This is a genomic window from Burkholderia sp. IDO3 (assembly GCF_003366075.1).
Taxonomy (GTDB): domain Bacteria; phylum Pseudomonadota; class Gammaproteobacteria; order Burkholderiales; family Burkholderiaceae; genus Burkholderia; species Burkholderia anthina.
Map to the genome: position 1 here is coordinate 1,138,543 of NZ_CP028962.1, position 56,236 is coordinate 1,194,778.

Below are 56,236 nucleotides of genomic sequence, written 5' to 3' on the forward strand. Positions count from 1 at the left end.
GCGAGCCGGTCGATGCGGCGTCGCGCGAGCGTTACCGGCACCTGTTCTCGGCCGTGTTCAGCGATTTCTTCCTGTTCGAACGGCTGTTCGGCATCGACATGGCGTCGCGCCAGCGGGCGCGCGCACTGCTCGACGCGCTGCAGCTGTCGCACAAGGTGGCGGTCGATGGCGGCGCGTTTTCCACGCTCGAGCTGTCGCAGGGGCAGCGCAAGCGGCTCGCGCTGCTGGTCGCGTATCTGGAAGACCGGCCGTTCTACGTGTTCGACGAATGGGCGGCCGACCAGGATCCGCTGTTCAAGGATGTGTTCTACCGGCAATTGCTGCCGGAACTCAAGGCGCGCGGCAAGACGGTGCTGGTGATCTCGCACGACGACCGCTATTTCGCGCTGGCGGATCGCAGCGTGAAGCTCGACTACGGGCAGATCGTCGCGCAGTCCGCTACCGTGGCGCCGCATTCGACGGTATCTCCGACATGAATCCGATTGCTTCCGTACCGGCGCCTGCTCTCGCGCCGGATGTCTCCGCGGCCGTCGCGTCGCCGGCCCCGTTTTTCGCGCTCGAACGCGTGTCGTTCGAAGCGGCCGGTCGCGTGCTGCTGCATCCGGTCGATCTCGCGTTCGCGCGCGGCAGCGTGGTCGGCCTGCTCGGTCACAACGGCTCGGGCAAGTCGACGCTGGTGAAGCTGCTCGCGCGGCAGCAGCGGCCGTCGGCAGGCACGATTCGTCTGCAGGATCGCCCGCTCGATACGTGGGCCAACCGGGCGCTGGCGCGTGCGATCGCGTATCTGCCGCAGCATCTGCCCGCGACCGACGGGCTGACCGTGCGCGAGCTCGTCGCGCTGGGCCGCTATCCATGGCATGGCGCACTGGGCCGGTTCGGCGACGAGGATCGCGCGATGGTCGACGATGCGTTGCGCGCGACGGACGTCGCGGCATTCGCGGATCGGGCGGCGGACAGCCTGTCGGGCGGCGAGCGACAGCGCGCGTGGCTCGCGATGCTCGTCGCGCAGCGCAGCGAATGCCTGCTGCTCGACGAGCCGATTTCCGCGCTCGACGTGCGGCACCAGATCGAGGTGCTCGCGCTCGTGCGCGCGCTGGCGCTCGAACGCGGGCTCTGCGTGGTCGTCGTGCTGCACGACGTGAATCTCGCCGCGCGCTATTGCGACCGGCTCGTCGCGTTGCGACAGGGGCGCGTCGTGGTCGAAGGGACGCCGGATGCGTTCATGCGCGATCACGTGCTGACCGACGTCTACGACATCCCGATGGGCACGGTCGCGCATCCGGTGGGGCAAGGGCGGATCGGGTTCGCGTATTAGGGGGCGTTATCGACGTACTCGCCGCGACGATGCCTGCGGCGCGTGGAATCCGGGGAGTTCGGGAAGCCGCTGCTCGATGAACTGCAGGAACGTGCGGGTCCTGAGCGATGACGCGGGTCGATCACCTGGTCGTCACGGCGGGGCGCTTCATCGCCGGCAAGCTGGCCGACACCGATCCCGATCAACTGTTCGCCGCGATGCACGAGCGCATCGCCGGGCCGGCTTATGCGATAGATCCTGCACGTCGACGGCGGCGGCCGGCTGGTGTGACGCCGGCGCGTTTCGCCCGAACCGGGTGCCTCAGCCGGTTGCGCGCGAACCCGTGCCGCGTGCCGACGCGCGCGGCGGGCGGGAATCCGGATACGCGCGCTTGCATGTGTCGATGACGGTATCGCGCAGGCGGCGATGTACCGGGTCGCCGTGCATGCGCGGATGCCACAGCGCCGAAACGAGAATCCCGGGCAGTCGAACCGGGATGTCGAAGCTGCGCAGCCCCAGCGCTTGCGCGAGCCCCGGCGTGAATGCATTGCCGAGGCTCGAGCGCGGCACGAGCGCAATCAGGTCGGTGCCGGCCGCGACGCGCATCGCATCGGGGTAGCCGGGCACGACGACATGTACGTCATGGGCGGGCGCGCGCGGACCTGTCGCCTCGTCGGCCGGTCCGCCGAAATCGCCCAGCTGCGACGCGATCACGTGACGGCACGCCGCGTAGCGCGCGGGCGTGATCTTGCCGGATGCGAACAGCGGATGCCCGGCGCGCGCCACCGCGACGTGCCAGTCGTGAAAGAGCGGGCGCGTGTGCAGCTCGGGCGCGTCGTCGCCGCGTTTGCCGATCTCCAGATCGACCGTGCCGTCGCGCAGCGGCCCCGGGTCGCGATCGGGCTTCGAGACGAAACGCACGCGCACGCCGGGCGCGATGTCGCCGATCGCGGCGACCACCGGGCCGGCGAGCATGTCCATGAACGACGCCGCCGCGCGCAGGGTGAAGGTGGCCGCGAGCGTCGACATGTCCACGTCGGCCGTGGCCGGCCGCAGCACCGCACGGGCGTCGCTCGCGATCGCATGCGCGCGATCGCGCAAAGCGGTTGCGTGCGGCGTCGGCACGAGCTTGCGTCCGGCGCGCACGAGCAGCTGATCGCCGGTGGCGGCACGCAGCCGCGTAAGCGTGCGGCTCATCGCCGACGTGCTCAGCCCGAGCCGGCGCGCGGCGGCGGTCACGCTGTTTTCGGTCAGCAGCACGTCGAGCGCGGCGACGAGGTTCAGGTCGATGTCTTCCATCCGGACAGCATACGGCATTGCGCGGCTTGGCATGGCGTTCGATGCAACTATTCCTTGAGTTCGGTGCGTCTGGCGCTCATTGATGCACGCACCTATAGTGGCTGCATGACGGATTTCCACACAGGCAGAACCATGCAATCGACTGTATCGAACCCGCGAGCACCCTCGATCCTGCTCGTCGCCGCGTCACGAGGGCTCGGCCTCGCGATGGCGGAGCAATTCCTGAACAAGGGCTGGCGTGTCACGGGCACGGTCCGTGAAGGGGCGGCGCGAACGAAACTGCACGAACTCGCCGGACGCTTCGACGGCAGGCTCGAGATCGAGACGCTCGACATCTGCGAGCCGGAACAACTGGCCGCGCTGCGCGAGCGTGTGTCGGGCAGGCGCTTCGACATGCTGTTCGTGAACGCCGGAACGACCAATGACCCGAACGAAACGATCGGCGAAGTGACGACCGGCGAATTCGTGCGCGTGATGATCACGAATGCGCTGGCGCCGATGCGCGTGATCGAGACGCTGCAGGATCTCGTGACCGACGATGGCCTGATCGGCGCGATGTCGTCGGGGCAAGGCAGTGTCGCGAACAACGTCACCGGGATGCGCGAGGTCTATCGCGGCAGCAAGGCCGCGCTGAACCAGTTCATGCGCAGTTTCGCGGCACGCCAGGCCGGCACGTCGCGTGCGATGGTGCTGATGGCGCCCGGCTGGGTTCGCACGGAACTCGGCGGCCCCGACGCGCGACTGACCATCGAGGAAAGCGTGCCGAGCCTCGTGGACGTGCTGATCGGAAAACAGGCGCGGGCGGGGCTGGAATACCTCGATTACCTGGGGCGCACGGTGCCGTGGTAGCGGCCGGTGCATCGGTGACGACCACCGCGCGAGAGACGACCGGCATCGGTGCGGCCGGCATTCGACAGGCGCGCGGCGCGCTGCGAATGCCGCGCCGATTCAATACAATGCGACGTCGGGCCGTCTGCTCGATATCCGTGCGGACGATCGCCGCCTTCCTGAACGTCGGCCCGTCGTGACGGGCCCCTGTCGAACCCGGAGCGCAGCATGAACGAGCCTTACCTGCAGGTCATCGCCCATTACTTCGCGAAACCCGGCAACGGCGACCGCGTGATCGAACTGCTGGCCGAACTCGCACCGGCCACGCGCGCCGAGCCGAAGAACCTCGACTACGCGTACTTCCGGTCGCCGGTCGACCCCGACCACATCGTGATTCTCGAGCGCTACCGCGACGCCGACGGGCTCGACGCGCATCGGGAAACGCCGCATTTCCAGCGAATCGGTGTCGGAGCGATCATTCCGTTGCTCGATCGCCGCGACGTGACGCGCTACATGGTGCAGCCGGACACCGGCACGGCGACGCCACCGGGAGACAGCCGATGAACCCGTTTCAATTCCGTACCGTTCCGACGCAGATCGTCGAATTCGGCGCCGCGCGCCGGCTCGGCGCGCTGTTGCGCGAACGCTTTCCGGCGCTTGCGCGGTTATGCGTCGTCACCGACGCGTTCCTGCATCGCAGCGGCGTGCTCGCGCCCGCGCTGGAGAGCCTCGCCGCGCACGGCTGGCAGGTGAGCGTGATCGACGACGTGATTGCCGACCCGCCCGAGCACGTGGTGCTCGAAGCGACCGAGCGGGCGGTGGCGGCCGATGCCGAGATCGTGCTCGGCCTCGGCGGCGGTTCGTCGATGGACGTCGCGAAGCTGATCGCGGTGCTCGCACCGGGCCGGCAGGCGCTGGCGGACATGTACGGCGTCGACAAGGTTGCGACGTCGCGGCTGCCGCTCGTGCAGATGCCGACCACGGCCGGCACGGGCTCCGAAGTGACGGCCGTGTCGATCGTCACGGTCGGCGAGGCGCGCAAGATGGGGGTCGTGTCGCCGCACCTGTTCGCGGACGTCGCGATCCTCGATGCCGAACTGACGCTCGGGCTGCCGCGCGCGGCGACGGCGGCCACGGGCATCGACGCGATGGTGCATGCGATCGAGGCTTATACGTCGTCGCGGCTGAAGAACCCGGTGTCCGACATGCTGGCCGTGCAGGCATTGACGCTGCTGTCGCGCAATCTGCTGAAGGCCTGCGACGACGGCACCGATCGCCACGCGCGCGAAGCGATGCTGGTCGGCGCGATGTTCGCGGGGCAGGCGTTCGCGAACGCGCCGGTCGCGGCCGTGCATGCGCTGGCCTATCCTGTCGGCGGCATTTTCCACGTGCCGCACGGGCTGTCGAACGCGCTCGTGCTGCCGCACGTATTGCGCTTCAACGCGCCGGCCGCCGCGCCGCTGTATGCGGAACTGGCGGCGATCGTCGCACCGTCGGCGACGGGCAGCGACGATGCGAAGGCGCAGGCGCTGATCGGCGAGATCGATCGCCTGATCGTGGCGACGGGCATTCCGAACACGTTGCGCGAAGTCGGGATCGGCGAGGGCGACCTGCCGAGGATGGCGTCGGACGCGATGCTGCAGACGCGCCTGCTCGTGAACAATCCGCGCGAAGTGACGGAAGCCGACGCGCTGGCGATCTATCGGCAGGCGTGGTGATGCGCCGGGCGTGAAGGCGAAGCGGTCGACGGCGCGACGCCGCCGGCCGGCCCAACTATTTCAGCTCGGCATCCCGGCAGGTCGATTCGAGCTCGCCGTCGAAGTACTGGTACAGGTGCACGAGCAACGTGTTGCTGCCGACCTTGCGGCCGAGGTAATGCACCCCTTCGGTCGACGTGCAGATCGAGAATGCGAGCGGCAGGCCGCCGTCGAGCACGGCTTGCGGATGCGCGCCCTGATGCACGAAGCGCGCGTTGCCGGCCACACCGAAGCCGGTCGTATCCGCCGGAACCGACTTCGGCAGCGACAGCGTATACGCGGCGATCGCGCGGTCGTCGTGCAGCGCGTCGAGAATCGGGTTGCCGGGCTTCGCGGCCGGCCCCGTGATGGTCGCGCAGCAGTGCGCGATACCCTTGCCGTCGTCGGGCAGAATCTGCAGCGACGTGCCGGCGGCCAGATGCGTGTTCGGCGTGTAGTAGACGCCATCCGCGACCACGCCGACCTGCTGCGCGCGCGATGCGACGGGAGCGGCGAGCGTTGCGAGTGCGGCGGCGATCAGGAGCGGACGAAGCGGTCGGATGGGCATGATGGCGGCGATGATACACGCCGCCATCATGCGCGGCGAGGGCCGGCTGCGATCACGACGATGCACGCACCGCCTGCCGCATCGGCCATGCCGATACGCACGCACATCCCAGCGCGATCGCAACGAGCGCGCACCCGGCCCACGGCGTGACGAGCAGCGCGCCGCGTTCGACGAGCATGCCGCCGAGCGCCGAACCGAGCGCGACACCCGCATGCATGGCCGACACGTTGATGCCGACGCTGGCATCGGCGAGCGACGGGGCGGCGTGGATCAGCGCGTTCTGCACGATCGGCGAGATCGACCAGCTGATGCAGCCCCACAGCATCATCGCCGGCACGAACGCGAACGGCGACGCACCGGTCATCGGCAACGCGGCCATCGCGACGACGAACACGGCCGGGCAGGCGCAGAGCGCGCGCGATGCGCCGAGCCGGTCGGACAGCAGCCCGCCGAGCCATGCGCCGCTCACGCCGGCGACGCCGAACGCCACGTACAGGCCTTCGAGCGCGGCGGCGTTCGGCGACAGCACGGCCTGCAGATATGGCGTCAGATACGCAAACAGCGTGAAATGCCCGCCGATCATCGCGATCGACACGAGTTGCGCGGCCAGCAGCCGGCGGCGGCCGAGTGCCGCGCGGTACGACGGCGATGCGGTTGCGCCGGTTGCGCTAGCGCGCGCCGATGCACGTGCGGGCGTCAGGCGCGGCAGGCGCCGGCCGAGCAACAGCGCCAGCGGCAGCGCGGGCACGGCGATCGACACGAACACCGCCCGCCAGCCGGCCCAATCGGCGATTCGCATTCCGATCGGCACGCCGAGCACGAGCGACGCGCTGATGCCCATGAACACGATGCCGATCGCGCGGCCGCGTTGCGACGCCGGCGCGAGTTCGGCCGCGAAGCGCGTCGCGACGAGGATCAGCGTCGCGCAGCTCGCGGCCATCAGCACGCGTGCGGCGAACAGGCTCGCATAGCCGGGGCTGGCCGCGGCGAACAGGTTCGCGGCCGCGAACGCGCCGAGAGACGCAACGAGCGCGGTGCGCCGTTCGACACGCCCGACGAACGCGGCCGCGACGAGTGCGGCGAGCGCGAACACGGCGGAGAAGATCGTGGTGAGCTGGCCGGCGGCCGCGATCGAAACGCGAAGGCCGGCGGAGAGGGCCGGCAGGATGCCGACGCAGATGTTTTCGGCGACGCCGGCCAGAAACACGGCGGCGGCCAGCAGGTATACGCGAACGTCCATACTCGAACCCTCCTGTACGTACGACGCGGCGGCGCCGGCAAGGACGGGGCCGCATCGGATCGAATCGACGGATGGGTTTCGAGGCGAGGCTTCGGTTATCCCGGAAAGCAGGACGGTACCGCACGCTCAGCCGGCGTGCAAGCGTCGTGCGGGCCGCGCGGCGCTTACGGTGCGTGCTGCGTCAGCAGCGCGGGGATTTCCTGCTTCAGCAGATCGACGATGACCCGCACGCGCGGCGGCAGCGGCCGTTGCGCGACGAGCACGTTGAGCGCGTAGCCGGGGATCGTGTACTGCGGCAGGATCCTGACGAGTTCGCCGCGCGCGAGCGCATTCACGCAGGCCGGCTGCTGCACCACGCCGATGCCGCCGCCGGCCAGGATCGTGTCGAACATCGGGCGCCAGTGGCTCGTCGTCATCGTCGTCTGGATCCGTGCGTACTCGAGCGTCTTGTCCTCGCCTTGCAGCGGCAACTGCTCGTTCGCGAAGATGCCCTTGACGCGGATGAACGGGTGGTTCATCAGATCGGCTTTCGTTGCGATCGGGCCGTGGCGGTCGAGATAGGCGGGGGCGGCCACGAGCACGCGGCCGACCGCGCCGAGCGAGTGGGCGACGAAGCCGCCGTCGCCGAGCTGACCGACGCGGATCGAGATGTCGACCCCTTCGGTGACCGGATCGACGATGTTGTCGTTCAGCACCAGGTCGACGTGCAGTCGCGGATACGCGGTGCGGATATGCATCAGCGTCTTCGGAACCACGACCTCGCCGAAGCATTGCGGCGCCGCGATCCGGATCGTGCCGCTGAGCGTGTTTTCCGTCTTCGATACCGATGCGATCGTATCTTCCGCCGCATCGAGCAGTTCCTTGCTGCGTTCGTAGAAGATCCGGCCTTCTTCCGTGCACGTGAGCGTGCGTGCGCTGCGCATCAGGAGGCGTGTGCCGAGAAACTTCTCGAGCTTTTCGATACGCTCGCTGACGGCCGGCTGGCCCATGTCCAGATCCCGGGCCGCGCCTGACATCGTGCCGCGCTCGACGACCCTGACGTAGATGCGCATCGTCGCCAACAAATCCATGAAGTCGCGCCTCTTATCTGATGAGTGTTGGTTTGTAATCGGTGCAAGGATGCGAAGATTGATTGCCGAGTGACGCGCAATTCGTTGCCACTCGATGCATCTTCCGGAAAATAAAACGAATTCACAACTGCCCGGAAATTGTTTCGCATCTCGATCCGATTTCTCAATCGGAAGAGATAGTACTAAAGACCCTTGCCCGGAAAGATGCGCGCAAGGCCGATACTGGATATCGGCGGCGCCGACTACCGCCCAACCCCGAAGCACCGTAACCTTCGCCGCGACCTGCCTGTCCCGACGGGGCGGGGTTGGCACATGCGTACCCGAAGGGCCGGTTGCCAGGCAACGCCATGCGGCAACCGAGGCGATGCGCACGGACCAGGCGGTTTTCGCCGCCGCGTTCGCTTCGTCTTTATTTCCCGAGCCAGGCTTCCCCGTTTTAGCGCCGATTCCGGCGACGTTTTCGCAGGCTTTCCCGGGCTTTGATCCGGCCCGGGTGCCGCCTCCTTTTCCGATTTTTCGCTCCGGCAACGACAGATAGATTCGCACAACTGATCGATTGTACGGGAGCGTTTGACTTCTATGAACAGAATATACAAGACCATCTGGAATGAATCGATCCGCGCGTGGGTCGCGGTTCACGAAAACGCCGCGGCATGCAGGAAGTCGACGCGCAGCACGCGCCGGCGCGTGGCGCGCCGATTGCTCGCGCTCGGTGTGGCCGCGACGGGTTTCACGGCAGTGACGCCAGGCGCGCATGCGCAGGTGAACCCCGACAACCTGCGCAGCGTGCACGCCGGCATCGGGCGTCGCCCGCCGTTCGCTTCCAGTGCGAGCGGCGGCGCGCGTCGTGTTCATCCAGGAGGCGGCCCGCCCGCCGTGTCGCGCCACCGCGTGTGTTTGCCGGCGCAGTGAGCGAAAATCGATCTCCGGTGAGATCGCATCGATCGTACCGACAGCACGCATCGACCGACAGGAGACGACATGACGCAACCGGACGAAGCGGCGCGCACGCGCTGCGTTGCATGGCAGATCGAGCAGAGCTGGCAGGCGGTCGAATGGTGCCGGCTGGCCGAGTCGCGCACGGGCATTGACTTGTCGGGCTCGGTCGCGGGCGTGCTCGACGGCACGCCGTTTCGCGTCGACTACGCGATTGCATGCGATGCGGGCTGGCTGACGCGGTCGGTGCGCGTGAACGACTGGCTCGGCACGGCGCCGCCGCGGCAGCGCGATATCCGGTGCGAAGCAGGGCGATGGACGATCGACGGTGCCGACGCGCCGGCGCTCGATGGCGCGACCGACATCGATCTCGGCTTCAGTCCGTCGACCAATACGCTGCCGATCCGGCGTCTCGGGCTGGAAGTGGGCGCATCGGCCGTGATCCGCACGGCATGGCTGCGTTTTCCGGACTTCGACATCGTGCGCGGCGAGCAGCGCTATGCGCGTACGGCGAAGAATGTGTACCGCTACGAGAGCGGCACGTATGCGGCCGACATCGCGATCGACGACGCGGGCCTCGTCACCGACTACGACGAATGGCGGCGCATCGGTGCGACGCGCTTGCCTTGACCGCGTCGCAGCGGCAATACGTCGACGTCAGCGGGCGTTGGCCACCGTCACCTTGCCGGGAATCAGCTTCAGCGTGCTGAACGCGTCGGCGATGTTCTGCTGATACGCGAGCGTTGCGTCGGTGATCGGCTGCACGCCGTAGCCGGCCCGCTTCAGCGCGACCTCGAGCGTCGGCGCGTCGAGGCCGACGAGCGGCGACAGTTGCGCGGCGACTTCCGGAATATGGTCGCGTCCCCAGCGGTCGACCGCGTCGACTTCCTCGAGCAGCGTGCGCACCACCTGCGGCTGCGCGGCCGCATATTTGCGCGCGGCGAGGTAGTACTGGGTGTTGCGCACGAGCCCGTCGCCGTTCGCGACGACGCGCGCGCCGAGCTGCCGTTCGGCGGCCGCCAGATATGGATCCCAGATCACCCATGCATCGACGCTGCGCTGCACGAACGCGGCGCGCGCGTCGGCGGGCGTCAGGTAGATCGGCTGGATGTCGGCATACGTGAGGCCCGCGTGCTCGAGCGCCTTCACGAGCAGGTAGTGCACGTTCGAACCCTTGTTGAACGCGACCTTCTTGCCGTGCAGCTGCGCGACGTTGCGGATCGGCGAATCGGGCAGCACGACGATCGCCTCGCCGTGCGGCGCGGGCGGTTCGTTGCCGATGTAGACGAAATCGACGCCGGCCGCCTGCGCGAAGATCGGCGGCGTTTCGCCGACCGTGCCGACGTCGATCGCGCCGGCGTTCAGCCCTTCGAGCAATTGCGGGCCGGCCGGAAATTCCAGCCATTGCACCGTGACGCCCTGGCTCGCGAGCCGCTTCTCGAGGGTGCCGCGCGCCTTGAGCACGACGAAGTTGCCGTATTTCTGGAAACCGATGCGCAGCCGCGTGCCGCCTTGCGCGTACGCGGGCAGCCCCGCGAGCGGGCCGAGCGCGAGCCCGGCCAGCCCGGCGGCCGCGCCATGCAGCAACCGGCGGCGGCGCGGGTTTTCCGGGGTCGTTTCAACGTGTGCGTATGGCGTGTCGTTCATCGAGGCGTCCTGCTTGCGGGTTCACGGGCCGCGCGGGCATGCGGCGCGGTCGGCGCAGGACGGAGCCGGATGCGGGCGATGCGCGCAGCCGGCCGGCCCGCGCCGGATTCAGGACGATACGGCCGCGCGGGTTGGCGGCCAACCAATGAATCCGCATATGCAAATCAGCGGCGGGACATAGGGTCGGCAAGGGCGGCGCGGCGCCCGGCGGCTGCGGCCGCGTTCAGTCGGTGCCGAGCGGGCTTTCCTCGATCGAGTCGACCCGATCCGGATAGAACGCAAGATGGGCGCGAATCGATTCGACGGCCGGATACGGATGCTCGTACGTCCATACCGCGTCGGTCGCGCGCGCGCCGCCGGCCGGAATCGAGTAGTACGCGCAATCGCCCTTGTACGGGCAGTACGTCGCGTGGTCGGTGCGTTGCAGCAGCGCCATGTCGGCATCCTCGCGCGGGATGTACAGCACGGCCGGATAGCTGGCCTCGCGCAGCGCCAGCGCGCGACGCGTATCGGCGACGACCTTGCCGGCCACCTTGACGACGACGCGCGACGGATGCGGTTCGATCGTGATCGGATGATCGGGGCCCGGCGACTTCACGGGACGAGAGGGCGTATCGGGACGAGTCGACATCGTGGGTCCTCCAGGAAGTGGCGGCGCGCCCGGCAGGCACGCCGGCGTTGGCCAACCGATACGATGCGCCAATTCCGTGGAAGCTGCAGGGGGACGGAAGGCGGTGCGCCGGGCGTGCCGTATCCGTGCCGTACCGCCGGCTTTCGACGCTCGCATGGACGTTCTCGTGCAGCGGCAGCGGGATGCATTCGCCGCGATAAGCAACGCCGAATTAATTGGTAAGCGATCGGCGGGATGCGCGCGAAGATCGGCGGTCGTCATTCACGTGACCGTCTCTTTCCTTCCGCCATCATGAAGATTCCATTCGCATCATCCGCCGCGCGTCGTGCGCGGCGCGCATTGCATGCCGGTGTGGCGCTACGTGGCGTGGCCGCGTCGCTGCTGCTCGCCGGTGCGGTTTCGCACGCGTTCGCCGCACCGGCCGGCAAGACGCTCGTGTACTGCACCGAAGGCAGCCCGGCCGGCTTCGATCCGGGCCAGCACACGACGAGTACCGATTTCGACGCGAGCACGTACACGGTCTACAACGGGCTCGTGCAGTTCAAGCGCGGCACGCTCGATCTCGTGCCGTCGCTCGCGACGCGCTGGGACGTGTCGGCCGATCAGCGCGTCTATACGTTTCACCTGCGGCACGACGTGAAGTTCCAGACGACGGCATGGTTCAAGCCGACGCGCCCGTTCCAGGCGGACGACGTCGTGTTCACGTTCCGCCGGATGCTCGACCCGGACGATCCGTTCCGCAAGGCCTACCCGGTCAGTTTCCCGTACTTCAGCGATCTCGGCTTCGATCGCAACATCGAGCGCATCGAGAAAGTCGACGACTACACGGTGCGCTTCGTGCTGAAGTCGCCCGACGTCGTGTTCGTGCGCAATCTTGCGATGGCGTTCGCCTCGGTCCTGTCGGCCGAATATGCATCGCAGCTCGCGGCGCGTCATCGCGAGGCCGACATCAACCAGTTTCCGGTCGGCACGGGGCCGTTCCAGTTGCGCACGTACCAGAAGGATGCGCTGATCCGCTACGACGCGAATCCCGACTACTGGAAGCCGGACGACGTGAAGCTCGCGCATCTGGTGTTCGCGATCACGCCGGATCCGGCCGCGCGGCTGCAGAAGTTGGTCGCCGGCGAGTGCCAGGTGTCGGTGTTCCCGCGTCCGGCCGATCTGGAGACGGTGCGGCGCGACCCGAAGCTGACGCTGTTCTCGGGGATGGGCTTCAACGTCGGTTTCGTCGCATACAACACGCAGCATCCGCCGCTCGATCGCGTCGACGTGCGGCGCGCGCTCGACATCGCGATCGACAAGGCGGCGATCGTCAAGACCGTGTTCAACGGTGACGCGAAGATCGCGACGAACCCGATGCCGCCGTCGCAATGGTCGTACAACCCGCGCCTGAAGGACGCGCCGCGCGATCCGGCCGCCGCGAAGGCGCTGCTCGCGCAGGCGGGTTTCCCGAACGGTTTCGACCTGACGCTGTGGGCGATGCCGGTGCAGCGCCCGTACAACCCGAATGCGCAGTTGATGGCGCAACTGATCCAGCAGGACTGGGCGAAGATCGGCGTGCGCGCGAAGATCGTCAGCTACGAATGGGGCGAGTACAACCGCCGCGCGAAGCACGACGGCCAGCACGACGCGATCCTGTACGGCTGGTCGGGCGACAACGGCGACCCCGACAACTGGCTCGGCACGCTGCTCGGCTGCGACGCGGTGCACGGCAGCAATCTCGCCAAATGGTGCAACGCGGACTTCGAGCGGCTCGTCGATGCGGCGCGCGCGAACGCGGACGTCGCGAAGCGCACGTCGCTCTACGAGCAGGCGCAGGTCGTGTTCAAGGATCAGGTGCCGTTCACGCCGATCGCCACGTCGATCGTGTCGCTGCCGGTGTCGAAGCGCGTGCACGGGCTCACGTTCTCGCCGCTCGGCGGGCACCGGTTCGACGGCGTGTGGCTGGATTGAACGAGGGAGACAAGCCCGGCGCGCGCGTGCGCGCCGGTTGTCGTCGCGACGACGGTCAGTTCAGTGCGACCGCCGCGGCCGCCTCGACGGGCGAACCTTCGAGTGCGACGGACGGACGGCCGTCGGGACCGACCGGCACGTCGCCGACGAGCGTCGTGCGATAGAGCTGGCGATCGAAGTCGAGATCGAAGATGTCGACGGGCGCGAGATGCGCGGTCGCGCGGTTGTCCCAGAACGCGATGCTGCGCGGCTCCCACTTGAAGCGGATCGTGAATTCCGGCCGCGTCACGTGTTCCCACAGCAGTTCGAGCAGCGCCTGGCTTTCGCGCGGCGTGAGCCCGACGATCGACTTCAGGAAACTCGGGCTCGCGTACAGCGCGCGTTCGCCGGTCTCCGGATGCACGCGTACCAGCGGATGCTCGGTCACGAGCGGGCGGCGCTCGACGGCGGCGTCGAACGCGCCGGTCGCGCGGGCGCCGGCCGGCGGCGTGAAGCGATGAATGCCGCGCAGGCCGTCGACGAAACCGCGCAGCGGCGCGGACAGCGTTTCATAGGCGCGCACGAGGTTGGTCCACTGCGTGTCGCCGCCGTACGGCGGAATCGTCACGCCGCGCAGGATCGATGCCCACGGCGGATTGACGGCGGCCGTCACGTCGGTGTGCCAGCCCGTCCACGGCCGGCGTACCGGCTCGCCTTCGAAGCGCGTCGCCTTGCGGTGCTTCGCGATCGAATAGACGGCAGGATGACCGTCGACGTGCCCGAATACGGGGTGGCCGACCGTCGGCTCGCCGAACTGCGCGGAGAACGCGACGTGCTGCTCGTGCGTGAGGAATTGCTCGCGAAAGAAGATCACGCGCCACGTCAGCAGCGCCGCGCGAATCGCGGCGATCTGCGGCGTGGTCAACGGCTGGGTGAGGTCGACGCCGCGTATCTCCGCGCCGATGTGGGCGGACAGCGGAATCACGTCGACCGGCTGGGCGGCGGGTTCGAGTAGGGCGCTCATGCAACGCTCCTGGCGGAAGTGGACGGGGTGGACGGCCGGCGACATCGTTGCGCATGCACGCGTCGGCCCGGTGGCGGGAAGGTCATGGTCGGATCCTCCGGTCGGGAATGCAGGGATACGGTGATGTGGTGATGCGGAAGCGGGACCGCGCATGGCGGCGGCCGGTGCCGCCGCCATGCGCGAACCTCATTGCAGCGTGGCGCCCGGCCCCTTCAGCACGACGCTGCGGCGGCCGTCGATGCCGGCCGGCACGTCGCCGTGAACGGTCGCGCGACGCACGACGCGGCGCGCATCGCCGTAGTCGTTGATCGCGTAGTGCTGCGTTGCGCGGTTGTCCCAGATCGCGACGTCGCCTTGCTGCCAGTTCCAGCGCACGGTGTTCTCGAGCCGCGTCACGTGTTCGTGCAGCACCTGCAGCAGATGCGCGGAATCCTGCGACGACAGCCCCTTGATCTTCTGCACGAAGTGCCCGAGCACGAGCGTGCGCTCGCCGGTCTCCGGATGCACGCGCACGACGGGATGCTCGGTCTCGTAGACGGTCGACGTGAACACTTCGCGGTAGCGCTTCAGTTGCGTGTCGTCGGCATGCACGTGCGTCGACGCGTAGTCGTATGCGTTCGTGTGCAATGCCCACAGCGTGTCGACGAGGGCGCGCAGCGATTCCGGCAGGTGCGTGTAGGCGGCCGCTGTGTTGGCCCACACGGTGTCGCCGCCGAACGGCGGGATCACGACCGCGCGCAGGATCGACACCTTCGGGTAGGCATCGACGAACGTCACGTCGGTATGCCACGAGTTGGCGCGCGCGCCGTGCGCGGAATCGAGTTCGAGCAGATGCGCGCTGCCGTCGACGGACGGCACGGTCGGGTGCGCGACGGTGTCGCCGAAGCGGCGTGCGAACGCTTCTTGCGCGGCGTCGTCGAGATGGCCCTGGTTGCGGAAGAACAGCACCTTGTGGCGCAGCAGCGCGGCGTGGATCGCGTCGAACGTCGCGTCGTCGAGCGTGCCCGACAGCCGGACGCCGGCGATTTCGGCGCCGATCCGGCCGGCGACCTGGCGAAGCTGAAGCGGATCGGCCGCCGTGCGCGGCGCGGCGGCGTGCGAAGCATGCGATGACGGGTGAGCGGCGTGCTGGACTTCGGACATCGAGAGTCTCCTGGTCGGGTCGGTTGAGTCTCCATTCAAGCAGGGACCGCGCGGAACCGGAACCGATGAATCGTCACAACCTTAGCGTGCGCCGTGATGATCGATATGTGTCGTCATGCTGAACGAACCGCGCGCGACAGGCTGCGCTGCCGCGCGACGCAGGCCGGGCCGCGCGTGCTACCACGCGAGCCGCCATTCGCCGATGCGGTGCGCATCGGCCGCGGCGATCCGGGCGCCACCGTCGCCGCCGTCGCCCGGCGGATCGCGATCGTCGAAATCGGCGAGCACCGTGTCGCGCAGCCGCGCGAATTCCGGCGCATCGCGCCGGCGCGGACGCGGCAACGCGACGTCGACGATGCGCTCGATGCGCCCCGGGCGCGGCGCCATCGTGACGACGCGGTCACCCAGATACACGGCCTCGTCGACGTCGTGCGTGACGAGCACCATCGTGATGCGCTCTTGCTCCCAGATGCGCAGCAGCTCGTTTTGCATGCGCGCGCGCGTCTGCGCGTCGAGCGCGCCGAACGGCTCGTCGAGCAGCAGCACGCGCGGCCGGTTCACGAGGCCGCGCGCGATCGCGACGCGCTGCGCCATCCCGCCCGACAACTGGTTCGGGTACGCATGCTCGAAGCCGTTCAGCCCGACGAGCGCGATGTGCTCGGCCACCGCGCGCCGCTTTTGCGCGGCGTCGAGCGGTGCGTTGCGCAGCGCGGCCTCGACGTTCTGCGCGACGGTCAGCCACGGAAACAGCCGATGATCCTGGAACACGATCCCGCGCTGCAGCGACGTATTGCGCACGAGCGCGTCGCCAGCACGGATTTCGCCCGCATAGTCGGTGTCGAGCCCCGCGATCAGCCGCAGCAACGTCGACTTGCCGCAGCCGCTCGCGCCGACGATCGTCACGAACTCGCCGGCGCGCACGTGCAGCGACACGTCGTCGAGTACGGCGAGCGTCGCGCCGCGTTGCGCATAGCGCTTGCTCACATGGAGGATATCGAGCGAATCGGAAGCGAGGGTCGTCATGGCGGAAAGGGAAGCGGCAGGAAGGAAGAGGGCGATTACCGTTGCAGGTCGCCGCGACGGGCCAGCGCCTTGCGCTCGATCGCGCGCGCGACCGCGTTCAGCGCCCAGCCGGTCACGCCGACGACGATGATCCCGAACAGCACGAGGTCCATCCGGAACTGCTCGCTGCCGTCGATCAGCGTGTTGCCGATCCCGCTGCCCGCGACGAGCAGGTATTCGGCGCCGAGCGTCGCGAGCCACGAATAGATGAGACCGAGATACAGCCCGGTGAAGATCGACGGCAGCGCGGCGGGCAGGATCACGTAGCGCACGAGCTGAAGCCGCGAGTAGCGCAGCGCGCGTGCGACGTCGACATAGGTACGCGGCACCGCGTGAATGCCGTCGCACGTGTGGGCCGCTACCGGCAGCAGCGCGGCGAGCGACAGGAACACGACCTTGGCGACGTCGCCGAGGCCGAACCACACGGAAATCAGCGGAATCCATGCGAACAGCGAGATCTGCTTGAACGTGTCGAAGCTCGGGCCGACGATGCGCGTCGCGATACGCGACAGCCCGAGCGCGGCGCCGAGCAGCAGGCCGCCCGTCGCGCCGATCGCGAAGCCGCACGCTTCGCGCGCGAGCGATGCCGACAGCGCACGCGCGAGCGCGCCGCTGGTCGTCTGCGTCCACGCGGTGTGCAGCACGTCGGCCGGGCCGACCAGCAGCCCGCTTTTGACGAGATGCGCGACGGAGATCGCCCACCAGATCGCGAGCGCGGCGAGGGGCAGAACGAAGCCGCGCCAGTCGGGTGCGGACAGGCGGCGGGTGAGTGCGGGCGCGGCGGCGGCCGGCGCGGCGTTCGGCGTGGACGGGGCGGAAGGCGGCACGAAAAGGCTCCTTGAATCGGGTTCAACCGCGAAACGCGGACGGCACGCCGCGGCGCAGCCGGGCTTCGAGCGCATCGAGCAGCCGGTTGATCGCGAAGCCGACCGCGCCGACCACGATCACCGCGGCCATTACGAGATCGAGCTGGAACAGCTGGCGCCCGTACACGATCAGGTAGCCGAGCCCTTCCGACGACGCGACGAGCTCGACGACGACGAGCGCGAGCCACGATTTCGTGAACGCGAGCCGCACGCCGGTCGCGAGCGTCGGGATCGCGGCGGGCAGCACGATATGGAGAATGCGCTGGCGCCGCGTGTAGCCGAAGATGCGCGCGACTTCGTCGAGCGCGGGCGGCGTCTGGCGGAAGCCCTGCAGTGTGCTCAACGTGACGGGGACCAGCGCCGCGTGCGCGATCAGCAGGTACTTCAGCGGTTCGCCGACGCCCACGAGCAGCAGCAGGAACGGCAGCCAGCCGAGCACGGGAATCTGCACGAGCGCGTTGAAGCTCGGCAGCACGTACGCTTCGAGCGTGCGCGACAGGCCGAGCGCCGCGCCGGTGGCGAAGCCGAGCAGCGTGCCGATCGCGAAGCCGACCAGCACGCGCTGCAGGCTGATCAGCGTATTGCGTGCGAGATCGCCGCTTGCCGCGAGTTCGGAGAGCGAGTCGGCCACCTGTTCGGGCGGCGGCAGGATCTGCGGTGCGATCCAGCCGCGCGCGCTGCCGACGGTCCACAGTGCGAACAGCAGCGCGGGCAGCGCCCACGGCGCGAGCAGCCACGCGACGCGTTTCGCGGCCGCGGCGCGGGACGGCCGCGCGGCGAGCGCATGCGGGTCGGACGACGAAATCGGGATCGCGGTGTCGCTCATCGGGGCGGGTCCGGTCAGGAGAGGGGCTTGCCGGTCGCGTTGTAACGCGGCCAGTAGTGTTCGAGCTTCTGCGCGCGCAACGCGTTGTCGAGATACTTCGGCTCGAACCAGCCGTCGATGTCGACCGGCTGGCGGATCAGCTTCAGCTTCAGCGCATCCTGCGCGACGGCCTTGTAGCGCGCGATCACGAACGGATCGATCAGCGGCGACAGCCGGTCCTTCAGGCGCTGGTTCGCATAGTCGGCCTGCCACGATGCATACGGCACGCCGCTCTTCGCCCACAGCTTGAACAGCGCATCGCGGTTCGCCTCGTCGGACGACCATTGCGCGCCCTTCACGAACGCGTCGACCACGCGCTGCACGATGTCGGGATGCGCGCGCTCGAAATCGTCGAGCACGAGCAGGTGGGTCTGGCGCGTGAACTGCGGGCCGTCGTTCTGCGATTCGTAGATGATCTTCGCGAGCCCCGCGTCGCGCAGCTTGTACAGCTGATAGTCGCCCACCGATGCGTCGATGCCCTTCGAGGCGAGCGCGGCGAGCGCACTCGCGGAGTCCAGATTGATCACGCGCAGGTCGCGCTCGCTCAGGCCGTTCTTCGCGAGCGCGTTGTCGGCGACGAGCTGCAGGTTGGTGCCGCGGAAGATCGACACGCGGCGGCCTTTCAGGTCCGTGATCGAGCGGATGTCGGAACCGGGCGGCACGGCGATCTTGATGCCCGAGCGCACGCTCGCGGCGAGCAGCAGGTGCGTCTTGATCCCGTTCGCGCGAGCGAGCACGGCCGGCAGGTCGCCCTGGTACGCGAAGTCGAGCGCCTTGTTGGCGATCGCTTCGTTGACGGCCGGGCCCGCGCCCTTGAAGAACAGCCACTGCACCTTGATGCCGTCGGCCGCGAATTCCTTTTCGACGAGCTGCTGGAGCTGTACGGTGGCCCCGCTCGACCCGCCGAAGGTCGGCGGATCGCCGGCGCCCTGCTGGGCGACGCCGATGCGGATGGTAGTGGGCTTGTCGGCGTGTGCGGCGGCGGCCGGCAGCGCAACGAGGGACGCGATCAGCAGCGATCGCAGCAGGCGCAGTGGAAGCATGAATCGATCGGTCGGGAGAACGTTGGGAAACGCGGGCCGGGGCCCGGTACGTCGAATCATTCTCGATGACGCGTCCGGCGGCGGACAAGCAACGATTTGAACTATGCTTATCGCGTGGCGGCGGGTGACGAAACCCGCCGCGATCGAATGCAGCCGATGCGGCTGCGCGGGCAACGAACAGCGCGCCGGTCGTTTACGCGACGGCCACGGAGACAGCCATGCAAGTCCACGACCTGACCGGCCCGCCGCTCGATTTCTGGGTGGCGATGGTGGAAGCGCTCGACGCGCCGCGCGTCGACGCCGCGGGATGCACGGTCGTTCGCGAGCCGGGCGGTGCGCCGATGCCGTATGCGCCGTCGTCGGCGTGGGCGGATGGCGGCCCGCTCGTCGAGCGGCTGCCGTTCGCTGCGTTCGAACGCGACGGCGGCCACGGCGCGTGGCGCGCGGGGCTGCATCGCGCGGTGCCGGCGGCCGGCGAGCGCTGCACGTTCAATCAGTCGGGGCCGACGCTGCTGGTCGCCGCGATGCGCACGCTGGTCGCATCGACGTTCGGCGACGACGTGCCGGATCTGGACATGTCGAAGCCGCGATAAGCGCGGCAGCGCTTAGGGTGCCTGCCGCGTTACGCGGCCGACAGGTTGCGTACCGCGATCGACGCGACGTCGACGCGTTTCGGCAGGATCGCATCGGCCGCCGCGCGATCGGCGACGCGCTGCAGCACGTCGATGTCCGCACCGGTGAGCGCGCGTTGCGCGAGCGCCGCACGGCGTGCGATGTCGGACGCCGCATCGCGCGGCAGGCGCGTGAGCGACGCATAGACGCTCGCGTAATCGGCTGGGTGGGCGAGCGCCCATTGGCCGGCGCGGGCGAGCCGCGCGAGCACGTCCGACAGCGCCGCGCGCTTCGCTCGATCGTCGAGCGTGTCGACCGGCGACGTGAGGAACGCAAGCCCCGAATTGATCCCGCTGCCGTCGCGCACGATGCGCGCGCCGCGCCGCACCACGTGTCCGTAATACGGATCGAAGGTCGCCCAGATGCCGATCTGCTTCGCCTCGAACGCGGCGAACGCATCGACCGGCAGCACGAAGCGCACGTCGACGTCGCCCGGCGCGAGGCCGTGTTCGCGCAATGCGCCGTAGAGCTGGTATTGCGAGATGCTGCCGCGCGCCGACGACACGACGACGGTGCGCCCCTTCAGGTCGGCGACCGTGCGGACCGGCGAATCCGGCTGGACGACGATGCCGAGCGACGCCGGCGAGCCGACGCGCGTCGCGACGATCCGCAGCGCCGGATCGCCGAGCGCGGCCGTCAGCACGGGCAGGTCGCCGGCCGGTGCGAGATCGATCGCGCCCGCGCGCTGCGCTTCGAACAGCGGCGCGGCGCCCTGGAAATTCGCCCAGCGAAACCGGTACGGCGCGCCGTCGAGCACGCGCGCGGCGGCGGGCCGGGGCGGGGGGCGAAGTCATCGGCGGCAGGTCCTCGGAGATCCGCGCGCGGGCCGCGCGGCTGCCGGGCAGATTACGGAATCGGTTTTGCGCGGGCAAACATCGAATCGCGAAATGCTTATTCGCTTATGGATAGGGCGTGGCGCGCCACGCTCACACGGCGGCCGGCATCGCGCGCAGGAACGCCCGCACCGCGGGCGCCTTCTCGAAGCGCCGATGCGCGAGCGCGAGTTCGGACATGATCGGCTTGCTCGCGATCGGCCGGTACACGACGCCCGGCAACGATACGCAGCCGGCGAGCACATCCGGAATCACGGCGACCCAGCCGTTCACCGACACGCACGCGAGCACCGCGAGCAAGCCGCCCGGCCGCGCGGCGATCACCGGCGCGAAGCGGCCGCGGCGCGCGACTTCGAGCGTGCCGCGTTCCTGTTCCGGCACCGCGAAGCGCGCGTCGGCGAGATCGGCGGCGCGCACGGTGGTCATCGACGCATAACGCGAATCGGCCGGCACGGCCGCGACGAACACGTCGCGCTGCAGCGTGACGATCCGCAGCCCGCCGGGCAGCGGCAACGGCGGGCGCACGTACGCGAGATCGAGGCGGCCGGCGTCGAGCTGCTTTGCAACATCGTCCATCGGCACTTCACGCAGGTTCAGTTCGATGCGCGGGTGCGCGGTGCGGAATGCGCCGACGGTGCGCTGCAGCGTGCCCGAATAGACGGCCGACGACACGTAACCGATCTCGATCCGGCCGAGTTCGCCGCGCTCGGCCAGCGCGGCGAGTTCGCGGCCGCGCTGCAGGTGCTCGAAGGCGGCGCTCGCCTCCGCGAGAAACGCTTCGCCGGCCGCGCTCAGCGTGACCGCGCGGCGCGACCGATGGAACAGCCGCACGCCGAGCAGCCGTTCGGCTTCCTGGATCTGCCGCGTGAGCGCGGGCGGCGCCATGTCGAGCGCTTCGGCCGCGCGTGCGAAATGCAGATGCTGCGCGACGCCGAGGAACGCGCGGACATGGCGGAATTCGAGCGGATTCATGATTGCAATTTTCGTCAATTAAACAGCATTGGTGTGTCAATGACAGGCAATACCGGACGAGCCTAGCATACGACTCTTCTTTCAAGGTTCGGAGCCGCCGATGTCCGATTTGTCCCCCGCGCCGCACACGGGCGCGCCCGCCACCGCGCGCGCGGGCACCCGCCTGCCGGCTGCCGCGACGCTCGCGGTCGCGTCGGCGACGTGCTCGCTGATCGTGCTCGACACGAATGTCGTCGCGGTATCGCTGCCGAGCATCGCGCGCAGTTTCCATGCGAGCTTCGCCGACATCGAATGGGTCGTGAGCGCATACATGACCGCGTTCGCCGCGTGCCTGCTGCCGGCCGGCGGGCTCGCCGACCGCTTCGGGCGCAAGCGGATGCTCGGCGCGGGGCTCGCGCTGTTCGCGCTCGCGTCGCTCGGCTGCGGCATCGCGCCGTCGGCCGGCTGGCTGATCGCCGCGCGCGCGGTGAAGGGGGCGGGCGCGGCGCTGTTGCTGACGGCCGCGCTCGCGGTGATCGCGAACCGTTTTCCGGACGGGCGCGAACGGGCCCGCGCGTGGGCGATCTGGGGAATGTGCATGGGGATCGCGACGGCCGTCGCGCCGCTCGTCGGCGGCGCGATCACGCAGTGGATCGGCTGGCGCTGGGTGTTCCTGCTGAACCTGCCGGTGTGTGCGCTGCTGGCCGTCGGCGCGCGGGCGGCGATCGACGAGTCGCGCGATCCGCACGCGAAACGCGTGGATGCGGCAGGCAGCCTGCTGTTCGGCGCGGCACTTGCGTGCGCGATCGCGGCGCTGATCGGCGCGCCGTCGCACGGCTGGCTGGCGGCCGCGACGCTCGGCCGGCTCGCGCTCGCCGCGGCGCTGCTGGCCGCGTTCATCGGCGCGGAGCGCTGGCAGGCGCGGCCGATGATCGAGCTCGCGCTGTTCCGCCAGCCGCGCTTCGTCGGCGCGGTGCTCGCGATGTTCGGCTATGCGGCGTGCGCGCAGGTGATGATGACCTTCCTGCCGCTGTACCTGCAGAACGCGTTCGGGATGTCGGCGATCGACGCGGGGCTCGGCATGCTGCCGTTCGCGGCCGCGATGATCGCCGGGCCGTCGCTCGGCGCGATGCTGGCGGCGCGCGTGTCGTCCGGCGGCGTGCTGGCCGGCGGGCTCGCGCTGATCGGCGCGGGCAATCTCGCGACCGCGGCGCTGACGGCCGGCGGCGACTACCGGCTCGTCGCGCTCGGCATGTTCGTGACGGGCTGCGGCGCCGGCATCATGAACGGCGACACGCAGAAGGCGATCATGGCCTGCGTGCCGCCGAATCGCACGGGCATGGCGTCGGGCATCAGCACGACGACCCGCTTCTCCGCGATCGTGACGGCCGTCGGCGTGCTCGGCGCGGTGCTGGCCGCGAATACGCACGCGCAGCTCGACCGGCTGCTGTCCGCCGCACCGGGGTTGCGCGGGTTCGTCGATGCGCCGTTCATGTCGAGCCTGCTGGCCGGCGATCTCGCGCAGGCGCTGGCGCGCGTGCCGCCGTCGGCCGCGCGCACGCTCGCGCAAGCGGCGCCCGCGGCGTTCGCGAGCGGGTTCGCGGCGGCGCTGACAGTGAGCGGCGGGCTCGCGCTCGTGGCCGCCGTCGTTGCATACAAGTTGCTTTCACAACCGATGCGCAACGCGTGATCCGCGCGGCAATGGCCGCGTTGCCCATTGCACGCGACGACGCGGAGCCGTTAAGCTTGCGCGTTCCGGTTTCACGCAGCGTGTTCAAGATGTCATCGACGATCGAGATTCTGTTGCCCGTGTTCGGGCTGATCGCGGCAGGGTTCCTGTGCCGCCGGCGGGGCGTACTCGGGCCGGCGGCGGCTTCCGAGCTCAACCGGTTCGTCGTGTGGCTCGCGCTGCCGGCGCTGCTGTTCCAGATCATGGCGCACGCGTCGTGGCACCAGCTCTATCAGCCGGCATTCGTTGCGACGTTCGCGCTGACCTGCGCGCTCGTGTTCGTCGGCGTGCTCGCGTGGCGGCTCTTCGCGGGGCGCGGGCTGGCCGATGCGAGCATCGACGCGATCGCCGCGTCGTATCCGAACACCGGCTATCTCGGCTTTCCGCTGTGCCTGCTTGCGTTCGGCACCGAGAGCCTCACGCCGACCACGATCGCGACCATCCTCGTCGCCTGCGTGCTGTTCGCCGGCGCGATCGTGCTGATCGAGATCGGGCTGCAGCGCGATCGCGCGCCGCTCAAGCTGATGTGGAAGGTGGTCGGCGCGCTGCTGCGCAATCCGCTGATCGTCGCGCCGCTGGCCGGCGTCTGCGTGTCGGCCGCGCAGGTGCCGCTCGGTGCGCCGGTCGAGACTTTCCTCAAGCTGCTCGGCGCGGCCGCGAGCCCGTGCGCGCTCGTCAGTCTCGGGCTGTTTCTCGCGGAAAAGCGCGAGGCGACCGGCGCCGCGCCGCGCGGCAGCATCGCGCTGACGGCGGTCAAGCTGTTCGTGCAGCCGGCGCTGGCGTGGTGGCTCGGCGTGCGCGTGTTCGCGATGCCGCCCGTGCTCGCGCAGATCGCCGTCGTGCTGGCGGCGCTGCCGACCGGCACCGGGCCGTACATGCTGGCCGAATTCTACGGACGCGAAGCGCACGTGACGTCGCGCACGATCCTGCTGTCGACGCTCGGGTCGATCCTCTCGCTATCGGTGCTGCTCGCGATCGCGCGGCACGCGTGACGTCGTGCGGCCGGTGCGACGCGTGCCGCTCGCGCGCTCAGTGCGACTTCGTCGCGATCCGGTGAATGCGCGCCGCACGCGCGACGCGCGGCCGCCGTGCCGCACCGCAATGTACCGGCTGCCGGCGGTGCGTGCGCCGCGCGGGGTCCGCAGAGGGAGAGGCAGCGCCGGAGGCGGGCGCGGCTGACGCACTCGTGCGCGCATCATCCGCATGCGCGGCAACCGCGGCGACGGCCGGTTGCGCGGCCTCGGCTTCGAGCCAGCTGCGCGTCGCTTCGGCGATCAGCCCGCGCAACCAGCGCACGCCGTCGACGCACGATCCCGATTCGTTCCACGTCATCCGGTAGACGATGTCCGGCGGCTCGGCCGGCAGCGCGACCGCGCCGAGCGGCAGCAGCTTCGCGTAGTGACGCGCGAGCCGGTACGTGGTGGTCAGGATCAGGTCGGAGCGCACGAGTGCATGCGCGGCAAGTTCGAAGTGCGGCAGCGTGACGACGATCCGCCGCTGCAGGCCGACGCGTTCGAGCTGCCGGTCGATCGCGCCGGACGCTTCGAGCCACGACGGCGTCGGACACAGCTGCGCGGTCCGCGCGAACTCGTCCGCCGTCATCGCCCCGCGCCGCGCGAGCGGATGCGTCGCGCGCATCAGGCACACGACGCGATCGTCGAACAGATCGTCCTGGCGGAATCGCGACAGACGCGCCGCGCGGTTGTCGATCACGACGTCGAGTTCGCCGTCGGCCAGCGCGCGTTCGTCGTCGAAGCCGTCGCCGAGCGGGTGGAACACGAGCTGCGCGTTCGGCGCGCGTTCGCGGAACAGCGCGACGAGCTTCGGCACGAACAGCACGTTCAGGTAGTCGGGGCAGCCGATCCGGTAGGTGCGCACCGACGTGCGCGCGTCGAACGTCGGCTGCTGGATGCGGATGAAATCGATCACGCGCAGCGCGTTGCGCAACGGCTCGATCAGGCGCGCGCCGAACTCGGTCGGCACCATCCCGTAGCGGCTGCGCACCAGCAGCGGATCGCCGAGCAGCGTGCGCAGGCGTTTGAGCGCCGCGCTCGTCGCGGGCTGCGACATGTTCAGCCGCACGGCGGCGCGCGACACGGTGCGCTCGGTGAGCAGCACGAGCAGGATGCGCATCAGCCGCGCGTCCAGCACGTCGAGCGCGCCCGTGGCGTCGCACGCGTCGGAGCGAAGGCTGGCCGGTGCCGGTGCGTCCCGCATGTCGCTACGCGCTCGCGCGGCTCGTCATTTGACGAAGGTGCCGGGCCAGCCGACGATCCGCTTCGGACGCGGCGGCGCGTACGTGCGGACCTTCGACGTCTTCAGCTTCAGGCGCACCAGCGATTCGGCGAGCGCGACCGCGGCCGACACGCCGTCAACCACTGGCACGCTCGTGCATTCCTCGATCTGCCGGTCGAGGCCGGCCATGCCGCCGCAGCCGAGGCAGATCACTTCGGCGCGATCGTCCTTCACCGCGCGCTGCGCCTCGCCGACGATCGATTCGATCGCACGCGCCGGATTCTCCTCGAGCTCGAGCACCGCGAGACCGCTCGCGCGCACCGACGCGCAGCGCGCATCGAGCCCGGCGAGCTTCAGGCGATCCTCGATCAGCGGCACCGTGCGGTCGAGCGTCGTGACGACGGAGTAGCGGTGGCCGAGCAGCATCGCGACGCTCGCGGCTGCTTCGGTGATATCGACGACGGGCACCGTCAGCAGTTCCTGCAAGCCTTCGCGGCCGTGCTCGCCGTAGCCGGCCTGGATCACCGCGTCATACGGTTCGTCGTAGCTCAACACGCGCTCCATCACGGCGATCGCCGCGAGGTAGCTCTCGAAGTTGCCTTCGACCGACTCCGCGCCGAAGCGCGGCGTCAGCCCGACGATCTCCGTGCCGGGGGAGGCCGCGGCCTGCGCTTGCGCGGCGATGGCGTCGGTGATCGATTCGGTCGTGTTGACGTTGACTACCAGGATTCTCATTGGGGAACTCCGTATGCATGCATCAGTGTTGGGCGCAGGCGACCGCGATGTGTTCGCCCGAGCGCTCCTCGTATTGCCGTTTGCGATCGGCCGTCAGCCAGTACACGCTGCCCGCGATGGCTGCGCCGAGCAGCCACGAGAACGGCGTCATCGCGCTGAAGGCCGGCACGACGGCGAGCGTGATCGAGATCAGCGCGGACGGCACGAGCGCCGCGAGCGCCTTGCGGTTCACGCCGCCCGTGTAGAAATACGCGCCGGTCGGCGCTTCGGTGTAGAGATCCGGCACGTTCACGCGCTGCTTGCGCACGAGCCAGTAGTCGACCGTGATGATCCCGTACAGCGGGCCGAGCAGCGCGCCCAGGCCGGACAGGAAGTAGACGATCACGATCGGGCTGTTGTACAGGTTCCACGGCAGGATCAGCACCGCGATCGTCGCGCTGATCAGGCCCGCGCGGCGGAACGACAGGCGGTGCGGCGCGAGGCTCGTCAGCACGAAGGCCGGCGCGACGAAGTTCGCCATGATGTTCACCGCGACCGTCACGATCAGGAAGGCGAGGCAGCCGAGCACGAGGAACAGCTTGTTCGGCACCGTCGCGATGATTTCCGTCGGGCTGTGGATGATGTGGCCGTTCAGCTTGAACTGCGCGCCCGCGAGCACGAAGCTGATCGTCGCGAACACCAGGATGTTGACCGGCAGGCCCCAGAAGTTGCCGATCTTCACCGTCTTCGCGCTCGGCGACGAGCGCGCGAAATCGCAGAAATTGAGCACCAGCGTGCCGTAGATCGCGAGCCACAGCGAGCCGCCCGCGAACACCTCGGTCCACATCTTCAGGCCGGTCATCGGCTTGCCGATCGACATCGCGAGATGGCCGCCCGTGCGGCTGAACATCCACGCGGCGAGCGACAGCGTCGTGACGAGGATCACCGGGCCGGCGAGCCCTTCGTACTTGCGGACCATTTCCATCCCGTACGTGAGGATGCCGATCTGTACGAGCCAGATCGCGACGAACGTGATCCAGCCGAGCGACGACAGCCCGAAGATCGCGTTCTGGTCGAACGCGGCGAGGCCCGGCCAGATCGCGGTGAGCAGCACGCGCAGCACGACCGACGCGAGATAGGTCTGGATGCCGAACCATGCGATCGCGATCACCGCGCGGATCATCGCGGGCAGCATCGCGCCGTAGATGCCGAAGCTCATCCGGCTGATCACCGGGAACGGCACGCCGGTCTTCTGGCCCATGTAGCCGGTGAGATTCATGAAGCTGTAGACGAGCACCGCGCCGATCGCGAGCGCGGCGAGCATCTGCCAGCCCGACAGGCCGAGCGCGAACAGGCCGATGGCGAACGAATAGTTCGCGATGTTGTGCACGTCGTTGGTCCACAGCGCAAAGATGCTGTAGCGGCCCCAGGTGCGGCCTTCGGCCTGGGTCGGCGCGAGGTCGGGGTTGTGCAGCCGCGGGCTCAGCGCGGGGTCGCGCGTGGCCGTATCGGTTCGATGCGATGCGTCGTCCGCGCCGAGCACGATGCCCGGGCCGTGGGTAGCTTCCAGTTGCACGCCTTGTCTCCTTCCATGTGCGGGGGCGCGAACCGGCAGCGTGTGCACGCAGCGCGGGCCCGGCCACCGTGGACGTTATGTCTCGGATTTGTTCGCGAGTATGGGCGGCGGCCACAACGATGGGAAATTAAATATTCGGTTGGGCGTCATTTGAAAAATGAATGGGGCGCGATCGCCGGCCGGCCGCCGCCGGAGGCACGCGAATTGCGGGTCGACGGGCTCCATCCACATCGACATCAGCGGAGGTGTCATGCAGCGATATTCCTTTCGTCACGTATCGCGAGCCGTCTTCGCCGGCATCCTGATCGCCGGCCTGGCGGCGGGGGCGGGCTGTCAGAAGAAGGGCGACAACGACACCGGCACCGGTGCGAGCTCCGACACGAGCGCCACGGGCGGCATGTCGGCCGCGCCGTCCACCGCGCCGTCGGGCACGCCCGGCAGCGGCGCGGCCGGCGCCGACACCGGGACGACCGGCGGCGACAGCGGCGCGAGCACGCCGGGTGCGGCTTCCGCACCGGCTGGCGCGAGCGGCGGCTGACCGTCAGGCGCAGGCGGCGCGCGCCGGGTGCGCGGCCGCCGCCTGCCGGGCGTCATGATGTCGTGCGGGCGCGGCACGTGCGCCGGGTGACGCGCGTGCGCGACGCGCCGTGCGTGAAAGATTTGCAAGGACCGTTGTAGCGATTCCCGGACCGGCGCCGTGCATCCCGCCGGCACACGCCGTCCGGAAAGGAGGTGCGATGCAGAACGCGGAATCGAACCCAACCCCGAAACAGCAGCGGGAACAGATCGAGCAAAGCCCGGTGAAGACGCCGGCGGCCGGCGGCATGCCGGATGCCGCGGCCCGGGCCGCCGAAGTCGCGAAGCGGCCGCAGACGCCCGAGACGATCGCGGCGAAAGCGCCGACCGGCCTGCCGCCGATCGACGTCGGTGCGCATGCGGTCGACAGCGGCGATCCGGTGCGCCGTGCGGCGGGCCGGATCGTGACGCTCGACAACGCGAACATGGCGATGACGGACAACACGGTCGACGTCGACGGCAAGGGCATGGAAGCGCGCACCGGCGCGACCGAATGGCACGACAACGTGATCTATTCGAACGCGTCGCTCGACGATGCGGTCGACACCCCGGACGAAGGGCTCGGCGGTATCGAGAGCCGTCCGTCCGGCAACCTGCCGCGGATCGCGACGCGCCCCGGCTGGCGCGTGAGTCATGTCGGCGACGTCGAGATCGAGCACGGCGACGGGACGCGCGCCGAGCATGTGATCCGCCTCGAGCGCGGCGACTGACGGGCGGATGGCGCGACGCTCCGCCGGGCGTCGGGCGCGCGGCGCCGCTTATTGCGGGCCGAGTTCCTGCGCGGAGGTGTCGGCGTCGTTGCCTTGCGCGACCAGCACGTGGACGTCGTTCGGCGTCACGTCGCCGATGCCGCCGGACGGAATCGTCACCAGCAGCCAGTCGGCGTTGTTGTTGAGCGCCACCGGCGCGGTCGTCAGGATCGGCGACTTGCTGCCGGCGGTCGTGACGATCACCTGGTAATTGCCGCCGTTCAGGTAGACGGAATCCTGGCCCGATGCGGGCGACGCGTTCTGATAGGCGGCGCCGGACAGCGTCGGGCTTTGCGTCGTGATGTCGGTGCCCGGCGGCACGACGTATACGTCGACGTTCTGCGCGTTCGGCGATGCGTTGAAGGTGCGCACGCGCGCCTTGTCGGACAGCAGGCCCTTGTCGTATGGATCGTCGATCACCGAGATCGGCGACGCGGTGCTCGGCAGCGCAATCGTGGTGTAGTGGTGGCCGTTCGCCGCGCTGAACGATTGCGATGCGATCGTCGTCGTCGTGCCCGATACGTCGTAGCTGGCGTTCTGCGTGCCGGAATCGACGTCGTGATAGCGCGTGACGCCCTTGTACGCGACGCCGGATGCGTCGACCTTCGCATTCAGGTAGTAGTCGAGGTTCGGGCCGGCCGGCACGGCGTTGATGAAGCGTGCCTGCGGCTTCGAGATCCCGAGCTCGGTGCCGACGTCGTTGCCGTCGCCGCCGCACGCGGTGAGCACGGAAATGACCGAGCACAGCGCCGCGATCGTTCGTATGGATTTCATTGTCGTCCTCTCGTTCAGGGGAGCCTGCTTGCGATGCGGGGTCGCCGCGCGAAGCGTTGCGCGGTGCGCAGCGCCGGTTGAAGGATGAATGCCGTCCGCCGGATGACGGGCGCGAGGATGTCGCAAGCGATGTGCCTGCATGGCGCGAAGCACGCGGGCGGCCGTGTGGCGGCGTGTGCGGCGGGGCGGGTTGTCAAATGCCGCGCGTGATCGTGCGCGTCGGGTCATGCGCTTGTAAAAAAGCGGCGTGGTGGCGTGTCCGCGCGCGACGTTCGCGGCAACGGCGTTTCAAACGCGATCGGTGTGCGTTGCGCAACCGGTGCGGCTGCTAAGAGAGGAGGCGGGTAGCGCTGCGCGTTCGGAAGTCGTTGCGTACGCATCGATACGGCGCGCATCTTCGGCAAACGGCAGAATCGCGCGCGACGACGTGGCGTCGCCGCGCGCGTTGGCACATCAGCGATTCACGAGCTTTGCCGGATACGCGAGCGCGAGTGCGCAGCCGACCAGCATGCAGGCGGCGAAGCCGTACAGCCCCGCGCTTTGCGAATGGAAGGTGTCGCGCAGCCAGCCGATGAAATAGGTGCTGCCGAATCCGCCGAGGTTCGCGATCGAGCACGCGAACGCGATCCCGCCGGCGGCAGCCGAGCCTTTCAGGAACGTGGACGGCAGCGCCCAGACGACCGGCATCGCGGCGGCGGCGCCCGCGTTGATCAGCGAGAACAGCAGCACGGTCGCGAGCGTGCCGTGCGACGACGCGGCCGCAAGCGCGAGCGCGACGGCCGACACCAGGAACGGCACGACGATATGCCAGCGGCGTTCGCGCGCGCGGTCGGAGCTCGCGCCGCAATACAGCGTCGCGAGCACGGCTACGGCGTTCGGGATCGCCATCAGCCAGCCGATGTGATACGCGTCCTTCACGCCGGTATCGCGCAGGATCGTCGGCAGCCAGAAACTCACCGCATACAGCCCCAGCAGCACGCACAGATCGATGAGGCCGAGCGCCCACACCTTCGGATCGGAGAACGCGCGGCCGAGTGCATGGCTCTTGTTGCCGGCCGGATCGGCGTCGAGGTTGTCGCGCAGCGCACGCTTTTCGTCGTCGTCGAGCCAGCGCGCGGTCTCGATGCTGTTGGGCAGCCAGCGCAGCACCGCGAAGCCGAGCAGGATCGACGGCAACGCCTCGAGCAGGAACAGCCACTGCCAGCCGCCGAGCCCGTGCGCGCCGTCGAACGCGCGCATGATCCAGCCGGAGATCGGGCTGCCGATCATGCTCGACAACGGCAGGCCGACCATGAACAGCGCGACGATCCGCGCGCGGCGCGCGTCGGGATACCACTGCGTCAGGTACAGCAGCACGCCGGGCAGGAAGCCGGCTTCGGCGGCACCAAGCAGGAAGCGCACGATGTAGAACTGCATCGGCGTCTGCACGAACATCGTCGCGCCGGACAGCAGGCCCCACGTGATCATGATCCGCGCGATCCACAGCTTCGCGCCGACGCGCTGCAGCACCAGGTTGCTCGGGACTTCGAACAGGATGTAGCCGCCGAAGAACAGGCCGGCGCCGAGCCCGTACACGGTATCGCTGAACTTCAGCGCATCGAGCATCTGCAGCTTCGCGAGGCCGATGTTGATGCGGTCGAGGTAGGCCGCGAAGTAGCACAGGCAAAAGAGGGTGATCAGGCGTAGCGTGACTTTGCGGTAGAGCATGCCGTGCTGCGCGTCGTCGGCGGAGACGGCGGTGCTCGGGTGTGCGGTAGACATGGGACTGCCCCTGTTCAAGTGTGACGGATGAGTGAGTGGCCGATCGACGCGAGCGAGCATCTCGCCGCGCGCTGGAGTCTGTATAGCACGCCAATTACATAGCGTACACACTAGAAAATACGGAATCGCACAGGCATGAAAACGGAGGCGTCATGGCCGACTAATGCGTGAAGAAAATCGCGCATTTTTCGAGGATTCCAGCGAATCAACGCGTGCATTTAAGCAGTTTTATAAAACGCCGAGGCGTGCGCCGAATTAGTGCGTATGCGCTCAAAAGCGCAGCGTATGCGCGCAAGCGATTCGACAGCCCGACAGCCTGCCATCCGGGCATGAACGGCAACGCCGACGGATCTTCGCGCAGGGTGCGCGAGCGGTGCGGCGAACCCTGATGCACCGCAACGAAGCGGCGCGCGCGCGGCCGATTGCGTCGATTTGAGGGTGTACACTCCTTACCTTTCCCATTCGTGCCGCGCGGGCTTTCACTTTCATGGCGTCTTCCAAGGATTCCTACGACTTTCACGACCAGGTCGGCCACTTGTTGCGCCGCGCATATCAGCGTCACGTTGCGATCTTTCAGGAAGCGATCCCCGATTCGGATCTGACGGCCGCCCAGTTCGTCGCGCTGTGCGCGGTCAAGGAAAAGCAGGCGTGTTCGCTGAACGACATCGTCAAGGCGACCGCGATCGACCAGGCGACGATCCGCGGCGTGGTCGACCGGTTGAAGGCGCGCGCGCTGATCGAAGTGCTGCCCGACCCGAACGACGGCCGCAAGCTGATCGTGCGCGCGACGGCGGCGGGCCACGCGCTGATCGACCGCACGGTGCCGTTCGCGCGGCAGGTGACGGAGCGCACGTACGGCCCGCTCAATCCGGGCGAGCGCGTCGCGCTGCAGTACCTGCTGCGCAAGATGATGGAGGCCGACGGCGATGCGTGATGCACGGCGCCGTCCGTCTATCGACGCAACCCGGCGCTATACGGCGCTATACGGCGCCCGCGACGGCAGGCGTTTCGGCGCCTTGAAGCCGGCCGGCCTCGCGTAGCGCGGCCCGCACCGTTTCGGGCGTGAACGGCGGCGCGTAGACGCGCACGCCGGTCGCATCGAACAGCGCATTCGCGACCGCGGCCGGCCCCGGCACCGATGCCGATTCGCCCGCGCCGAGCGGCGGCTCGCCTTGTCTGGGCATCAGTACGACGTCGACGTCCGGCACTTCGTCGAACGTCAGGATCGGATAACTCGCCCATTCGCGCGACGCGACCTTGCCGTCGGCGAACCGGACGCGCTCCTTCAGCGTGCGGCTCAATACCTGGATCACGTTGCCGTGGATCTGGTGGCGCACGCCGTCCGGATTGATCATCGTGCCGGTGTCCTGGCCGACCGTCACGCGCTCGATCCGGATTTCGCCCGACACGCGATCGACGCTCAGGTCGACGACCCATGCGGACCACGCCGCGCCGAAACCGGGGAAGCGACTGTGCACGTAGCGTGCATAGGCAATGCCGCGGCCGCGCACGACGCGCGCGCCATCGCGGCCATCCCGTTCCTTGTCGCGGCCTGCGCGCGGCGTCCAGCCCGCGCGCTCGGCCACGGCCCGCAGCAGTTCGATCGCACGTGTGTCCTGCAGATGGCGAATGCGGAACGCGAGCGGATCGATGCCGGCCAGCGCCGCGCATTCGTCGACGAACGCGTCGTGCGCGAACGAGTTCGGCAGCGCCGATACGCCGCGCAGCCACGACGCGCGCACGAGCGGCGCGAGATCCTCGCAGACGAAACGGCGATTCGGGCTTGCATAAGGCGACACGGCCGTCCGGTCGCCCATCTCGAACACGCGCGGCTCGGGTGCGATCGCGCCGGTCAGCAGCGTCGCGAGCAGCGGCGCGTCGTTCGACGGATAGCGCGTCGTGAAGTCGTAGCCGAGCAGGCGGCCGTCGCGCGTCACGGTGCCCGTCACCTGCATCAGCTGGCCGGCGCCCTTCGGTTCCCACAGATGTTCGTCCGCACGCGACAGTTGCACGCGCACCGGCCGGCCGACCGCGCGCGACAGCAGCAGCGCGTCGCCGCATACGTCGTCCGCGCCGTTGCGGCCGTAGCAGCCGGCCGCTTCCATCCGCACGATGTCGAAATCCGCTTCGTCGCGCGCCACGAGCGTCGCGAGGTCGTAGCGCAGCGACACCGGGTTCTGCGTGCCGGACCACACGGTGATCCGGCCGTCGCCCGGCGCGCGATAGTCGGCGAGCGCGCACGACGGGCCGATCGAGCCGTGCATCTGGAACGGCCACGCGTAGGTGCGCGACAGCGTGATCGTGCCGGGTTGCGTGCGCGCCGCCTCGACGCTGCCTTCGTCGAGCAGGACGCGACGTTGCGCGGGCGCGGCGGCGATCGCGGCGGCCGGCGCATCGAGCGACGGCAGCGCGGGGTGCGGTCGCCACGTGACGCGCAACTGACGCGCCGCGCGAATCGCATGTTCCTCGCGTTCGGCAACGACGCCGACGAAGTCCCCGATCGCGACGACGGCCACCAGCCCCGGAACGTCGGCGACCGACGCGCGATCGACGTCGACGAGCGACGTGCCGACGAACGCGCCGCTGTCGTGGCCCGCATACGGCGGCCGTACGACGCGGCCGTGCAGCATGCCCGGCACGCGCATGTCGTGCACGAACGTGAGCTGGCCGGTGGCCTTCGCGGGCACGTCGACGCGCGGCGACGACTTGCCGACGATCCGGTAGTGCGCGGGATCCTTCGTCCGCGCATTCAGGTCGAGCGTCAGCGCGATGCGGTGCGTGGCGACGAGCGCGGCGAATGTCGCGGTGCGTCCGTCGGCGGGAACCGAGATCGTCCCGTCTTCGGTGACGAGTTGCACGGCGTCGATGCCGAAGCGCTCGGCGGCCAGCGCCAGCAGCGCGTGCCGCGCCTGGGCGGCCGCGCAACGCAGCGGTGTGGCGGAAATCTGGATTGTCGCGCTCGCGATGGTCGGGCCCTGGTTCGGCGTCGCGGCCGTGTCGCCGAGCACCATCGTGACGCGCGCGGCCGGCACGTCGAGTTCCTCGGCGACGATCTGCGCGAGCGACGTACGGATGCCGGTGCCGAGGTCGACGTGTCCGTTGAAGGCGAGGATGCGTCCGTCGTCGAGGATTGCGACGAACACTTCGGGCAGCGCCGGTACGTACGACGACAGGCTGCCCGGCTGGCCGGGCGCCGGCTTCACGGGCGGCGCGGGCGGGCGGATCACGGTCAGGCAGCCGCCGCGCGCAAGCAGTTCGAAGCGATTCACGGATGAAGAGTCCTGTCGGGAAGGGCGCGGCCGGCGAACGGTCGCGGCGGGTGCGGCGCGCGTGCGCCGCCGGCCGCGCACGCGTCGAATCTAGGCCGCCAAAACCGCAGCGTCAATCGCGCGCGGGCGCACCGGCGCGGCCGGCGCCCGCGCTGCGCGACGGCTCGTGACGATAGCTCAGCGCGCGTGCGCGGCGTCGACCGCCGCGATCGCATCGTCGAGCGGCATCACGGCCGCATATTTTTGCTGCATGTCGAACAGGTTCGCATCGTGCGGCGCGATCGCGCGATCGCCGACGCAATCAGCGAGCACCAGCGGACGGAACCCGTGCGACATCGCGTCGACCACGCTCGCGCGCACGCAGCCGCTCGTCACCGCGCCCGCGACGAGCAGCGTCTGCACCGCGCGCTGCGCGAGCCACGGCGCCAGTTGCGTGCCGAAGAACGCGGACGGCACGGTCTTGCGCACGACGAGTTCGCCGGCAGCGGGCGTGAGCTCGGGCACGATCGCGCTGTTCGGATGATGCTCGGTCAGCGTTGCCATGCCGGGCACCTTCAGCGAAAACACGTTGTCGTCGCTGCCGTCGTCCGCGTACACGATGCGGCTGTGCGCGACGGGCCAGCCGCGTTCGCGCGCGAGCGCGAGCGCCCGCGTCGTGCGCGCGATCGCCGGCGCGATGTTGCCGCCGCCGAACGTCACGGGATCGGCGAAGCCGACCACGAAGTCGACGATCAGCAGTCCGATGTTGCCGTGCGGCGGCAGCGGCGTGCCGAAACCCTGCTGGCGATAGACGCCCGCTTCGGCGTGATGGGAAAGATCGGTCATGGTGTCGGGTACTCGTCGGTCAGGCGGGTTGATCGATCACGCGGCCGTCGCGCACGACGGTCTCGCCGTCGAGTTCGACCGTGCAGCGGCGCAGCGGAATGTCGATGTGACAGGTGGTGGTGCGGTTGCCGCCGCCTTCGTTGTTCGGCCCGAGCGAGAACAGGAAGTTGCCTTCGAATGCGCGCGCGTCCATGCCGATCGTCGCTTCGCGGTCGTACAGGCCGAGCGTCGACCAGCGCGCGCGCGGCTGCAGCCCCCAGCCGATGTGCGAGATCGCATAGCCTTCCGGGTCGGCGAAGGTTTCCATGTAGTCGCGCAGCAGGTCGGCGTCGACGCCGCCTTCGATGCGCGTCGCATAGCCGCCTTCGACGGTCAGCGCGATCGGCTCGCTCACGTAGTGCTTCTGCGGCAGCAGGATGTCGCCGCGATCGATCACGATCGTGCCGCGCGCGGTGCGGTCGTTCGGGTAGGTCAGCGCGAAGCCGCTCGGCCAGTGATCCCAGCGGCCCGGCGCGTCGACGAAGCCGTATTCGGCGGTCGGCGGAAAGTCGCCGAGCGGACACGCGAGCGCGGTGCCGGCCGCGGAGGTCACGCGCATCTCGCGCGCGGCGGCGATCTTCTTGGCGGCGCCGAGCACGCGCGTGCGGTCGGCCAGCGTGGGCACCATCCGCACCAGCACTTCGGGCGGCTCGACCGCGAGCAGGATCTTCGTGCCGGACTTCAGGATGTCGTGCTGCTCGGGCGAGAACAGCAGCGTCATCAGGTCGAGCACGAGGTCGCTCTCGCGCAGCGCGGCGATCGCGGCGCGGTTGCCGGTCAGCGGCGTCGTGCCGAGATACGCGAGCGGGTCGCGGCTGAACGCCTTCTCGCCGTTCACCGGCGGCAGGTCGAGGCGGTTGACGATCGCGCCCATCGATTGCGTCGCGATCAGCGCGCACGACAGCGTTTGCGGATGCGTGGCCGCGCTCGTCAGGATCGTGACGGTCTGGCCGGGTTCGAGGCGCGACAGCGTGAGCACCTGCTTCCACGCGTCGATCAGTTGGGTGTCGCTGACTGGCATCGTCGGCTCCGGTAAAGGCGTGAAGGAAAGAGTGGGCGACGCGCTCAGGCCGCGAGCGGCGCGCCGAGGAAGTCGCCGAACGCGGCGTAGAAGCCCGCCGCGTTGTCCCACGGAATCATGTGGCCCGCGTCGGGCACGCGCACGTGTCGCATCGACGGCGTGGCGCGCTGCAGTTCCGCGACGTCGTCGTCGCGCACCACGTCGCCGCGCCCGGCCGTGATCAGCAGCGACGGCACGGTCAGCCGCGCGGCGTCCGCGTGGAAATCGTCGGCATGGAAGCTCTCGTACGTCGCGCGCACCGCGCGCTCGTCGCAGGTGTGCAGCCATTCGGCGCGCAGTTGCAGCTCGGCATCGGTCCAGGTCGGGCAGAACGCGCGCATCCCTTCGGCGTCGGTGCCGGCGCGCGCGAGCGCCATCGAGTCGATGTACCACGGCAGCTTGCCCGGATAGTCGCGGCGGTTCGGGCCTGACACCGGCGGATCGACGAGCACGACCGATTCGAGCCCGCGGATGGCGCGCCGCGCCGCGCGGGCGGCGATCCGCGCGCCCATCGAATGGCCGACGAGGCTCGTGCGCGGCAGGCCGAGCGCGGCAACCAGCGCCGCGATGTCGTCGGCCTGCGCGTCGAGACCGTAGTCGAGCGTCGACGACGCCTCGGACAGCCCGCGGCCGCGCACGTCGAGCACGTAGGTGTCGAACGCCGCGCCGAACACTTCGCCGACGAAGCCCCACGTGATCGCGGGGCTCGTGATGCCGGGGATCAGCACGACCGCCGGACGCGACGCGCGCGCACCGGCGGTGCCGCCGTAGCGCAGGTAGTGCTGGCGGATGCCGTTGGCGTGGACATTCGCGCCGTACAGGAAAGTTGAAGACATGAAAAAGCTCCGTCGAAAGGGCGGCAACCCGTAATCAGTACGCGCCGGACAGCAGGGCGCCGGCGCCCGGCACGACCGGTTCGAGATCAAGTTCGCGCAGCATCGCGTAGGTGGTCGCGATCGCGGCCGTGATCACCGGCTTGCCCGTCATCGCCTCGACCTTCGCGACGGCCGGCAGCGACGGCATCTGTACGCAGGCGGACAGCACGATCGCATCGGCGTCCTGGTACGGCAGCGTCTTCACGATGTCGGGCAGGCGCGCCGGGTCGTGACGGCCGACGTCGAGGTTGTCCGGAATTTCCAGCGCGCGGTACGCGATCACGTCGTAGCCTTCGTTGCGGATGTAGTCGACCACCAGCTCGGTCAGCGGCACCATGTACGGCGCGACCACCACGATGCGCTTCGCGCCGATCACCTTCAGTGCGTCGACGAGCGCGCCGGCGCTGGTGATGACGGGGGCGTCGCCGCCGTTCTCCTGCGTGCGCTCGCGCAGACGCTTCTGCGACACGCGGTGATAGCCGTGGCCCATCGCCATGATCGCGACGAGGCACGCATAGCCGAGCACGTCGACGCGCGCATCGCTCAGCTCCATCGCGCAGCGGTCGGATTCGGCATCCATCGCCGCCAGCTCTTCCTTGACGACCTTCTTCATCCGCATCCGGCTCGAGTGATACGTGAAGCGTTCGGGCCGGATCGTTTCGCGCAACCGCAGCATCGCGGGAATCTCGGTTTCCATCGTCGTGTTGGAACTCGGCACGATCTGGCCGATGCGGTAGGTCTTGCTCATGACGGGAGGCTCCGTGTCGGTAAGGGTGGGGCGGCACGCGGATGCGGGGTCGCCTGATTTCGAGCAAAGTCTAGTGTGTACATTTGAAAATGGCAATGGATCAAAATGATTGCCGATCGATGCGGAGCGTTTGTGAGCGCGAGATATCTGGATTTTATTGGTGTTTTCCCGTATATCTCGGCCGTGCTCGACAATCCTCTTGTCGTGAATAAATTGAGTGTGTACGCTACATAAATGCCATTCAATCCGCCCGTTCTCGCACCGTGTTCGGCGACGGGCCCACGATCAGGAGATCCGCATGAGCAAACCCCGTATCGCAATCATCGGCGCCGGTCTCGGCGGCACGGCCGCGGCTGCACTGCTGCAGCGCGGCGGCTACGACGTCGCGTTGTACGAGCAGGCGCCGGCGTTCTCGCGCCTCGGCGCGGGGATTCATCTCGGCCCGAACGTGATGAAGATCATGCGGCGCATCGGCTGCGAGGACGCGCTGGAGACGATGGGTTCGCATCCGGATTTCTGGTACAGCCGCGACTGGCGGACGGCCGACGTGCTGTCGCAGATTCCGCTCGGCGACTACGCGCGCAAGACGTACGGCGCGAGCTACCTGACCGTGCATCGCGGCGATTTCCATGCATTGATGACGCAGGCGGTGACGCCCGGCACGATCCGCTTCGGCAAGCGGCTTGCTGCGGTGGAGGACACCGGCGGCGAGGTGCGCCTGACGTTCGCGGACGGCAGCGTCGAGACGGCCAACATCGTGATCGGCGCGGACGGCGTGAATTCGCGGATTCGCGAGCACCTGCTCGGCGCGGAGCCGCCGCGCTATACGGGCTACGTCGCGCATCGCGCGGTATTCCCCGCGTCGCTGCTCGGCAACAAGCCGTACGACATGTGCGTGAAGTGGTGGTCGGAGGATCGCCACATGATGGTCTACTACGTGACCGAGAAGCGCGACGAGTATTACTACGTGACCGGCGTGCCGCAGGCCGAGTGGCCGGAAGGCGTGTCGATGGTCGACAGCAGCCGCGACGAAATGCGCGAAGCGTTCGCGGGTTTTCATGCGGACATCCAGCACCTGATCGACGTGTCGCCGTCGATCACGAAGTGGCCGCTGCTCGAGCGCGATCCGCTGCCGCTGTGGAGCCGCGGCCGTCTCGTGCTGCTCGGCGATGCATGCCATCCGATGAAGCCGCACATGGCGCAGGGCGCCGCGATGGCGATCGAGGATGCCGCGATGCTCGCGCGCTGTCTCGACGAGGTCGGCATCGGCGATTACGCGGGCGCGTTCGCGCTGTACGAAGCGAATCGCGCGGCGCGTGCGTCGAAGGTGCAGCTCGTGTCGCACAACAACACGTGGCTGCGCACGAACGAGGATCCGGCGTGGGTGTTCGGCTACGACGTGTTCGGCGTGCCGCTGGAGTCGCCGTCGCGCAGCACCGTCGCGGCCGTCGCCTGACGCACGCGAGCCCGGCGCCGTGCGGCGCGCGGCCGTATCGCGGATCGTGCGGCGGTACGCGCGCATTTCGGCGTGTTATACGTGAGCAGCGTGCGTGACACCGGCCGTCGCGAGCCGGCGGCCATGCCTGCCGCCGGCCCGGCCCCGGCGCGCACGCTGCCTTCCGGATCCATTCATGTCCCATCCCGCTCCTTCGTCGCGGCCGCTCGCGTTTCGCGTGAACGGCGCGCCGCATACCTTCGACGATGCCGCGCCCGATGCGCCGCTGCTGCTGGTCCTGCGCAACGACTGCGCGCTCAACGGCCCGAAATACGGCTGCGGGTTCGGCCAGTGCGGCGCGTGCACCGTGCTCGTCGACGGACAGCCGACGCGCGCGTGCGTCGTGCCGGCCGCCGCGGCCAACGGGCGCGACGTGACGACGCTCGAAGGGCTCGGCTCGCGCGCTGCGCCGCATCCGATCCAGCGCGCGTTCATCGACGAGCAGGCCGCGCAATGCGGCTATTGCCTGAACGGGATGATCATGAGCACGAAGGCGCTGCTCGACCGCGATCCGTCGCCGGACGATGCGGCGATCCGCGCCGCGCTGCGCTTCAACCTGTGCCGCTGCGGCACGCATCTGGAGATCATTCGCGCGGTGCATCGGGCCGCGCGTTATCTGCGGGGCGACGGCGATGAAGCATGACCTCAGCCTGACCGCGCGGCCCGAACCAGACACGACACAGGGCGAGCCGCGCGGTGAAGTCGTCGCCGATTCCGCGCAGCGCGGGGGCGATGCGGCACGCACGCATCGCGCGCGCTACGAATGGCCGATCGGCGACACGCGCGCGCAGGCCTCGTTCAACGTCGAAACCCGAACCGCGCCCGACGGACGGATGACGACGTGGCGGTATCGCGCGCAAGCCGGCGCGACGCCGGATGCGCCACCCGCGGCAACGGACGGCGACGCATCCGCGCCGTCGTCACCATTCGTCTACCGGCATGCGCAGACGTCGATCGAAATGGCCGATGCCGATCACGCGATTCCCGGCCACGCACACGCATTCGCACGCGAATCCTTCGTCGACGAACTGGCCGGTACGCTGGGCCGCGATCCGGTCGCGCTGCGTTTGCAGCATCTCGATGCATCGCGCGATGCGGGGCCGCGCGAGATTATCCGGATGGTCAGCGAACGCGCCGCGTGGGGCGAACCGGCCGCAGCCGACGCGCAGGCGCGGGCGAATACGCGTGTCAGCGGCCGCGGCTTCGCATTCGACGGCGCCGGCACGCTCGCCGCGCCGCTCGACAGCGGGAAGCCGCCAGCCGATGCCGCGCACGAAAGCGACCCGCACTGGTCCGCGTGGGTCGTCGATCTCGACGTCGATCGCGCGACGGGCGACGTCGCGGTGCGGCGCGTGGTGGCGGGGCAGGGCGCGGGCGAACCGGGGCAGCCGTCGATGGCCGGTCTGCCCGCGTGGCAGATCGAGGCGGCGATCTCGCGCGTGATGGGCGCGCGGTTGTCCGCGCGTCCTGCGCATGACGAGACCGGCCACGGCATGCCGCCGGATACGATCGCGCATGAACTCGTCGCGTTCGATCCGGCGGCCGCCGGTGCCGATCGCGCGCAGCCGTTGTCGACCCGCGACGCGCAACGGATCGAGCAGGCGGCCGCGCCGGCCGCCGCCGCGATCGCGAACGCGCTGTACGACGCGACGGGCGTGCGATTTCGCGCGCCGCCGTTCGACGCCGCGCGCATTCGTGCGGCGCTGGCACGGCCGGTGCCGGCCGATCTCGCCGAAGGGCAGCCGGGCGCACCGCGCCGCCCGTCGCGCTGGCGCCGCTGGCTGGCCGGCGGCGGTGCGGGCGGCGTGGTCGGCGGGCTGATCGGGCTCGCCTGCGCGATCCTGCCGGGCCCCGCGCCGATCGCTCCGCTCGCGCCTGGCGGCGCGGACGGCGCGATGTGGAGCGCGGCGACGCTCGAGCGCGGCCGCCTGATCGCGCTCGCCGGCGATTGCGCGGTATGCCACACCGCGCCCGGCGGCGCGACCAATGCGGGCGGGCTCGCGCTCGACACGCCGTTCGGCACGATCTACACGACCAACCTCACGCCCGATCCGGAAACCGGCATCGGCGCATGGTCGTATCCGGCGTTCGCGCGCGCGATGCGCGAAGGCATCGGGCGCGACGGCACGCATCTGTACCCGGCATTCCCGTACACCGCGTTCGCGAAGATGAGCGAGCCCGACCTGCTCGCGCTCTATGCGTACCTGATGGCGCAGCCGGCGGTGAAGTACGCGCCGCCGAAGACGAAGCTGCCGTTTCCGCTCGACCAGCGGCGTCTCGTCGCCGGATGGAACTGGCTGTTTCACGACGCGCGGCCGTTCGCGCCGGATCCGGCGCGCTCCGCGATGTGGAATCGCGGCAAGTACCTGGTCGATGGGGCCGGCCATTGCGGCGCGTGCCACACGCCGCGCAACGCGCTCGGCGCGGAGAAGGGCGGGCGCGCGTATCTCGCGGGCGGCGAGGCGGAAGGCTGGATCGCGCCGCCGCTCGTCGCGTCGCCGGCCGCGCCGGTGCCGTGGACCGAAGGTGCGCTGTTCGACTATCTGCGCACGGGCTTCTCCGCCCAGCACGGCGTCGCGGCGGGGCCGATGGCGCCCGTCGTCGCGGGGCTCGCATCGTTGCCCGAATCCGACGTGCGGGCGATCTCGCACTATCTGGCGTCGCTGTCGCCGTCCGTCGATGCCGCCACGGCCGCGGATGCGGCGATCCGTCGCGCGCACGGCGCGGAAGCCGTCGCGACGCTCGGCCTCGAAAGCGGCCGCCGCGCGTTCGAGGCCGCATGCGCGGTCTGTCACGCGGAATCGGGCGGCGTCGGACATCTCGGCGTGCGTCCGTTGTTGGGGCTCAACACGAGCGTCAGCCAGGCCGCGCCCGACAATCTGCTGCGCGTGCTGCACAACGGGATCGACCAGCCGGCCACCGCCCAGCTCGGCTACATGCCGGGTTTTCGCGACGCATTCGACGACCGGCAGATGGCCGAGCTCGCCGCATACATCCGCGCGCGCTACGCGCCGGGGCAACCGGCGTGGCGCAATCTGGAGGACGCCTCGGCGAGGATCCGGCGCGAGGGCGCGCACTGACGAGGGCGGGCTCGACGCTCACGCTGGCCCGGCTTCGCGCGGCAGCCGGGAAAAGCGACGCCCCGGGCCGCGCACCATACCGCGCAGGCCGTAAATCTTGCCGAAGCGGGGTCATCGTTTAACCATTCGAAACAATGTGTTCACCGAAAGGGGCATGATCTCCTGCGATCGGACAGGCATACTGTCGCCTATGTTGCTCAATGCCGTCGAATCGACGGGCGCTTGCCCCCCATGTCCATCCCTGTCTCTTTTCGATCCCTGCGATGGTTGACCGTCGCGGCTGCCGTATGCTTGCTCGCCGCGTGTTCAACCGCATCCGACGTGACCGCGACGTCGAACCCGAACGTTTTCACCGTGACGACGCGCACGCTCGGCGTGTCGACGACGTGGGCCGACGCCCATGAAAAAGCCGTGAACGAAGCCACCAACTACTGTTCGCAGCGCGGGTTGCGCGCGAGCGTGAAGCAGGAGTCGGTGACCGGCGGCCGCCGTGTCGATGCGCGCTCCGAGCTTGCGTTCGAGTGCCATCCGACCTTCGAGACCGCGTCGAACCCGCGCGGGTAAGCGTCGATCGCGCGTTCGCGGCGCCCGCGCCCGCGTTCCTCCGGATGTGATTCGACCCGCGATGCCGTTGACGGGCATCGCGGGTCGGCGCACGTCCGTTTGCTGCGTTACGCGGGTTGTGCTTCGTACAGCTTCACGCACGCGGAGAAGTCCAGCGTGCCGAGCCCTTGCTGGCTCATCGATTGATAGAGCTGCTGCGCGAGCGCGCCCATCCACACCGGCTGCCGCGCGTTGCGTGCAGCTTCGGTGGCGAGCCCGAGATCCTTCAGCATCAGGTTCGCCGCGAAGCCGCCGGCATAGCCGCGCGCGGCGGGCGCCGCATCGTTCACGCCCGGGTACGGGTTGTACGTGTCCGAGCTCCAGCAGCGCCCGGTCGACGTGTTGATGATCCCGGCCAGCACCGAAGGCTCGATGCCGAGCGCCGCGCCGAGCGCCATCGCCTCCGACACGCCCATCATCGAGATCCCGAGCAGCAGGTTGTTGCAGATCTTCGCGATCTGCCCGGTGCCCGTGCCGCCGCAATGCACGACGTTCTTGCCCATGTCGAGCAGCACCGGGCGGATGCGCTCGAACAGCGCGTCGGGCGCACCGACCATGAAGGTCAGCGTGCCGGCCTGCGCGCCGCCGGTGCCGCCCGACACCGGCGCATCGGCGAGCGGGAAGTCGCGCTGCGCGGCCGCTTCGGCCACCGCGCGCACGGTGCCCGGATCGATCGTGCTGCAGTCGACGAACGTTGCGCCGGCGCGCGCGCCGGCCAGCACGCCGTCGTCGCCCAGGTAGACGGCGCGCACGTGCTGCGCGGCCGGCAGCATCGTGATGACCAGCGCGCCGCGCGCGGCCGCGTCGCGCGGCGAGGCGGCGGCCGTCGCGCCCGCGCGCACCGCGGCGTCGACCGCGTTCGCGTCGAGGTCGAACACCGTCAGTGCGTGGCCGGCCTTGAGCAGGTTGGCGGCCATGGGGCCGCCCATGTTGCCGAGTCCGATGAATGCGATTTCCATGTGCGGGCCCTCGCTCAGCGCAGCGCGATCGTCGTGTTCACGCCGCCGGCCGTCGCGTCGTCGTCGAACCAGCGCGCGGTGACCGTCTTCGTCTGCGTGTAGAACTGCACGACCTGCTTGCCGTACGGGCCGAGATCGCCGAGCTTCGAGCCGCGCGAACCGGTGAAGCTGAAGTAGGGGACCGGCACCGGGATCGGGATGTTGATGCCGACCTGGCCGATGTCGATCTCGCTCTGGAACTTGCGCGCGGCCGCGCCGCTTTGCGTGAACAGCCCCACGCCGTTGCCCATCGGGTTCGCGTTGACGAGCGCGATCGCTTCGTCGAGCGTATCCGCTTCGAGCACGACCACCACCGGCCCGAAGATTTCTTCCTGGTAGATCGACATGTCGGTCGTCACGCCCGAGAAGATCGTCGGGCCGACGAAGTTGCCCTGCTCGTAGCCCGGCACCTTCACGTCGCGGCCGTCGAGCAGCAGCGTCGCGCCTTCCTTCACGCCCGCGTCGATCAGCGACAGGATGCGTGCCTTCGCGGCCTTCGACACGACCGGACCGACGTCCGTGCCGGCTTCGGCGCCGGCGTTGACCTTCAGCGCCTTCGCCTTCTCGACGAGATCGGGCAGCCAGTCGCGCGCCTGGCCGACGAGCACGACGACCGACGTCGCCATGCAGCGCTGGCCGGCCGCGCCGAAGCCGGCGCCCACCAGCGCATTGATCGACTGCTCGCGATGCGCATCCGGCAGCACGACGGCGTGGTTCTTCGCGCCCATCATCGACTGCACGCGCTTGCCGTGCTGGCTGCCGAGGTTGTACACGTGCGTGCCGACGCGCGTCGAGCCGACGAACGAGATCGCCTTGATGTCCGGATGCGTGCAGAGACGGTCGACCACCGTCTTGCCGCCGTGCACGACGTTCAGCACGCCCTGCGGCACGCCGGCCTCGATCGCGAGTTCGACGAGCTGCATCGTCGACAGCGGATCCTGCTCGGACGGCTTCAGCACGAACGTGTTGCCGCACACGATCGCCATCGGGAACATCCACAGCGGAATCATCCCGGGGAAGTTGAACGGCGTGATGCCCGCGCATACGCCGATCGGCTGGCGCAGCGTGTAGGTGTCGACGCCGCCCGCGACGTTCTCCGCGAATTCGCCTTGCTGCAGCGTGCCGATCGAGCACGCATGCTCGACCACTTCGAGGCCGCGGAAGATGTCGCCCTGCGCGTCGGGCAACGTCTTGCCTTGCTCGGCCGTCAGCGTTTTCGCGATCCGTTCGAGATTGCGGCGCACCAGATCCTGGAACTTCAGCATGATGCGCAGGCGCGCGCCGATCGGCGTCGTCTTCCAGGTCTGGAACGCGCGCTGCGCGGAGGCGATCGCGGCATCGACCTCGTCGAGCGTGGCGTACGGCACGCGGCCGATCACTTCCTGCGTCGCGGGGTTCACGATGTCGCCCCATTCGGCGCTTTGCGATTCGACGAACGCGCCGTCGATCAGCAGCTTGGCGGTGGGCAGGGCGAGGGTGGTCTGGGGAACTGCGGCGTTCATGGAACTCTCCGGGAAACGGTGGTGCGAAGAAAAAGGGTGGTCTGCGTCCGTCGCGCGTGCGGCCACGGCGGACGGCAGGTCGAACTGGAATCGGGGCGATGCGGGCTGGTGCGGGGCGGGTTGCTTACGGACGCGCCGGCCGCATCAATGCGGTACACGCGAGCGCGAACACGCCGAAGCCGACGAGGTACGCGATCACGTAATGGGGCTGGCCGCCGCCGACCTTGAGCAGCGACGTCGCGATCATCGGCGCGAAACCGCCGCCGATCACGCCGGCCAACTGCACCGACAGCGAGATGCCGCTGTAGCGGATTTCCGCCGGGAACTGCTGCGCGAACAGCAGCGACTCGGGCGCATAGAGAATCGGGAACACGACGCCGAGGCCGAGCACGATCGCCCACCACGCGTACGACGTCTGCTGCGTGCCGAGCATCATGAAGAACGGCGCGGCGAACGCGCACATCAGCACGAGGCCGATCGCGAACATCCGGCGCTGGCCGATCTTGTCGCTCAGGTGGCCGCACAGCGGCATCGTGACGAGCGACAGCACCGCGCCGGCCGTGATCGCGTGCAGCATCTCGGCCTTCGGCAGATGCAGCTGCTGCGTCGCATAGGCGAGCGCGAACGTGACGACCATGTAGAACCACGTGTTCTCGGCGGCGCGCGCGCCGACGATCGTCAGCACCTCGCGCGGATGGCGGCGCAGCGCGGCCGTCACCGGCGACTTCTCCGCCTTGCCCTGCTTGCGGACCTTCTCGAAGTCGGGCGACTCCGGCACCTTCGCGCGGATGAACCAGCCGAGGCCGACCAGCACGATGCTCGCGAGGAACGGCACGCGCCAGCCCCACGACAGCATGTCGGCGTCGGGCAGCGCGGCGACTGCGGCCATCGCGACCGACGACAGGATCAGGCCGAGCCCGACGCCCGTCTGCGGCAGGCTGCCGAACAGCCCCTTGCGGCCCTTCGGCGCATGCTCGACGGCCATCAGCACCGCGCCGCCCCATTCGCCGCCGACCGCCATCCCTTGCAGGAAGCGCATCGCGATCAGCAGCGCGGCGGCCCAGTAGCCGATGCTGTCGTAAGACGGAATCAGCCCGATCACCATGCTCGGCACGCCCATCAGCAGCAGCGTGATCATCAGCATCGACTTGCGGCCGATGCGGTCGCCGAAGTGGCCGAACACGATGCCGCCCATCGGCCGGCCGATGAAGCCGACCGCGAACGTGCCGAACGCGGCGAGCGTGCCGACGACCGGGTCGAGCGACGGGAAGAAGATGCGGTTGAACACGAGCGCGGCGGCGGTGCCGTAGAGGAAGAAGTCGTACCACTCGATCGTGGTGCCGGCCATGCTGGCCCAGCCGGCCAGCAGGTAGTGCTTCGCGGTGCGGGCGGGTGCCGGCGCCGCGGCGGTTGCATGCTCATCGAGGGTGGATCGGGTCTGCATGGTGTCTCCGGTTTTATTGCCCGCGGCTCATGGTCCTCAGGTCACGGTCGAGTATAGTTATGCGCGGATCCATGATGTACCGACAAGAAAACCGGTTGGATGTGCATTTATGCATATCGACGGCCGGCCCGGAGACATAGCCCTTTTTCCCTCGCCGATGCGACACGCCACCGAGCCGGTTTCCGGCAACCTGAACTGGGACGACCTGCGTTTCTTCCTCGAAGTCGCGCGCACGCAGCGTGCGAGCGGCGCGGCGAAGCGGCTCGGCGTCGACTACACGACCGTCGCGCGGCGCATTCGCGCGCTCGAAACCGCGATGGGCACGCTGCTGTTCGACAAGTCGCGCTCCGGCGGCTTCACGCTGACGGCCGAGGGCCAGCGGCTCGTCGCGTATGCCGATGCGATGGAGACGACCGTGCAGTCCGCATGCGACCAGGTCGCGAATACCGGCGAGGCGCTGTCGGGCCATGTGCGGATCGGGTCGACCGAAGGGTTCGGCTGCTTTTTCCTCGCGCCGCAGCTCGCGCGGTTTCGCGTCGCGCATCCGCATGTGACGGTCGATCTGCTGCCCGTTCCGCATTTCGTCAACCTGCCCAAGCGCGAGGCCGATCTCGCGATCACGCTCGAGCGGCCCGAGCGCGGGCCTTACGTGGTCACGAAGCTGTGCGACTACCAGCTGCGGCTTTATGCGACCCGCGACTATCTCGCGAACCATCCTCCGATCACGTGCACCGACGATCTCGCGCGGCACGCGTTCATCAGCTACGTCGACGATCTCGCGTTCAGCAGCGAGCTGCTGTATCTGGAGCGCGCGGTGCCGGGTGCGACGGCCGGGCTGCGTACGACGAGCGTGATCGCGCAGGTGTTCGCGGCGCTGCAGGGCGGCGCGCTCGCGATCCTGCCGTGCTTCATGGCGGCTACGCAGCCGGCGCTGGTGCCGGTGCTGCCGGACGACGTGGTCGTCACGCGCTGCTTCTGGCTGACCTGTCGCGAGGATCTGCGCAAGCTGCGGCGCGTGACGGCGCTGTGGGATTACCTGCGCGCGGCGGCGGACGCGAATCGCGCGTTGCTGATGGGGGAGTCGGGGCGGTTGCGATTCATTGGGGGTCCTGAATAGCGTGTGGGGCGGTCGATGTGGATGACGCAGAGCGCGGCGGGTGAAGCTGCGCGCGATACGCAGGTAGCGTGAAAAAAATTGGGTTCTTCGTGAAGTTCCGTGGGCGTCGGTTGTCGACCCAATTCGGTCATCCGCGACCTGCGCAAACTACTGACCGGGATTGACCTGACAACAGTCCGTGAAAAAGTGCGTCTTAATTTCCTGGACCACCGGATGATTCTTGGACCGTAGTCCAGACATCTTTCATGTAAATTATCCAAAGCTGACTGCGGCATAGCTCGCGATAGCGACGTGTTTAGGGCCTGCCGACAGACGATCAACGGAAGGTCAATGGACCGGCGAGACAACGCAATGTTGCTTTGCAGCAATTAGCCGAATGAATACTCCCGAAGCCCTCATGGAATAGCCGAGCATGTCGAACCCAAATCATAAGAGCCACGGACCTGAGGCTGCCCCGGATCCTGTCAGCTACATGCGTACCCGACGTCCCAGCGAGTATTCGGACTCTGAACTGGCATCCTCGCTAGAGTTGACACAAGGTTTCCTTGAATATCACCTTGAAACGCTCACGAGCCGCAGCCAAGAAACCGAATTCGCCTACTTTGCGCGCCGTCTTGCGGAGAAGGAAATCTGCCCTAACTTGCGTCCCCAAACGGGGCCGACCGGTGGGGGCGATAGCAAAGCAGACAGTGAGACGATTCCTGTATCTGGTGAACTGGCAGAGCTGTGGGTGGGTAGCGATCCTGCCGCTGCGCATGAGCGATGGGCGTTTGCATTCAGTGCGAAAAAGGACTGGAAATCCAAGGTCCGCAGCGACGTCCGCAATATTGCATCGACGAACCGTGGCTACACCCGGATCTACTTTATTACGAACCAATTTGCGCCAGACAAGTCTCGGGCTGAAAGTGAAGACACGCTCTCCAGGGAAACCGGGATACGGGTCGTTATCCTGGACCGTTCTTGGATTACCAATGCGGTGATCGAAAACGGGAGGGTAGATATCGCGATTGAAGCTCTCAAGATCGAAGATCTTCGTCCTCTCGTTGAAAGGAAAATCGGTCCAGCAGACTTGGAACGTCGACAGGAACTCGACGAACTCGAAAAGGCGATCGCTGATCCTGACTACTATCAGGGTGCACGGTACCAACAGGCTGAAGACGCGTTGCGAGCGGCGATTCTTGCGCGCGGTCTGGGCCGGCCGAGAACCGAAATCGACGGTCTTTTCATCCGCGCTGAGCGGATTGCAAACACGTCCGAGAACGTCAAGCAGCGGTTGAGAATTGCCTATAACTATGCGTGGACGGTTGTCTTCTGGTTCAACGACCTGCAGCAGTTGAATGTGCTTTACGATACTGTGGAGGCGTTCGGTCTCAGTTCCATGCACATGGAAGATGTCGAACTGGTCATGAATCTTTGGATGGTTCTTTCCAGCCAAGTTCAGCGTAAGGTCATTTCTGGAGCCGATGCCAAAATCGAAGCACGGCGAAATAGCCTGACCACCGCACTGGAGCGCCTCGCCTCGGAAAGCATGCGCCCCAACAATGCGCTTCAAGCACGTACAGCCCTTGTCTTTCTTGCCATGCACGATGTGATGGTCGAGGGAGTGCCAGAGGCGCGTGGAGACATTTGGAAAGCGCTTTCGCAGATCGTGGTGGATGCGGAAAATCTCGGGGACTATCCCTTCGAACGGCTGGCGAAGCTCATCGAGGAAATCAGCGCGCTTGGCGTTGACGATGAGGAGTTTGACCAACTGTTTGAATCGGTAGTTGCTGCGCTGGAAAAACGTCGCGGCGAGGCAGCTGGCGCAGGGATGCTTCGCGAGCGTGGCATAAAAAAGCTGGAGGCGGGCAAGCCTTATGAAGCCATCAGTCTGCTCGGTCGTGCGATGGAGCGCTTCGTTAAACGCGAACACCGCCACGATCTGATTTTCTGTCTGGTGACGTTGTATCACGCATACCTTGAGGTCGGTCTGCTTTGGGCCGCGCGTTGTTGTGCCTTGTCCGCGTGTGAGCGGTGTTTAGCCTATTTCGCGGAGGAGGGTAGGCTCCTGCCTTTGGCACTCACCTGCGTTCGTAAGCTCACCGAGGTCGAATTGCGTCTAGGGCGCATCGCACATACGCTCACTACAATCGAACTCGAAAAGATGCTCGCGCCGCAACTCATGCTTCGGGACGATCGACTCGAGAGTTTCAATGAACATCTGACGACGTCGGAGTGCATGCTGGGCATACTAATGCTTGCTTCCTCGTTGCCACAACTAAAGGAGATGGGCGGACTACCCGAGGTGCTCGAAGCGCAAGGTCTGTTTATGGCGAAGGGCTTCCTCCTATACGCGCTAGGCTACCGTGACGAATTGCGCAATGAAGGTTTCACCGAAGAGCGCTGGTCGGATGATGATATCGACAGCTTCATGTGCAAGGCTTTCGGCCAGCCAGGCCGCCTGCAGATGCCTGAGCGGCCCCAGATCGAAGCTGGTTCGCGCGTCAATTACCATTCCACGGTATTGGGATGCCACATCAGCATTGAAGCTCCCGCTACAACCGATGGCATCTCGACGGCTGAGGCGGTTCTCGCAACCATAGAGGCGTTCTTTGCGACTAGTCTCAATGAGCGGGTCATGCCCTACCGCCCAACGGCAAGGATCGTGGTCGAGCCGGTAGATCACCTTGCCGAAGGACTGAGGGTATCGAAAGGCGAGACGGATGACGAAGCTTTCCTGCTCGTGCAGTACGCTACACCTCCGCAAGTCGCGACGCCCGAAATGCGAAAGCAGTTTCGCGATGGTCTGATGGCTGTTGTACTGCACTTCATCATTCATATCGCAGTCGTCGAGGACCCGGATCGCTACATGGACCGGATCGCTGGCGAAGAGCGTGGCTTCGCCAGAGCGCTCATCTATGCCGAGACCTCGCTCACGCAGGAAAACGTGTTTGGCTCGGGCGCTAAGGTACTTGTTAATGACTGGCAGCCGCCTGCTGACGCGCGCCAGTTTCCGTTGAAGCGCGCTCACGAATGGAGCGACGATGTCGAGATCACGCAGCTTCCATTATCTGCCGATGATAGCGTTGAGCCAACTGCCCCGGCTGATCTGCGTTCATTCTTCGACCGGAAGCTGGAGAGTCAACCGCATTCCAGCCGCCGGATCATCTCTCTGATCGATATCCCGCTATGGAATCAAGCAAAGTGGCGGGCGGTATTCTATTTTTATGACCCGTCACAGGCACCCCTTCCGGTTTTCTGCCTCGGCTACGCCGAAAAGGAAGCCGCCCAGAAGATCTTCAGCGGTTGGCAGAAACAGTTTGGCAAGCACGACACGAACAACGAAATACGAGTGGTGATACTGAGGGGCATCATGCGGAGCAACCCTGCCGCCTATCGTGTGTTCATCACCGGCAACGTTAGATCAGATGGCAGTGCTGAAATCATCGTATCGGTGGGGAGACATCAGACGATGACACCATCTACGACGGCAAATCTCGATATGTTCCTTAAAGCAGTTTCCGGGGGCGGTAGTTATCTTCTTGCCCCCGCCCATTTTGTGTCCAGCGACCAGTTCCCCGATGTGGGATTTGGCGTTGCAATCCAGAAGGACGAGATCGTCGTGAGGCAAGCATGGGAGATTGGGCCAAACGACATAGATTCAGGTGCCATCCTAGCCGACGACGACCCTGTTATTCCGTCTAACGCTAAGAACCCGCCTGTCAGGGAACTTTTGCAACTGAAAGCCAGCCTCAAGACGTGATCGGGCTGAACGCGAGGCGAGGCTTCATCGTTGGCTCGGAGTCCCATATCAGACGCTTGACATTCAGTGGCCGATTCCTGAGCGCAACCGCCCTCCAAATGTCTGTGCGACTGTGTCCGCGTATGACGCTTCCTGGCCGATTGTCGCCGACACGATCCGGCTGAATCGTTAAAATCCGCCCGGATACCCCCTTCGACAGCGTCGAATTCGAGACATGCTGACTTCCTATTTCTGGAGCGGCGACGCCATCCGCAGTCGACGCGTAAGTGACATCGTTCTATCTGGCACGGTCGACGTGCCCGTTCCCTCCGCACGCGTGCTTGCAGACTGGGAAAGAGAAACATCGTCGCGGCTCGTCCTGGAACCCGGGGACGTCGAGGCCATGCCTTTGGCGCGAACGCAAGCGCGCTGGCCGGACTACAAGCGCTGCGTGCAGGCAATGTCCGACTGGACGTGCGCACTCGGGCTGCCCACCGTGCTTGCCTCCAGTGACGTAGCCCTCATGGCTTGTCGCGGCGCGAAGTACCACCATGACGGCGCGCAATATGGCGGTGCGGCCTTCTGCAATCTCTTCCTGAGCGAGGACCAGGGGCTGGACTTGCATTTTCCCTCTACGGGCCATCGCATTCCCCTGACCCGGGGGACAGCTGTGATATTCGATACCGGCCAGCCTCATGGCGTCATTCAGCGCAGCAGTAGCGGCTTTAATGCGGTCGACTTCGCGGCGGATCAGGATTGCATCCAGATATTCCTGACCTGGGAGCTTCCCATCGAAGACGCCCATGTCGGGCAAGCACTTGAGGTAGTCTTCGACATCGACCCTTCGACCGCGCTGCACCTGGATGAGGAGCAAGTCTGGTCGAACGGCGCACCCGCCGCTGTGTGCCCGGAATCGGGTCGCTGGTACCGGGTTGACTGATTGTTCGGGTCGCACCTTGGCGTTGCCGTGGCACGCTGGACAGACTTCTGTTCAGCACGATGGACGCAAGCAGCGAGCGCCATTGGGCTAACGTCAGCGATTTCAGCCTTTGCAATCGAACGGATGACGCGGCGCCGCCACGCCGCAAAGTACCGGGCCATCTCTAAAAGTTCGGCGAAGTGATCGCTGCCGGCAGTCTGGCGCTTGTCAATGATCGACGGCGCACGACCCGTTGCGGACGATCGACTTGGCTGAACGCCGACGTTCCTCCCCCGCATTCCGCGATGAACCAAAAATTTCGCAAAACGTAATTACATTTCCGCCAGCGAAAAGGGCCGGTCAGCAGATCGACCGGCCCCTCCCATCACGATCACTTCCCTGCCGAAGCCACAATCGAGTCCGTGTCCCACTTCCCGCGTCGCGTTGCTTCGGCCAGCATTCCCAGGGTCAGCGGCCGTCGCTCCGGCTGGCGCAGTCGCTTCATGAACAGCCCGATGAGCGACGACAGCAGTTCCTGACCTTCGGGGCCGAAATAGCGCCGGTACGGGAACCGTTGGGCGTCGACGCCGAACGTCTCTGCCCACTTGTCGATGAATTCCACCCCATCCAGGCCAGAGACGCCGAGGTCCTGCTCAAGCCTGGATTTCGGCTGCAGCTTTAGCTTGCCGCCCAACAGCGGCCGACCGAGTTCCTCGCGCGTGAAGGCTTCCAGGCGTTCCCAGGTATCGTCTTTCATGGTTCAGAGCACCCGGTCTTAGGGTTTCACGATGCGGTTGCAGGTCGACATGGTGTTGCGCATGATCAGGAACGCGCCGAGGCCCCGGCCGGCACTCACCCCGCACACCCGAGCCGGTCCGCGAGTTCATTCAAGTCCTTAACATCGAAATCCCACGCGTCGTCCGCTTTCAGGTCGGTCGTCTGGGCAGGCCCGTGTTCGGTCGGGCGCAGCACGAACGCGGTGGACAGCCCCAGTTGCCGCGCGGCGGCGAGATCGCCGTTGTGCGCGGCGACCAGGCACAGCTCGGCCGGCGCGATGCCGAGAATCTCGACCGCGTCGGTATAGACCTTCGGCGACGGCTTGTACGCGTGCGCGACTTCCGCGCCGAGAATCGCGTCCCACGGCAGGCCCGCGTGTTTCGCGACGTCGATCATCAGCCGGATATTGCCGTTCGACAGCGGGGCGATCACATAGCGCCGTTTCAGGCGCTGCAGCGCCGCGACGGCATCCGGCCACGGATCGAGCCGGTGCCACGCGAGGGTGAGCGCATCGATCTCCGTATCGGGCACGCCGTCGACGCCGTAGCGATCGAGCGTGCGCACGAGGTTCTCGCGATGCAGCACGTCGAGCCGCACGTAGCGCCTGCGTCCGCTGCGGATTTCTTCCATCGACGGCGAATACTCTCGCCGCCACGTATCGGCGAATTCGAACGGGTCGAGCGCCGGCGCATGGCGGGCGAGGAACGCGGCGGCATCGCGCGCGACACCGTTTCTCCAGTCGACGATCGTTCCGAATACATCGAAAACGAGCGCCTTGATCTCGGCAGGATTCGTCATGTGATTCCGTGAAGGTCGAACGAGGGGAAGGCGGCACGCGGTGTTGCTGCAATGCGCGATGCCGAGTCACACATTGAATCACGGATCGAAAAACGCGGCTGGCCGCGAGGCGCCGTGTGGTTGCCGGCGAACTGTCACGTGGCCTGGATGTACAGGCACCCGCCCGGGCCGTGCGGCTCGGGCGGGGCGGTTCATGTCACGCGGATTGCGTACAGGCGGGATACAGGCGGGACTCAGCTCTTGTCGTACGAGAACTGGATGCCCGCGGTGCCGCCGGTCTGGATGAACAGGTCGACGAACGCGGGGACGGTTGCGCTGCGCGCCCAGTCGCGCTGCAGTTCGCAGAACAATTGCGCGACGCTGATCATCTGGCCGCCGGCCTGCTCGATGCGGCGCAGCGCGGCCTCGTGCGCGGCCACCGACGTGCCGCCGACCGCGTCGACGACCACGTAGACCTCGTAGCCGGCCTTCAGCGCGTCGAGCGCGGGGAAGGTCAGGCACGCCTCGGTCCACAGCGCGGTCATGACGAGTTTCTTGCGGCCGGTGGCTTCGACGGCCTTGCGGAACTCGACGTCCTCCCACGAGTTGATGCTGGTGCGGTCGTAGGTCGGATAGCCTTCGAGCGCGGCGCGCAGTTGCGGGATCGGCGGCTTGTTCAGGCCGGTCTTCACGTTGACGGTAGAGTGGACGATCGGCAGGCCGTAAGCGACGGCGGCCTTCGATGCGCCGACGATGTTGTTGATCAGCAACTGGCGATCCATCGAGGCGATGGAGTTCACCTGGACCGGCTGGTAATCGATGACGATGAACGCCGCGTTCTGCGGGGTGAGCAGGTGGTCGTTCGCGGGATCGCGAATCGGTTCGCTTGCCATGGTTGCCTCCAGAGACAGAGCAGGAAGTGAGAAAAATCCCGAGGGTCCGGGGTGGCGCGGCCGCGATGTCGGGATCGTCGTCGCGGCGGACGAGTGCGCCAGGCCCGGTCAATCGATTCGATGCGCGATGCGCCCGTCCGGCATATTTCCGGGCCGCCGCGATCCAGTCGATCCACGTTGAATCAGGATGCTATGCGCGCAACAACCGGCTTTCCAGTCCCGTAGAATGCCGTCAGTGTTCTATGGGTGGAACAATCATGGATGACCTGAACGACCTCTACTATTTCGTGAAGGTGGTCGAGCACGGCGGGTTCACGCAGGCGGGGCGCGCGCTGGGCAT

52 protein-coding genes (2 of these 52 running past the window's edge) are annotated in these 56,236 nt (G+C 67.9%); 21 read left to right on the forward strand and 31 right to left on the reverse strand.

What is annotated here, in order from left to right; all coding sequences use genetic code 11:
- Together DCN14_RS05285 and DCN14_RS05290 are read left to right on the forward strand one after the other, a co-directional pair.
- Positions 1-476 carry the final stretch of a cyclic peptide export ABC transporter gene (locus tag DCN14_RS05285; RefSeq protein WP_096503864.1) on the forward strand. 1,156 nt of this gene lie to the left of the window's left edge, so only the last 476 of its 1,632 coding nucleotides appear in the window; its start codon lies off the left edge, out of view; its stop codon occupies positions 474-476.
- A complete protein-coding gene (locus tag DCN14_RS05290; protein ID WP_096503862.1) occupies positions 473-1,315 on the forward strand; it encodes an ATP-binding cassette domain-containing protein in 843 nt (280 codons plus the stop codon). The genes DCN14_RS05285 and DCN14_RS05290 overlap by 4 nt, the downstream gene beginning before the upstream one ends.
- Positions 1,316-1,615: 300 nt before the next feature.
- Here the strand turns inward: DCN14_RS05290 and DCN14_RS05300 are convergent, their stop codons facing one another.
- Positions 1,616-2,593 carry a LysR family transcriptional regulator gene (locus DCN14_RS05300; RefSeq protein ID WP_096504135.1) on the reverse strand — a complete coding sequence of 326 codons (978 nt, stop codon included), beginning with the start codon at positions 2,591-2,593 and terminating at the stop codon, positions 1,616-1,618.
- Between the two features lie 132 nt (positions 2,594-2,725).
- Between DCN14_RS05300 and DCN14_RS05305 the strand changes: the two genes are divergently transcribed.
- The 3 genes from DCN14_RS05305 to DCN14_RS05315 all read left to right on the forward strand — a co-directional run bounded on the left by DCN14_RS05305 (position 2,726) and on the right by DCN14_RS05315 (position 5,139).
- Positions 2,726-3,442, forward strand: a complete 717-nt coding sequence (locus tag DCN14_RS05305) for an SDR family oxidoreductase (protein WP_096503860.1) — start codon at positions 2,726-2,728, stop codon at positions 3,440-3,442.
- Positions 3,443-3,649: 207 nt separating this feature from the next.
- On the forward strand, positions 3,650-3,985 hold the full coding sequence (locus DCN14_RS05310) for a putative quinol monooxygenase (protein WP_096503856.1): 336 nt from the start codon (positions 3,650-3,652) through the stop codon (positions 3,983-3,985).
- Entirely contained in the window at positions 3,982-5,139 is a 1,158-nt protein-coding gene (locus DCN14_RS05315) for an iron-containing alcohol dehydrogenase (RefSeq protein ID WP_096503854.1), read from the forward strand. Before DCN14_RS05310 ends, DCN14_RS05315 begins: the two co-directional genes overlap by 4 nt.
- Positions 5,140-5,194: 55 nt before the next feature.
- On the opposite strand, the gene DCN14_RS05320 is transcribed toward DCN14_RS05315, so the two are convergent.
- The 3 genes from DCN14_RS05320 to DCN14_RS05330 form a co-directional block, all read right to left on the reverse strand.
- Positions 5,195-5,725: a hypothetical protein gene (locus tag DCN14_RS05320; RefSeq protein ID WP_096504133.1), complete on the reverse strand. Its 531-nt coding sequence runs from the start codon at positions 5,723-5,725 to the stop codon at positions 5,195-5,197.
- A gap of 52 nt (positions 5,726-5,777) precedes the next feature.
- Positions 5,778-6,965 (reverse strand): MFS transporter, encoded by a 1,188-nt coding sequence (locus tag DCN14_RS05325; RefSeq protein ID WP_096503852.1) that lies wholly within the window; start codon positions 6,963-6,965, stop codon positions 5,778-5,780.
- Between the two features lie 164 nt (positions 6,966-7,129).
- Positions 7,130-8,035 (reverse strand): LysR family transcriptional regulator, encoded by a 906-nt coding sequence (locus DCN14_RS05330; RefSeq protein ID WP_096503850.1) that lies wholly within the window; start codon positions 8,033-8,035, stop codon positions 7,130-7,132.
- Positions 8,036-8,614: 579 nt separating this feature from the next.
- Between DCN14_RS05330 and DCN14_RS05340 the strand changes: the two genes are divergently transcribed.
- Both DCN14_RS05340 and DCN14_RS05345 read left to right on the forward strand, forming a co-directional pair.
- Positions 8,615-8,947 (forward strand): ESPR domain-containing protein, encoded by a 333-nt coding sequence (locus DCN14_RS05340; protein ID WP_096503846.1) that lies wholly within the window; start codon positions 8,615-8,617, stop codon positions 8,945-8,947.
- Between the two features lie 69 nt (positions 8,948-9,016).
- Positions 9,017-9,601: a putative glycolipid-binding domain-containing protein gene (locus DCN14_RS05345; protein WP_096503844.1), complete on the forward strand. Its 585-nt coding sequence runs from the start codon at positions 9,017-9,019 to the stop codon at positions 9,599-9,601.
- A gap of 27 nt (positions 9,602-9,628) precedes the next feature.
- On the opposite strand, the gene DCN14_RS05350 is transcribed toward DCN14_RS05345, so the two are convergent.
- Positions 9,629-10,618 carry a sulfonate ABC transporter substrate-binding protein gene (locus DCN14_RS05350; protein ID WP_096503842.1) on the reverse strand — a complete coding sequence of 330 codons (990 nt, stop codon included), beginning with the start codon at positions 10,616-10,618 and terminating at the stop codon, positions 9,629-9,631.
- Between the two features lie 223 nt (positions 10,619-10,841).
- Positions 10,842-11,249, reverse strand: a complete 408-nt coding sequence (locus tag DCN14_RS05355) for a DUF427 domain-containing protein (protein ID WP_096503840.1) — start codon at positions 11,247-11,249, stop codon at positions 10,842-10,844.
- Positions 11,250-11,540: 291 nt separating this feature from the next.
- Here DCN14_RS05355 and DCN14_RS05360 point away from each other — a divergent pair, with 291 nt between their 5' ends.
- A complete protein-coding gene (locus tag DCN14_RS05360; protein WP_096504131.1) occupies positions 11,541-13,202 on the forward strand; it encodes an ABC transporter substrate-binding protein in 1,662 nt (553 codons plus the stop codon).
- 55 nt (positions 13,203-13,257) lie between these two features.
- On the opposite strand, the gene DCN14_RS05365 is transcribed toward DCN14_RS05360, so the two are convergent.
- From DCN14_RS05365 to DCN14_RS05390, 6 genes are all read right to left on the reverse strand, one after another.
- Positions 13,258-14,205, reverse strand: a complete 948-nt coding sequence (locus DCN14_RS05365) for a TauD/TfdA family dioxygenase (RefSeq protein ID WP_096503838.1) — start codon at positions 14,203-14,205, stop codon at positions 13,258-13,260.
- A 186-nt stretch (positions 14,206-14,391) separates the two neighbouring features.
- Positions 14,392-15,348 carry a TauD/TfdA family dioxygenase gene (locus DCN14_RS05370; protein WP_096503836.1) on the reverse strand — a complete coding sequence of 319 codons (957 nt, stop codon included), beginning with the start codon at positions 15,346-15,348 and terminating at the stop codon, positions 14,392-14,394.
- A 177-nt stretch (positions 15,349-15,525) separates the two neighbouring features.
- On the reverse strand, positions 15,526-16,371 hold the full coding sequence (locus DCN14_RS05375; protein ID WP_096503834.1) for an ABC transporter ATP-binding protein: 846 nt from the start codon (positions 16,369-16,371) through the stop codon (positions 15,526-15,528).
- A gap of 35 nt (positions 16,372-16,406) precedes the next feature.
- Positions 16,407-17,168 carry an ABC transporter permease gene (locus tag DCN14_RS05380; protein WP_240327288.1) on the reverse strand — a complete coding sequence of 254 codons (762 nt, stop codon included), beginning with the start codon at positions 17,166-17,168 and terminating at the stop codon, positions 16,407-16,409.
- A 91-nt stretch (positions 17,169-17,259) separates the two neighbouring features.
- Complete coding sequence (locus tag DCN14_RS05385) at positions 17,260-18,102, reverse strand: ABC transporter permease (protein ID WP_096503830.1); 843 nt, start codon at positions 18,100-18,102, stop codon at positions 17,260-17,262.
- A gap of 14 nt (positions 18,103-18,116) precedes the next feature.
- Entirely contained in the window at positions 18,117-19,184 is a 1,068-nt protein-coding gene (locus DCN14_RS05390; RefSeq protein ID WP_096503828.1) for an ABC transporter substrate-binding protein, read from the reverse strand.
- A gap of 218 nt (positions 19,185-19,402) precedes the next feature.
- On the opposite strand from DCN14_RS05390, the gene DCN14_RS05395 reads away from it, so the two are divergent.
- Positions 19,403-19,777, forward strand: a complete 375-nt coding sequence (locus tag DCN14_RS05395) for a phage protein NinX family protein (RefSeq protein ID WP_096503826.1) — start codon at positions 19,403-19,405, stop codon at positions 19,775-19,777.
- 29 nt (positions 19,778-19,806) lie between these two features.
- On the opposite strand, the gene DCN14_RS05400 is transcribed toward DCN14_RS05395, so the two are convergent.
- Both DCN14_RS05400 and DCN14_RS05405 read right to left on the reverse strand, forming a co-directional pair.
- Positions 19,807-20,613, reverse strand: a complete 807-nt coding sequence (locus DCN14_RS05400) for an ABC transporter substrate-binding protein (RefSeq protein ID WP_096503824.1) — start codon at positions 20,611-20,613, stop codon at positions 19,807-19,809.
- 169 nt (positions 20,614-20,782) lie between these two features.
- Positions 20,783-21,661: a LysR family transcriptional regulator gene (locus DCN14_RS05405; RefSeq protein WP_096503822.1), complete on the reverse strand. Its 879-nt coding sequence runs from the start codon at positions 21,659-21,661 to the stop codon at positions 20,783-20,785.
- Between the two features lie 100 nt (positions 21,662-21,761).
- Here DCN14_RS05405 and DCN14_RS05410 point away from each other — a divergent pair, with 100 nt between their 5' ends.
- Both DCN14_RS05410 and DCN14_RS05415 read left to right on the forward strand, forming a co-directional pair.
- Positions 21,762-23,330: an MFS transporter gene (locus DCN14_RS05410; RefSeq protein ID WP_096503820.1), complete on the forward strand. Its 1,569-nt coding sequence runs from the start codon at positions 21,762-21,764 to the stop codon at positions 23,328-23,330.
- A gap of 89 nt (positions 23,331-23,419) precedes the next feature.
- Positions 23,420-24,361 carry an AEC family transporter gene (locus DCN14_RS05415; RefSeq protein ID WP_096504129.1) on the forward strand — a complete coding sequence of 314 codons (942 nt, stop codon included), beginning with the start codon at positions 23,420-23,422 and terminating at the stop codon, positions 24,359-24,361.
- Between the two features lie 37 nt (positions 24,362-24,398).
- Here DCN14_RS05415 and DCN14_RS05420 read toward each other — a convergent pair whose 3' ends face one another.
- The 4 genes from DCN14_RS05420 to DCN14_RS38595 all read right to left on the reverse strand — a co-directional run bounded on the left by DCN14_RS05420 (position 24,399) and on the right by DCN14_RS38595 (position 28,560).
- Positions 24,399-25,586 carry a LysR family transcriptional regulator gene (locus DCN14_RS05420; protein ID WP_096503818.1) on the reverse strand — a complete coding sequence of 396 codons (1,188 nt, stop codon included), beginning with the start codon at positions 25,584-25,586 and terminating at the stop codon, positions 24,399-24,401.
- 24 nt (positions 25,587-25,610) lie between these two features.
- Entirely contained in the window at positions 25,611-26,339 is a 729-nt protein-coding gene (locus DCN14_RS05425) for an aspartate/glutamate racemase family protein (protein WP_096503816.1), read from the reverse strand.
- 22 nt (positions 26,340-26,361) lie between these two features.
- Positions 26,362-27,894, reverse strand: coding sequence for an NCS1 family nucleobase:cation symporter-1 (locus tag DCN14_RS05430; RefSeq protein WP_096503814.1), 1,533 nt, complete (start codon positions 27,892-27,894; stop codon positions 26,362-26,364).
- A gap of 333 nt (positions 27,895-28,227) precedes the next feature.
- Positions 28,228-28,560, reverse strand: a complete 333-nt coding sequence (locus DCN14_RS38595; RefSeq protein WP_240327273.1) for a hypothetical protein — start codon at positions 28,558-28,560, stop codon at positions 28,228-28,230.
- Between the two features lie 71 nt (positions 28,561-28,631).
- Between DCN14_RS38595 and DCN14_RS05445 the strand changes: the two genes are divergently transcribed.
- A complete protein-coding gene (locus DCN14_RS05445) occupies positions 28,632-29,180 on the forward strand; it encodes a DUF3005 domain-containing protein (protein ID WP_096503812.1) in 549 nt (182 codons plus the stop codon).
- 48 nt (positions 29,181-29,228) lie between these two features.
- On the opposite strand, the gene DCN14_RS05450 is transcribed toward DCN14_RS05445, so the two are convergent.
- Both DCN14_RS05450 and DCN14_RS05455 read right to left on the reverse strand, forming a co-directional pair.
- Positions 29,229-29,993, reverse strand: coding sequence for a DUF4397 domain-containing protein (locus DCN14_RS05450; RefSeq protein ID WP_096504127.1), 765 nt, complete (start codon positions 29,991-29,993; stop codon positions 29,229-29,231).
- 453 nt (positions 29,994-30,446) lie between these two features.
- Entirely contained in the window at positions 30,447-31,754 is a 1,308-nt protein-coding gene (locus DCN14_RS05455) for an MFS transporter (protein WP_096503810.1), read from the reverse strand.
- A gap of 487 nt (positions 31,755-32,241) precedes the next feature.
- On the opposite strand from DCN14_RS05455, the gene DCN14_RS05460 reads away from it, so the two are divergent.
- Positions 32,242-32,688: a MarR family winged helix-turn-helix transcriptional regulator gene (locus DCN14_RS05460; protein ID WP_096503808.1), complete on the forward strand. Its 447-nt coding sequence runs from the start codon at positions 32,242-32,244 to the stop codon at positions 32,686-32,688.
- Positions 32,689-32,734: 46 nt separating this feature from the next.
- Here DCN14_RS05460 and DCN14_RS05465 read toward each other — a convergent pair whose 3' ends face one another.
- The 5 genes from DCN14_RS05465 to DCN14_RS05485 form a co-directional block, all read right to left on the reverse strand.
- Entirely contained in the window at positions 32,735-35,023 is a 2,289-nt protein-coding gene (locus DCN14_RS05465) for a molybdopterin cofactor-binding domain-containing protein (RefSeq protein WP_096503806.1), read from the reverse strand.
- Between the two features lie 177 nt (positions 35,024-35,200).
- Positions 35,201-35,848: an isochorismatase family protein gene (locus DCN14_RS05470; protein WP_096503804.1), complete on the reverse strand. Its 648-nt coding sequence runs from the start codon at positions 35,846-35,848 to the stop codon at positions 35,201-35,203.
- Positions 35,849-35,867: 19 nt separating this feature from the next.
- Positions 35,868-36,908, reverse strand: coding sequence for a 2,5-dihydroxypyridine 5,6-dioxygenase (locus DCN14_RS05475; protein WP_096503802.1), 1,041 nt, complete (start codon positions 36,906-36,908; stop codon positions 35,868-35,870).
- Positions 36,909-36,952: 44 nt separating this feature from the next.
- Positions 36,953-37,783: an alpha/beta hydrolase gene (locus DCN14_RS05480; protein ID WP_096503800.1), complete on the reverse strand. Its 831-nt coding sequence runs from the start codon at positions 37,781-37,783 to the stop codon at positions 36,953-36,955.
- Between the two features lie 34 nt (positions 37,784-37,817).
- Positions 37,818-38,570 carry an Asp/Glu racemase gene (locus DCN14_RS05485; protein WP_096503798.1) on the reverse strand — a complete coding sequence of 251 codons (753 nt, stop codon included), beginning with the start codon at positions 38,568-38,570 and terminating at the stop codon, positions 37,818-37,820.
- 298 nt (positions 38,571-38,868) lie between these two features.
- Between DCN14_RS05485 and DCN14_RS05490 the strand changes: the two genes are divergently transcribed.
- From DCN14_RS05490 to DCN14_RS05510, 4 genes are all read left to right on the forward strand, one after another.
- Positions 38,869-40,026: an FAD-dependent monooxygenase gene (locus tag DCN14_RS05490; RefSeq protein WP_096503796.1), complete on the forward strand. Its 1,158-nt coding sequence runs from the start codon at positions 38,869-38,871 to the stop codon at positions 40,024-40,026.
- A 175-nt stretch (positions 40,027-40,201) separates the two neighbouring features.
- Positions 40,202-40,708, forward strand: coding sequence for a (2Fe-2S)-binding protein (locus tag DCN14_RS05500; RefSeq protein WP_096503793.1), 507 nt, complete (start codon positions 40,202-40,204; stop codon positions 40,706-40,708).
- Positions 40,698-43,145 carry a cytochrome c gene (locus DCN14_RS05505; protein WP_096503791.1) on the forward strand — a complete coding sequence of 816 codons (2,448 nt, stop codon included), beginning with the start codon at positions 40,698-40,700 and terminating at the stop codon, positions 43,143-43,145. The genes DCN14_RS05500 and DCN14_RS05505 overlap by 11 nt, the downstream gene beginning before the upstream one ends.
- A 231-nt stretch (positions 43,146-43,376) precedes the next feature.
- Positions 43,377-43,709 carry a hypothetical protein gene (locus tag DCN14_RS05510; RefSeq protein ID WP_096503789.1) on the forward strand — a complete coding sequence of 111 codons (333 nt, stop codon included), beginning with the start codon at positions 43,377-43,379 and terminating at the stop codon, positions 43,707-43,709.
- A gap of 107 nt (positions 43,710-43,816) precedes the next feature.
- On the opposite strand, the gene mmsB is transcribed toward DCN14_RS05510, so the two are convergent.
- From mmsB to DCN14_RS05525, 3 genes are all read right to left on the reverse strand, one after another.
- Positions 43,817-44,707, reverse strand: coding sequence for a 3-hydroxyisobutyrate dehydrogenase (gene mmsB / locus DCN14_RS05515; RefSeq protein ID WP_115531367.1), 891 nt, complete (start codon positions 44,705-44,707; stop codon positions 43,817-43,819).
- A 14-nt stretch (positions 44,708-44,721) separates the two neighbouring features.
- The gene (locus DCN14_RS05520; RefSeq protein WP_096499298.1) at positions 44,722-46,248 is read right to left on the reverse strand and encodes a CoA-acylating methylmalonate-semialdehyde dehydrogenase; all 1,527 of its coding nucleotides are present in this window, start codon (positions 46,246-46,248) and stop codon (positions 44,722-44,724) included.
- A 124-nt stretch (positions 46,249-46,372) separates the two neighbouring features.
- Positions 46,373-47,692: an MFS transporter gene (locus DCN14_RS05525; protein ID WP_096499296.1), complete on the reverse strand. Its 1,320-nt coding sequence runs from the start codon at positions 47,690-47,692 to the stop codon at positions 46,373-46,375.
- Positions 47,693-47,849: 157 nt separating this feature from the next.
- On the opposite strand from DCN14_RS05525, the gene DCN14_RS05530 reads away from it, so the two are divergent.
- The 3 genes from DCN14_RS05530 (at position 47,850) to DCN14_RS05540 (ending at position 53,470) form a co-directional block, all read left to right on the forward strand.
- Positions 47,850-48,809, forward strand: a complete 960-nt coding sequence (locus DCN14_RS05530) for a LysR family transcriptional regulator (protein WP_096499294.1) — start codon at positions 47,850-47,852, stop codon at positions 48,807-48,809.
- Positions 48,810-49,221: 412 nt separating this feature from the next.
- Entirely contained in the window at positions 49,222-52,551 is a 3,330-nt protein-coding gene (locus tag DCN14_RS05535; RefSeq protein ID WP_143331623.1) for a hypothetical protein, read from the forward strand.
- 214 nt (positions 52,552-52,765) lie between these two features.
- Positions 52,766-53,470 carry a hypothetical protein gene (locus tag DCN14_RS05540; RefSeq protein WP_096499290.1) on the forward strand — a complete coding sequence of 235 codons (705 nt, stop codon included), beginning with the start codon at positions 52,766-52,768 and terminating at the stop codon, positions 53,468-53,470.
- A gap of 370 nt (positions 53,471-53,840) precedes the next feature.
- Here DCN14_RS05540 and DCN14_RS05545 read toward each other — a convergent pair whose 3' ends face one another.
- The 3 genes from DCN14_RS05545 to DCN14_RS05555 all read right to left on the reverse strand — a co-directional run bounded on the left by DCN14_RS05545 (position 53,841) and on the right by DCN14_RS05555 (position 55,896).
- A complete protein-coding gene (locus tag DCN14_RS05545) occupies positions 53,841-54,206 on the reverse strand; it encodes a DUF1493 family protein (RefSeq protein WP_096499288.1) in 366 nt (121 codons plus the stop codon).
- A gap of 95 nt (positions 54,207-54,301) precedes the next feature.
- Positions 54,302-55,024, reverse strand: coding sequence for a haloacid dehalogenase type II (locus DCN14_RS05550; protein ID WP_096499286.1), 723 nt, complete (start codon positions 55,022-55,024; stop codon positions 54,302-54,304).
- Positions 55,025-55,257: 233 nt separating this feature from the next.
- On the reverse strand, positions 55,258-55,896 hold the full coding sequence (locus DCN14_RS05555) for a hydrolase (protein WP_096499284.1): 639 nt from the start codon (positions 55,894-55,896) through the stop codon (positions 55,258-55,260).
- 257 nt (positions 55,897-56,153) lie between these two features.
- Here DCN14_RS05555 and DCN14_RS05560 point away from each other — a divergent pair, with 257 nt between their 5' ends.
- Positions 56,154-56,236, forward strand: partial view of a LysR substrate-binding domain-containing protein gene (locus tag DCN14_RS05560; protein WP_096499282.1) — the 5' portion only. 814 nt of this gene lie beyond the right edge of the window; the window shows 83 of its 897 coding nt (coding positions 1-83); the start codon lies at positions 56,154-56,156; the stop codon falls past the right edge of the window.

What these genes read in the sequence shown, in the direction of transcription:
- DCN14_RS05420 (WP_096503818.1), bottom strand. Translation starts at nt 25,586, where the DNA reads ATGCGGGACGCACCGGCACCGGCCAGCCTTCGCTCCGACGCGTGCGAC.
- DCN14_RS05425 (WP_096503816.1), bottom strand. Translation starts at nt 26,339, where the DNA reads ATGAGAATCCTGGTAGTCAACGTCAACACGACCGAATCGATCACCGAC.
- DCN14_RS05410 (WP_096503820.1), top strand. Translation starts at nt 21,762, where the DNA reads ATGTCCGATTTGTCCCCCGCGCCGCACACGGGCGCGCCCGCCACCGCG.
- DCN14_RS05545 (WP_096499288.1), bottom strand. Translation starts at nt 54,206, where the DNA reads ATGAAAGACGATACCTGGGAACGCCTGGAAGCCTTCACGCGCGAGGAA.
- DCN14_RS05300 (WP_096504135.1), bottom strand. Translation starts at nt 2,593, where the DNA reads ATGGAAGACATCGACCTGAACCTCGTCGCCGCGCTCGACGTGCTGCTG.
- mmsB (WP_115531367.1), bottom strand. Translation starts at nt 44,707, where the DNA reads ATGGAAATCGCATTCATCGGACTCGGCAACATGGGCGGCCCCATGGCC.
- DCN14_RS05375 (WP_096503834.1), bottom strand. Translation starts at nt 16,371, where the DNA reads ATGACGACCCTCGCTTCCGATTCGCTCGATATCCTCCATGTGAGCAAG.
- DCN14_RS05505 (WP_096503791.1), top strand. Translation starts at nt 40,698, where the DNA reads ATGAAGCATGACCTCAGCCTGACCGCGCGGCCCGAACCAGACACGACA.
- DCN14_RS05395 (WP_096503826.1), top strand. Translation starts at nt 19,403, where the DNA reads ATGCAAGTCCACGACCTGACCGGCCCGCCGCTCGATTTCTGGGTGGCG.
- DCN14_RS05460 (WP_096503808.1), top strand. Translation starts at nt 32,242, where the DNA reads ATGGCGTCTTCCAAGGATTCCTACGACTTTCACGACCAGGTCGGCCAC.
- DCN14_RS05360 (WP_096504131.1), top strand. Translation starts at nt 11,541, where the DNA reads ATGAAGATTCCATTCGCATCATCCGCCGCGCGTCGTGCGCGGCGCGCA.
- DCN14_RS05315 (WP_096503854.1), top strand. Translation starts at nt 3,982, where the DNA reads ATGAACCCGTTTCAATTCCGTACCGTTCCGACGCAGATCGTCGAATTC.
- DCN14_RS05500 (WP_096503793.1), top strand. Translation starts at nt 40,202, where the DNA reads ATGTCCCATCCCGCTCCTTCGTCGCGGCCGCTCGCGTTTCGCGTGAAC.
- DCN14_RS05415 (WP_096504129.1), top strand. Translation starts at nt 23,420, where the DNA reads ATGTCATCGACGATCGAGATTCTGTTGCCCGTGTTCGGGCTGATCGCG.
- DCN14_RS05455 (WP_096503810.1), bottom strand. Translation starts at nt 31,754, where the DNA reads ATGTCTACCGCACACCCGAGCACCGCCGTCTCCGCCGACGACGCGCAG.
- DCN14_RS05470 (WP_096503804.1), bottom strand. Translation starts at nt 35,848, where the DNA reads ATGACCGATCTTTCCCATCACGCCGAAGCGGGCGTCTATCGCCAGCAG.
- DCN14_RS05290 (WP_096503862.1), top strand. Translation starts at nt 473, where the DNA reads ATGAATCCGATTGCTTCCGTACCGGCGCCTGCTCTCGCGCCGGATGTC.
- DCN14_RS05330 (WP_096503850.1), bottom strand. Translation starts at nt 8,035, where the DNA reads ATGGATTTGTTGGCGACGATGCGCATCTACGTCAGGGTCGTCGAGCGC.
- DCN14_RS05405 (WP_096503822.1), bottom strand. Translation starts at nt 21,661, where the DNA reads ATGAATCCGCTCGAATTCCGCCATGTCCGCGCGTTCCTCGGCGTCGCG.
- DCN14_RS05490 (WP_096503796.1), top strand. Translation starts at nt 38,869, where the DNA reads ATGAGCAAACCCCGTATCGCAATCATCGGCGCCGGTCTCGGCGGCACG.
- DCN14_RS05350 (WP_096503842.1), bottom strand. Translation starts at nt 10,618, where the DNA reads ATGAACGACACGCCATACGCACACGTTGAAACGACCCCGGAAAACCCG.
- DCN14_RS05355 (WP_096503840.1), bottom strand. Translation starts at nt 11,249, where the DNA reads ATGTCGACTCGTCCCGATACGCCCTCTCGTCCCGTGAAGTCGCCGGGC.
- DCN14_RS05510 (WP_096503789.1), top strand. Translation starts at nt 43,377, where the DNA reads ATGTCCATCCCTGTCTCTTTTCGATCCCTGCGATGGTTGACCGTCGCG.
- DCN14_RS05480 (WP_096503800.1), bottom strand. Translation starts at nt 37,783, where the DNA reads ATGTCTTCAACTTTCCTGTACGGCGCGAATGTCCACGCCAACGGCATC.
- DCN14_RS05540 (WP_096499290.1), top strand. Translation starts at nt 52,766, where the DNA reads ATGCTGACTTCCTATTTCTGGAGCGGCGACGCCATCCGCAGTCGACGC.
- DCN14_RS05340 (WP_096503846.1), top strand. Translation starts at nt 8,615, where the DNA reads ATGAACAGAATATACAAGACCATCTGGAATGAATCGATCCGCGCGTGG.
- DCN14_RS05385 (WP_096503830.1), bottom strand. Translation starts at nt 18,102, where the DNA reads ATGAGCGACACCGCGATCCCGATTTCGTCGTCCGACCCGCATGCGCTC.
- DCN14_RS05450 (WP_096504127.1), bottom strand. Translation starts at nt 29,993, where the DNA reads ATGAAATCCATACGAACGATCGCGGCGCTGTGCTCGGTCATTTCCGTG.
- DCN14_RS05475 (WP_096503802.1), bottom strand. Translation starts at nt 36,908, where the DNA reads ATGCCAGTCAGCGACACCCAACTGATCGACGCGTGGAAGCAGGTGCTC.
- DCN14_RS05520 (WP_096499298.1), bottom strand. Translation starts at nt 46,248, where the DNA reads ATGAACGCCGCAGTTCCCCAGACCACCCTCGCCCTGCCCACCGCCAAG.
- DCN14_RS05530 (WP_096499294.1), top strand. Translation starts at nt 47,850, where the DNA reads ATGCGACACGCCACCGAGCCGGTTTCCGGCAACCTGAACTGGGACGAC.
- DCN14_RS05525 (WP_096499296.1), bottom strand. Translation starts at nt 47,692, where the DNA reads ATGCAGACCCGATCCACCCTCGATGAGCATGCAACCGCCGCGGCGCCG.
- DCN14_RS05555 (WP_096499284.1), bottom strand. Translation starts at nt 55,896, where the DNA reads ATGGCAAGCGAACCGATTCGCGATCCCGCGAACGACCACCTGCTCACC.
- DCN14_RS05390 (WP_096503828.1), bottom strand. Translation starts at nt 19,184, where the DNA reads ATGCTTCCACTGCGCCTGCTGCGATCGCTGCTGATCGCGTCCCTCGTT.
- DCN14_RS05445 (WP_096503812.1), top strand. Translation starts at nt 28,632, where the DNA reads ATGCAGAACGCGGAATCGAACCCAACCCCGAAACAGCAGCGGGAACAG.
- DCN14_RS05370 (WP_096503836.1), bottom strand. Translation starts at nt 15,348, where the DNA reads ATGTCCGAAGTCCAGCACGCCGCTCACCCGTCATCGCATGCTTCGCAC.
- DCN14_RS05320 (WP_096504133.1), bottom strand. Translation starts at nt 5,725, where the DNA reads ATGCCCATCCGACCGCTTCGTCCGCTCCTGATCGCCGCCGCACTCGCA.
- DCN14_RS05550 (WP_096499286.1), bottom strand. Translation starts at nt 55,024, where the DNA reads ATGACGAATCCTGCCGAGATCAAGGCGCTCGTTTTCGATGTATTCGGA.
- DCN14_RS05365 (WP_096503838.1), bottom strand. Translation starts at nt 14,205, where the DNA reads ATGAGCGCCCTACTCGAACCCGCCGCCCAGCCGGTCGACGTGATTCCG.
- DCN14_RS05345 (WP_096503844.1), top strand. Translation starts at nt 9,017, where the DNA reads ATGACGCAACCGGACGAAGCGGCGCGCACGCGCTGCGTTGCATGGCAG.
- DCN14_RS05310 (WP_096503856.1), top strand. Translation starts at nt 3,650, where the DNA reads ATGAACGAGCCTTACCTGCAGGTCATCGCCCATTACTTCGCGAAACCC.
- DCN14_RS05325 (WP_096503852.1), bottom strand. Translation starts at nt 6,965, where the DNA reads ATGGACGTTCGCGTATACCTGCTGGCCGCCGCCGTGTTTCTGGCCGGC.
- DCN14_RS05535 (WP_143331623.1), top strand. Translation starts at nt 49,222, where the DNA reads ATGTCGAACCCAAATCATAAGAGCCACGGACCTGAGGCTGCCCCGGAT.
- DCN14_RS05305 (WP_096503860.1), top strand. Translation starts at nt 2,726, where the DNA reads ATGCAATCGACTGTATCGAACCCGCGAGCACCCTCGATCCTGCTCGTC.
- DCN14_RS05485 (WP_096503798.1), bottom strand. Translation starts at nt 38,570, where the DNA reads ATGAGCAAGACCTACCGCATCGGCCAGATCGTGCCGAGTTCCAACACG.